The 56664-nt window shown below is 51.5% G+C and carries 59 protein-coding genes, 1 tRNA gene and 1 other RNA gene (1 of these 61 only partly in view); 15 read left to right on the top strand and 46 right to left on the bottom strand.

Features of this window, described 5'->3' with window-relative positions; translation table 11 throughout:
• From INF30_RS01080 to INF30_RS01020, 13 genes are all read right to left on the bottom strand, one after another.
• Position 1, bottom strand: a 1-nt sliver of a protein-coding gene (locus INF30_RS01080) for an acyltransferase (protein ID WP_226393961.1). 1013 nt of this gene lie to the left of the window's left edge; only 1 of the gene's 1014 nt is visible here; the start codon is cut by the window's left edge — 1 of its three bases falls inside, at position 1; its stop codon lies beyond the left edge, outside the window.
• A 70-nt stretch (positions 2 to 71) separates the two neighbouring features.
• Positions 72 to 983, bottom strand: coding sequence for a 4-hydroxy-3-methylbut-2-enyl diphosphate reductase (locus INF30_RS01075; RefSeq protein ID WP_226393960.1), 912 nt, complete (start codon positions 981 to 983; stop codon positions 72 to 74).
• Between the two features lie 9 nt (positions 984 to 992).
• On the bottom strand, positions 993 to 2093 hold the full coding sequence (ytvI, locus tag INF30_RS01070; RefSeq protein WP_226393959.1) for a sporulation integral membrane protein YtvI: 1101 nt from the start codon (positions 2091 to 2093) through the stop codon (positions 993 to 995).
• An 84-nt stretch (positions 2094 to 2177) separates the two neighbouring features.
• On the bottom strand, positions 2178 to 3188 hold the full coding sequence (locus INF30_RS01065) for a GGGtGRT protein (protein ID WP_033125473.1): 1011 nt from the start codon (positions 3186 to 3188) through the stop codon (positions 2178 to 2180).
• Between the two features lie 49 nt (positions 3189 to 3237).
• A complete protein-coding gene (locus INF30_RS01060; protein ID WP_033125472.1) occupies positions 3238 to 3930 on the bottom strand; it encodes an iron-sulfur cluster assembly scaffold protein in 693 nt (230 codons plus the stop codon).
• A 139-nt stretch (positions 3931 to 4069) separates the two neighbouring features.
• Positions 4070 to 6253, bottom strand: a complete 2184-nt coding sequence (locus INF30_RS01055; protein WP_226393958.1) for a DNA topoisomerase III — start codon at positions 6251 to 6253, stop codon at positions 4070 to 4072.
• A gap of 36 nt (positions 6254 to 6289) precedes the next feature.
• Positions 6290 to 7735 carry a GNAT family N-acetyltransferase gene (locus tag INF30_RS01050; RefSeq protein ID WP_226393957.1) on the bottom strand — a complete coding sequence of 482 codons (1446 nt, stop codon included), beginning with the start codon at positions 7733 to 7735 and terminating at the stop codon, positions 6290 to 6292.
• Positions 7736 to 7753: 18 nt separating this feature from the next.
• Positions 7754 to 9028, bottom strand: coding sequence for a competence/damage-inducible protein A (locus INF30_RS01045; protein ID WP_226393956.1), 1275 nt, complete (start codon positions 9026 to 9028; stop codon positions 7754 to 7756).
• A gap of 1 nt (position 9029) precedes the next feature.
• Entirely contained in the window at positions 9030 to 9572 is a 543-nt protein-coding gene (pgsA, locus tag INF30_RS01040; protein WP_226393955.1) for a CDP-diacylglycerol--glycerol-3-phosphate 3-phosphatidyltransferase, read from the bottom strand.
• Between the two features lies 1 nt (position 9573).
• Positions 9574 to 10896, bottom strand: coding sequence for a 30S ribosomal protein S12 methylthiotransferase RimO (gene rimO / locus INF30_RS01035; RefSeq protein ID WP_226393954.1), 1323 nt, complete (start codon positions 10894 to 10896; stop codon positions 9574 to 9576).
• A gap of 69 nt (positions 10897 to 10965) precedes the next feature.
• Positions 10966 to 11208 (bottom strand): DNA-directed RNA polymerase subunit omega, encoded by a 243-nt coding sequence (gene rpoZ / locus INF30_RS01030; RefSeq protein WP_033125466.1) that lies wholly within the window; start codon positions 11206 to 11208, stop codon positions 10966 to 10968.
• A 4-nt stretch (positions 11209 to 11212) separates the two neighbouring features.
• Positions 11213 to 11842, bottom strand: coding sequence for a guanylate kinase (gene gmk, locus INF30_RS01025; RefSeq protein WP_076780865.1), 630 nt, complete (start codon positions 11840 to 11842; stop codon positions 11213 to 11215).
• 18 nt (positions 11843 to 11860) lie between these two features.
• Positions 11861 to 12742, bottom strand: a complete 882-nt coding sequence (locus INF30_RS01020; protein ID WP_226393953.1) for a YicC/YloC family endoribonuclease — start codon at positions 12740 to 12742, stop codon at positions 11861 to 11863.
• A 160-nt stretch (positions 12743 to 12902) separates the two neighbouring features.
• Between INF30_RS01020 and INF30_RS01015 the strand changes: the two genes are divergently transcribed.
• The gene (locus tag INF30_RS01015; RefSeq protein ID WP_076777544.1) at positions 12903 to 14645 is read left to right on the top strand and encodes an Rqc2 family fibronectin-binding protein; all 1743 of its coding nucleotides are present in this window, start codon (positions 12903 to 12905) and stop codon (positions 14643 to 14645) included.
• Positions 14646 to 14701: 56 nt separating this feature from the next.
• Here the strand turns inward: INF30_RS01015 and INF30_RS01010 are convergent, their stop codons facing one another.
• Both INF30_RS01010 and pheA read right to left on the bottom strand, forming a co-directional pair.
• Positions 14702 to 16003, bottom strand: a complete 1302-nt coding sequence (locus INF30_RS01010) for an ATP-binding protein (protein WP_226393952.1) — start codon at positions 16001 to 16003, stop codon at positions 14702 to 14704.
• A gap of 18 nt (positions 16004 to 16021) precedes the next feature.
• Positions 16022 to 17152, bottom strand: coding sequence for a prephenate dehydratase (pheA, locus tag INF30_RS01005; protein ID WP_226393951.1), 1131 nt, complete (start codon positions 17150 to 17152; stop codon positions 16022 to 16024).
• Positions 17153 to 17292: 140 nt separating this feature from the next.
• Here pheA and INF30_RS01000 point away from each other — a divergent pair, with 140 nt between their 5' ends.
• The 6 genes from INF30_RS01000 to INF30_RS00975 all read left to right on the top strand — a co-directional run bounded on the left by INF30_RS01000 (position 17293) and on the right by INF30_RS00975 (position 21810).
• Positions 17293 to 17829, top strand: coding sequence for a nitroreductase family protein (locus INF30_RS01000; protein WP_087172938.1), 537 nt, complete (start codon positions 17293 to 17295; stop codon positions 17827 to 17829).
• 47 nt (positions 17830 to 17876) lie between these two features.
• Positions 17877 to 18794, top strand: a complete 918-nt coding sequence (pyrB, locus tag INF30_RS00995) for an aspartate carbamoyltransferase (RefSeq protein WP_226393950.1) — start codon at positions 17877 to 17879, stop codon at positions 18792 to 18794.
• Between the two features lie 11 nt (positions 18795 to 18805).
• A complete protein-coding gene (locus tag INF30_RS00990) occupies positions 18806 to 19252 on the top strand; it encodes an aspartate carbamoyltransferase regulatory subunit (protein ID WP_226393949.1) in 447 nt (148 codons plus the stop codon).
• Between the two features lie 78 nt (positions 19253 to 19330).
• A complete protein-coding gene (locus INF30_RS00985; protein ID WP_226393948.1) occupies positions 19331 to 20212 on the top strand; it encodes a tetratricopeptide repeat protein in 882 nt (293 codons plus the stop codon).
• On the top strand, positions 20209 to 21132 hold the full coding sequence (locus INF30_RS00980) for a DUF4037 domain-containing protein (RefSeq protein ID WP_226393947.1): 924 nt from the start codon (positions 20209 to 20211) through the stop codon (positions 21130 to 21132). Before INF30_RS00985 ends, INF30_RS00980 begins: the two co-directional genes overlap by 4 nt.
• Positions 21133 to 21183: 51 nt before the next feature.
• On the top strand, positions 21184 to 21810 hold the full coding sequence (locus tag INF30_RS00975) for a DUF4125 family protein (protein ID WP_226393946.1): 627 nt from the start codon (positions 21184 to 21186) through the stop codon (positions 21808 to 21810).
• A 105-nt stretch (positions 21811 to 21915) separates the two neighbouring features.
• Here the strand turns inward: INF30_RS00975 and rnpB are convergent.
• The 10 genes from rnpB to INF30_RS00925 all read right to left on the bottom strand — a co-directional run bounded on the left by rnpB (position 21916) and on the right by INF30_RS00925 (position 30571).
• Positions 21916 to 22265: RNase P RNA component class A (gene rnpB, locus INF30_RS00970), an RNA gene on the bottom strand.
• Between the two features lie 27 nt (positions 22266 to 22292).
• A complete protein-coding gene (rnhA, locus tag INF30_RS00965) occupies positions 22293 to 22778 on the bottom strand; it encodes a ribonuclease HI (protein ID WP_226393945.1) in 486 nt (161 codons plus the stop codon).
• A gap of 21 nt (positions 22779 to 22799) precedes the next feature.
• Positions 22800 to 23516, bottom strand: coding sequence for an MBL fold metallo-hydrolase (locus INF30_RS00960; protein ID WP_311135985.1), 717 nt, complete (start codon positions 23514 to 23516; stop codon positions 22800 to 22802).
• Positions 23517 to 23523: 7 nt separating this feature from the next.
• On the bottom strand, positions 23524 to 24000 hold the full coding sequence (locus INF30_RS00955) for a MogA/MoaB family molybdenum cofactor biosynthesis protein (protein WP_076777557.1): 477 nt from the start codon (positions 23998 to 24000) through the stop codon (positions 23524 to 23526).
• Between the two features lie 72 nt (positions 24001 to 24072).
• Positions 24073 to 24399, bottom strand: a complete 327-nt coding sequence (locus tag INF30_RS00950; RefSeq protein WP_076777558.1) for a bifunctional adenosylcobinamide kinase/adenosylcobinamide-phosphate guanylyltransferase — start codon at positions 24397 to 24399, stop codon at positions 24073 to 24075.
• Positions 24400 to 24402: 3 nt separating this feature from the next.
• A complete protein-coding gene (locus INF30_RS00945; protein WP_087172932.1) occupies positions 24403 to 24807 on the bottom strand; it encodes a bifunctional adenosylcobinamide kinase/adenosylcobinamide-phosphate guanylyltransferase in 405 nt (134 codons plus the stop codon).
• A gap of 28 nt (positions 24808 to 24835) precedes the next feature.
• A complete protein-coding gene (locus tag INF30_RS00940; RefSeq protein ID WP_087172931.1) occupies positions 24836 to 25501 on the bottom strand; it encodes an LbetaH domain-containing protein in 666 nt (221 codons plus the stop codon).
• A complete protein-coding gene (locus tag INF30_RS00935) occupies positions 25498 to 27603 on the bottom strand; it encodes a DNA topoisomerase (protein WP_226393944.1) in 2106 nt (701 codons plus the stop codon). Before INF30_RS00935 ends, INF30_RS00940 begins: the two co-directional genes overlap by 4 nt.
• Positions 27604 to 27661: 58 nt before the next feature.
• Positions 27662 to 29770: a polyphosphate kinase 1 gene (ppk1, locus tag INF30_RS00930; protein WP_226393943.1), complete on the bottom strand. Its 2109-nt coding sequence runs from the start codon at positions 29768 to 29770 to the stop codon at positions 27662 to 27664.
• 105 nt (positions 29771 to 29875) lie between these two features.
• Positions 29876 to 30571: a Crp/Fnr family transcriptional regulator gene (locus tag INF30_RS00925; protein ID WP_226393942.1), complete on the bottom strand. Its 696-nt coding sequence runs from the start codon at positions 30569 to 30571 to the stop codon at positions 29876 to 29878.
• Between the two features lie 105 nt (positions 30572 to 30676).
• Between INF30_RS00925 and INF30_RS00920 the strand changes: the two genes are divergently transcribed.
• Complete coding sequence (locus INF30_RS00920) at positions 30677 to 31339, top strand: ATP-binding protein (RefSeq protein WP_226393941.1); 663 nt, start codon at positions 30677 to 30679, stop codon at positions 31337 to 31339.
• Positions 31340 to 31429: 90 nt separating this feature from the next.
• On the opposite strand, the gene asd is transcribed toward INF30_RS00920, so the two are convergent.
• From asd to INF30_RS00900, 4 genes are all read right to left on the bottom strand, one after another.
• Complete coding sequence (gene asd, locus INF30_RS00915; RefSeq protein ID WP_226393940.1) at positions 31430 to 32515, bottom strand: aspartate-semialdehyde dehydrogenase; 1086 nt, start codon at positions 32513 to 32515, stop codon at positions 31430 to 31432.
• A gap of 22 nt (positions 32516 to 32537) precedes the next feature.
• Entirely contained in the window at positions 32538 to 33920 is a 1383-nt protein-coding gene (gene argH / locus INF30_RS00910) for an argininosuccinate lyase (RefSeq protein ID WP_226393939.1), read from the bottom strand.
• Positions 33921 to 34004: 84 nt separating this feature from the next.
• Positions 34005 to 34640 (bottom strand): epoxyqueuosine reductase QueH, encoded by a 636-nt coding sequence (locus tag INF30_RS00905; protein WP_226394182.1) that lies wholly within the window; start codon positions 34638 to 34640, stop codon positions 34005 to 34007.
• 5 nt (positions 34641 to 34645) lie between these two features.
• Complete coding sequence (locus INF30_RS00900) at positions 34646 to 35599, bottom strand: L-lactate dehydrogenase (RefSeq protein WP_076777567.1); 954 nt, start codon at positions 35597 to 35599, stop codon at positions 34646 to 34648.
• Between the two features lie 186 nt (positions 35600 to 35785).
• On the opposite strand from INF30_RS00900, the gene INF30_RS00895 reads away from it, so the two are divergent.
• Positions 35786 to 36553 carry an ABC transporter ATP-binding protein gene (locus INF30_RS00895; protein ID WP_076777568.1) on the top strand — a complete coding sequence of 256 codons (768 nt, stop codon included), beginning with the start codon at positions 35786 to 35788 and terminating at the stop codon, positions 36551 to 36553.
• Positions 36546 to 37352, top strand: a complete 807-nt coding sequence (locus INF30_RS00890; protein WP_076777569.1) for an ABC transporter permease — start codon at positions 36546 to 36548, stop codon at positions 37350 to 37352. The genes INF30_RS00895 and INF30_RS00890 overlap by 8 nt, the downstream gene beginning before the upstream one ends.
• Before the next feature lie 67 nt (positions 37353 to 37419).
• Here the strand turns inward: INF30_RS00890 and INF30_RS00885 are convergent, their stop codons facing one another.
• Both INF30_RS00885 and INF30_RS00880 read right to left on the bottom strand, forming a co-directional pair.
• On the bottom strand, positions 37420 to 37665 hold the full coding sequence (locus INF30_RS00885; RefSeq protein WP_083582504.1) for a hypothetical protein: 246 nt from the start codon (positions 37663 to 37665) through the stop codon (positions 37420 to 37422).
• Positions 37666 to 37686: 21 nt separating this feature from the next.
• Positions 37687 to 38487 carry an MBL fold metallo-hydrolase gene (locus INF30_RS00880; RefSeq protein WP_226393938.1) on the bottom strand — a complete coding sequence of 267 codons (801 nt, stop codon included), beginning with the start codon at positions 38485 to 38487 and terminating at the stop codon, positions 37687 to 37689.
• A 150-nt stretch (positions 38488 to 38637) separates the two neighbouring features.
• Between INF30_RS00880 and INF30_RS00875 the strand changes: the two genes are divergently transcribed.
• Positions 38638 to 39132, top strand: coding sequence for an HD domain-containing protein (locus INF30_RS00875; protein ID WP_226393937.1), 495 nt, complete (start codon positions 38638 to 38640; stop codon positions 39130 to 39132).
• Between the two features lie 127 nt (positions 39133 to 39259).
• Here the strand turns inward: INF30_RS00875 and INF30_RS00870 are convergent.
• The 15 genes from INF30_RS00870 to INF30_RS00800 form a co-directional block, all read right to left on the bottom strand.
• Positions 39260 to 39332 (bottom strand) — tRNA-Thr (locus tag INF30_RS00870).
• A gap of 101 nt (positions 39333 to 39433) precedes the next feature.
• Positions 39434 to 40666 carry a metallophosphoesterase gene (locus INF30_RS00865; RefSeq protein ID WP_226393936.1) on the bottom strand — a complete coding sequence of 411 codons (1233 nt, stop codon included), beginning with the start codon at positions 40664 to 40666 and terminating at the stop codon, positions 39434 to 39436.
• Positions 40627 to 42465, bottom strand: a complete 1839-nt coding sequence (locus INF30_RS00860; protein ID WP_226393935.1) for a DUF975 family protein — start codon at positions 42463 to 42465, stop codon at positions 40627 to 40629. The genes INF30_RS00865 and INF30_RS00860 overlap by 40 nt, the downstream gene beginning before the upstream one ends.
• A gap of 25 nt (positions 42466 to 42490) precedes the next feature.
• Positions 42491 to 43375: a mechanosensitive ion channel family protein gene (locus INF30_RS00855; protein ID WP_076777574.1), complete on the bottom strand. Its 885-nt coding sequence runs from the start codon at positions 43373 to 43375 to the stop codon at positions 42491 to 42493.
• A gap of 25 nt (positions 43376 to 43400) precedes the next feature.
• Positions 43401 to 44249, bottom strand: a complete 849-nt coding sequence (gene pgeF / locus INF30_RS00850; protein WP_226393933.1) for a peptidoglycan editing factor PgeF — start codon at positions 44247 to 44249, stop codon at positions 43401 to 43403.
• Positions 44250 to 44253: 4 nt separating this feature from the next.
• Entirely contained in the window at positions 44254 to 44637 is a 384-nt protein-coding gene (locus INF30_RS00845; protein ID WP_281725951.1) for a YraN family protein, read from the bottom strand.
• Positions 44638 to 44691: 54 nt separating this feature from the next.
• Entirely contained in the window at positions 44692 to 45354 is a 663-nt protein-coding gene (locus tag INF30_RS00840; RefSeq protein ID WP_226393932.1) for a ribonuclease HII, read from the bottom strand.
• Entirely contained in the window at positions 45347 to 45910 is a 564-nt protein-coding gene (lepB, locus tag INF30_RS00835; RefSeq protein ID WP_226393931.1) for a signal peptidase I, read from the bottom strand. The genes INF30_RS00840 and lepB (INF30_RS00835) overlap by 8 nt, the downstream gene beginning before the upstream one ends.
• 39 nt (positions 45911 to 45949) lie before the next feature.
• Positions 45950 to 46798 (bottom strand): ribosome biogenesis GTPase YlqF, encoded by an 849-nt coding sequence (gene ylqF, locus INF30_RS00830; RefSeq protein WP_076777578.1) that lies wholly within the window; start codon positions 46796 to 46798, stop codon positions 45950 to 45952.
• Between the two features lie 27 nt (positions 46799 to 46825).
• Entirely contained in the window at positions 46826 to 47413 is a 588-nt protein-coding gene (gene lepB, locus INF30_RS00825; protein ID WP_076777579.1) for a signal peptidase I, read from the bottom strand.
• 85 nt (positions 47414 to 47498) lie between these two features.
• Positions 47499 to 47846, bottom strand: coding sequence for a 50S ribosomal protein L19 (rplS, locus tag INF30_RS00820; RefSeq protein WP_033125426.1), 348 nt, complete (start codon positions 47844 to 47846; stop codon positions 47499 to 47501).
• Positions 47847 to 48045: 199 nt separating this feature from the next.
• The gene (locus tag INF30_RS00815) at positions 48046 to 49449 is read right to left on the bottom strand and encodes a YfcC family protein (protein WP_226393930.1); all 1404 of its coding nucleotides are present in this window, start codon (positions 49447 to 49449) and stop codon (positions 48046 to 48048) included.
• A 52-nt stretch (positions 49450 to 49501) separates the two neighbouring features.
• A complete protein-coding gene (locus INF30_RS00810) occupies positions 49502 to 50734 on the bottom strand; it encodes a M20 metallopeptidase family protein (RefSeq protein WP_226393929.1) in 1233 nt (410 codons plus the stop codon).
• A gap of 256 nt (positions 50735 to 50990) precedes the next feature.
• Complete coding sequence (locus INF30_RS00805; RefSeq protein ID WP_226393928.1) at positions 50991 to 51815, bottom strand: hypothetical protein; 825 nt, start codon at positions 51813 to 51815, stop codon at positions 50991 to 50993.
• Positions 51816 to 51923: 108 nt separating this feature from the next.
• Positions 51924 to 53033 carry a hypothetical protein gene (locus tag INF30_RS00800; RefSeq protein ID WP_226393927.1) on the bottom strand — a complete coding sequence of 370 codons (1110 nt, stop codon included), beginning with the start codon at positions 53031 to 53033 and terminating at the stop codon, positions 51924 to 51926.
• Between the two features lie 242 nt (positions 53034 to 53275).
• On the opposite strand from INF30_RS00800, the gene INF30_RS14575 reads away from it, so the two are divergent.
• The 4 genes from INF30_RS14575 to INF30_RS00785 all read left to right on the top strand — a co-directional run bounded on the left by INF30_RS14575 (position 53276) and on the right by INF30_RS00785 (position 56639).
• Positions 53276 to 53407, top strand: coding sequence for a hypothetical protein (locus INF30_RS14575; RefSeq protein WP_264176822.1), 132 nt, complete (start codon positions 53276 to 53278; stop codon positions 53405 to 53407).
• Between the two features lie 439 nt (positions 53408 to 53846).
• Positions 53847 to 54080, top strand: a complete 234-nt coding sequence (locus INF30_RS00795) for an acetate and sugar kinases/Hsc70/actin family protein (protein WP_226393926.1) — start codon at positions 53847 to 53849, stop codon at positions 54078 to 54080.
• 81 nt (positions 54081 to 54161) lie between these two features.
• A complete protein-coding gene (locus tag INF30_RS00790) occupies positions 54162 to 55256 on the top strand; it encodes an SAVED domain-containing protein (protein WP_226393925.1) in 1095 nt (364 codons plus the stop codon).
• Between the two features lie 9 nt (positions 55257 to 55265).
• On the top strand, positions 55266 to 56639 hold the full coding sequence (locus tag INF30_RS00785; protein ID WP_226393924.1) for a nucleotide-binding domain-containing protein: 1374 nt from the start codon (positions 55266 to 55268) through the stop codon (positions 56637 to 56639).
• Positions 56640 to 56664: the final 25 nt, after the last annotated feature.

Genomic DNA, 56664 nt, shown 5'->3' with positions numbered 1-56664 from the left:
TCAGGTTCCCTTTCTCTGACCAGGCCAAAAAGCCGCCCTTTTTCGCCTGACACTTGCCCAAAGCACGTGTGTCAGTCAAGAATTTTGCGCAGATCAATGGACGGCTTGTGATAGGTGGCCGGCACGTTTTCATCGAACTGCTGAAGAAACCGGATGACCTGATTGGTCAGATAGGTGGGGGTGGAAGCTCCTGAGGAGACAGCCGCCTTTTTCTTTCCCTTCAGCAGCTCCACATCCAGGTCATCCAGGCTCTCGATCATGTGGACTTCCCTTTTCTCCCTTGCAATGGCAGCCAGCTTCTGCGTGTTGTTGGAGTGGGGATCGCCTACGATAAATACAATATCAATATCCTCATCCATATGTTTGATGGCCTCCTGCCTGATCTTGGTGGCCGTGCATGTCTCTTTCTCGACGATCACATGGGGAAGGGATGCCTCTGCATACTCACACAGATCCCGGACATCATAGAGGGACATGGTCGTCTGATTTGTGATGACGTAAGACTTGCCCGGATCTATCGCCTGGAGATCCTCTTTGCAGGTAATGAGATGGACCCGGTCGCTGTCAATGGAGACAGCTCCTTCGGCCTCCGGATGCCCGGCCTTCCCGAAGTACAGCACTTCTCTTCCTTCCTTCAGCCTTGTCTTGATCACATTGTGGGTCTTGATGACATCGAGACAGGACGCGTCAATGACATGGAGCCCTTTATCCCGCGCCTTTTTAAACACCTGGTCTCCGGCTCCGTGGGCTGTAATGATCACAGTCCCTTCCTGGATCTCATCTAAAAGTTCCAGACGGGTCTTGCCCGGATGATCGATGGTCTCGATTCCCATCTCTTTGAGGGCCTCGACAATATACTTATTATGGACGATCATGCCCAGGATCACGATGGGCTTTTTTTCATTCTGTGCCTTTTTGGCCATCTCTATGGCGCGGACCACGCCCTTACAGTATCCCCTCGGGGTTATCGCTTTGACCTGCATTTTTTCACCTCAATCTCTTTCCTGTCTGTTTTCTTCTTTTACGCCGCCGAATATATGGATCGCACCGTTCTTCTCCATATTGACAAATATCATCACTGCCATGGGCAGAAGGATCAGACCCGGCAGACCGGCCAGGCTGACTCCAGTGAACATGGCGATCAGGGTGAGCAGCGGATGAAGTCCGATCTGTTTGCCAACGATCCTGGGCTCCACAGAGTTCCTGACGACCGTGATGATGACATAGAGGATCAGGATCCCCGCAGCCAGAGGATAATTCCCGATCACCGCCAGGATCACGGCCCACGGGATCAGGACGCCGCCTGTTCCCAGAACCGGCAGAATATCAAATATTGCGATCAGAACGGCCACTAGCAGCGAGTGTGGGATCTGAAAGATCAGAAAACCTATGGTCAGCTCTGTAAACGTCAGAAGGAACAACAGGGAGTAGGACCGGATATAGACCCGGATCATATTGAGCCCGTATTGCTTGATATCCCTGCACAGGTTCTGCCATCTGTCCGGCAGAAGTCTCCAGAGTGCGGCCAGGATCCTGTCATAGTCCGAACAAATGTAAAAGGATGTGATGACTGTGAGCACAACACGTATCAGTACGGATGGAACTCCTGTAATAAATTCAGATACCATCTGCAGGAGAGTAACCGAGAGGCCGGACACCATCTGCCCGATGCTCTGCACCGCCTGCTGCAGACTGTTCTCGATCTGAGCCGACACGAAGGGATCCGCCTCCGAGAGGTTCTCCGCCACCCCCTCCAGCACATAGTTGAGAAGCGGCAGGATATCCCTGCGGTAAATATCCGGCACATCGATCACAAACTCCCGGATCACGGCAAACACCCTTCCTCCTCCCGAAAACGCAACGCCAAACACGGCCACATAGACAAGGACCAGCAGCAGCACGGAAAGTCTCCCCTTCGGAGCTCTCAGGCGCCGTGCTATCCACGCCGCCGGCCTCTGGATCAGGAAAGCCAGGACAAAAGCCACGAGAAAGGGCATCAGCACCGGAAGCAGGTACCTGGCCGCCAGAAGCAGCAGGATCACAAAAAAGCCATAATAGCCTATATTGATCAGGAACGCTCTTTTCTTTTCCATAATATTTGTCTCCACTCTCATCAGCATGAAAAAAGGACTTCCCCGCAGCCTGCGCTGCTCCGGGAAGTCCACTTTGATCTTTTCCTAGAATTTGCCGGCTTTCTTTGCTTCCTCAATAGAAACGGCAACTGCAACAGTCATACCAACCATCGGGTTGTTTCCTGCACCGATCAGACCCATCATCTCTACGTGAGCCGGTACGGAAGAGGATCCTGCAAACTGAGCGTCAGAATGCATACGTCCCATTGTATCTGTCATACCGTAGGAAGCCGGTCCTGCAGCCATGTTGTCCGGGTGAAGTGTACGTCCTGTACCACCGCCAGATGCAACGGAGAAGTATTTCTTTCCTGCCTCTACGCACTCTTTTTTGTATGTTCCTGCAACCGGATGCTGGAAACGTGTCGGGTTTGTGGAGTTACCTGTGATGGAAACGTCAACGCCCTCTTTCCACATGATGGCAACACCCTCGCGCACGTCGTTTGCACCGTAGCAGTTTACTTTGGAGCGAAGTCCGTCAGAGTAAGCAATTCTCTGTACTTCTTTCAGCTCGCCTGTGAAGTAGTCGTACTCTGTCTGTACATATGTGAAACCGTTGATCCTGGAAATGATCTTTGCAGCGTCTTTTCCAAGTCCGTTCAGGATAACACGGAGAGGTTTCTTGCGCACTTTGTTTGCTTTCTCAGCGATACCGATCGCACCCTCTGCTGCTGCGAAGGACTCATGTCCAGCCAGGAAGCAGAAGCAGTCTGTTGTCTCCTCAAGGAGCATCTTGCCAAGGTTACCATGTCCAAGACCTACTTTACGCTGGTCAGCAACGGATCCCGGAATACAGAAAGCCTGCAGGCCCTCTCCGATGGCTGCTGCGGCGTCTGCTGCTGTCTCACAGCCCTTCTTGATGGCGATAGCTGCACCTGTGATGTAAGCCCAGCATGCATTCTCGAAACAGATCGGCTGAATACCTTTGATCTGATTGTATACGTCCAGTCCGGCATCTTTTGTGATCTTCTCAGCTTCTTCCAGTGAAGCAATGCCGTAGCTGTTTAATACTTCATTGATTTTATCAATTCTTCTTTCATATGATTCAAATAAAGCCATTTATGTATCCTCCTGAATTATTACCTTTATTCTCTGCGACAACCTGCTATTACTCTTTGCGCGGATCGATGATCTTCACAGCGTCATCCACACGTCCGTACTGGCCTTTTGCCTTCTCCCAGGCATCGTTCGGTGTATCGCCGTTTTTGATAAAGTCTGTCAGTTTTCCAAGGTTTACGAACTGGTATCCGATGATCTCATCGTTCTCGTCAAGAGCGATACCTGTTACATATCCCTCTGCCATCTCAAGGTAACGGGGACCTTTGGCTAATGTACCATACATAGTTCCAACCTGTGAACGGAGTCCTTTTCCGAGGTCTTCCAGTCCTGCTCCGATAGCAAGGCCGTTCTCAGAGAACGCACTCTGTGTTCTTCCGTAAACGATCTGGAGGAAGAGCTCTCTCATGGCTGTGTTGATAGCGTCACAGACAAGGTCTGTGTTCAGTGCCTCAAGAATTGTCTTTCCAGGCAGGATCTCGGAAGCCATAGCTGCGGAGTGAGTCATTCCGGAACATCCCAGTGTCTCAACAAGAGCCTCCTGGATGATACCGTCTTTTACATTCAGTGTCAGCTTGCATGCTCCCTGCTGAGGCGCACACCAGCCCACACCGTGTGTAAATCCGGAGATGTCTTTGATCTCTTTAGCCTGTACCCATTTTGCTTCTTCCGGGATCGGAGCCGGTCCGTGATTTGCACCCTGAGCTACCGGACACATCATTTCTACTTCATGTGAATAAATCATTTTAAAACTCCTTTCGATATGCGTACATGCCCTTGGCTGCATGTACGGATTATTTGCAGGGTCGTTATATATTTAACCCATACCTAAAATTATTCTCTCATAATTTTCGACATTCGTCAATCTGGTTTCAGCAATTTTTCTACTGGTCCAGCTTTATGCCTGCGAGGGCATCCGCAAATGCCGTGTTGACAGGTTCGTCCTTCTGCCTGTCCAGATATTTTCGGACATCCCGCTTGCTGACGCCTGCCCCCTCTTTCTTTCTGCGCTCTTTGAAGGCGGACAGCTTCTCCTTGTATCCGCAGGAGCAGACAAAGACCTGCCCGTCTCCCTGCCCTTTGAGCATCATCTTCTTGTGGCAGTTTGGACACCGTGCGTTGGAGGTGCGGGCAATGGTCTCCCGGTGGCCGCACTCTCTGTCCTGACACACCAGCATCTCCGCGTTCTTTCCCTTCACCTTCAGCATCCGCTTTCCGCAGACCGGGCATTTGGTGTTGGTCAGATTGTCGTGGCGGAAGGTTCCTGTGCCGGTGCGGATCTCCTCTGTGACTGCCCCGGCGTAATCCCGGATATCGTGCATAAAGGCAGTCCGCTTCAGCTTTCCCTCCGCGATCCGGGAGAGCTTCATCTCCCAGTCAGCTGTGAGCTCCGGCTTTTTCAGGTCCGCAGGAACCAGCTCTAAAAGCTGTTTTGCCTTGGAGGTGAGATAGATCTCATTTCCCCGCTTCTCAAGGAGGAAACTGCCGAACAGCTTGTCCATGATGTCCGCCCTTGTAGCCACAGTCCCCAGGCCGCCGGTCTCTCCCAGCGTCTTTGCCGCCTTTTTGTCATGGCTTTCCATGTAGGCTGCCGGGTTCTCCATCGCCGCAAGGAGAGTTCCCTCATTAAATCTGGCAGGGGGCTTTGTCCGGCCCTCGGTGACAGTAAGGTGAAGGCCGCTGATCCGGCTTCCCTTCTCCAGCTTCGGAAGCGCCTGGCTTCTTACATCCTCCTCGTCATCTTCCTCTTCCTCCTGGTCAGAGTCATAGACTTCCCGCCATCCTTCTTTCAGCATATGTTTTCCTTTGGCAGTGAAATCTTCTCTCCCGACAGAGGCAGCAAGCTGGATCTCCTCATACTCTGCCGGGGGATAGAGGACAGCCAGGAATCTTCTTACCACCAGATCGTAGATCTTTCTCTCTTCGTTTGTCATGTGGGTCAGCTCCACATACTGCTCTGTGGGAATAATAGCGTGGTGGTCGGACACCTTTTTATCATTCACAAAGGAGGCCTTTGGACTCACCTGGACACGCATCACCTTTGCGGCCAGCTTCCGGTAGGGACCTACAGCGCAGGCGCCGAGCCTGTCTTTTATAGTAGGCACAATATCGCTGCTGATATACCGGGAGTCTGTCCTGGGATAGGTCAGCACCTTGTGGTTCTCATAGAGCCGCTGCATGATGTTCAGTGTCTCCTTGGGGGAGAAGCCAAACTTTTTGTAGGCGTCCTTCTGGAGTTCTGTCAGATCATAGAGAAGAGGCGCGTATGTCTTTTTCCTGGACGCTTTCACTTCCCGGATCACTGCCTCCTCCCCTTCCAGTTCCTTTTTCAGGTTCTGGATCTTTCCTCTGTCAAAGGTTCTTGTGCTCCCCGACTTCCCATCTTTCCACACAAGAGTGAGTCCCTTTGCGGCCGCCCGCATGCCATAGTATGTCTGGGGGACAAAGCTGCGGATCTGCTCCTCTCTTTTTGCCACAATGGCCAGGGTGGGGGTCTGGACCCTGCCGCAGGAGAGCTGGGCGTTATACTTGCAGGTCAGCGCCCGTGTGGCGTTGATCCCCACAAGCCAGTCCGCCTCCGCACGGCACAGAGCAGCGTCGTAGAGCGGGTCATAGTCATGGCCGCTGCGCAGATGGGCAAATCCCTCCCGGATAGCCTTGTCTGTGACGGAGGAGATCCAGAGTCTCTTGATGGGCTTTTTGCTGCCCGCCTTGGCAAGGATCAGCCTGGCTACCAGCTCGCCCTCCCGGCCAGCGTCTGTGGCGATGATGATCTCCCCCACATCCTTCCTGTGGATCTGGGCTTTGACGGCCTGATACTGTTTCTGGCTCTGGCGAATCACTTCCAGCTTAAATTCCTTGGGCATCAGGGGAAGATCATCCAGCTTCCAGGCCTTGTACTTGGGATCATAGTCCTCCGGGTCTGCCAGGGTTACAAGATGCCCAAGCCCCCAGGTGACGATGTACTGTCCGCCCTCAATGGCTCCGGAAATATTTTTCCCGCACTTTAACACTCTGGCGATATCTCTTGCCACCGACGGCTTTTCTGCGATAACCAATGCTTTCATTTACAAATCTTCTCCTATATTTTCAGAAACTCTATTCTACCGGACCAGTGTCCAGAAACTGCTGTCTGAGGCAAAGGCTGCTATCTCATCAAATTCAAAGGGGGCTGTCACCCAGGCATAGCCTCTGTCATCCTGGCTGTCCGCCGGATAGCGGAAGGACAGGCCGATCTCCAGGCCTTCTGCATCCACGAAAAATTCCGGCTCGTAGACGCCGTCTTTCGTATCTCCGCCCAGGACAGCCTTCATGTCTTCTGTGTTCAATTCGGACAGAAGCGTATCGTCATCTGCCTCGTCCCGCATGCCTTCTGCCCACGCAGAGACAAAATGGTCGTCCAGGCTGACAATATCTTTCACCTCGTAGAGAGTCCCGTCCTGCAGGTTGATATTGACACAGCGCAGAGCCACGTGATAATCACTCTCGCTTCCCTCGTAGCTGTAATCCTGGAACACAACACTTAAGAGGGACTGACTCTGATAGGTCACTTTATATTCCACAAAGCTGGCCAGCACCGGGTACTCCTCCCCCAGCACCTTCTCCTTCATCTCATCGGAAGGGTCCAGGTAAAGCTTGTCCACAGAAGCCAGGGCGCAGTCCTGAAGCGCAGCGTTCACGCTCTCCTGCACAGCTGCATCCAGGCCGTCCACCTGGGGATAATAGACCTCGAACTGGATCGTCGTACTGCTGGTGTTATCCGCCGTGTAGGTATAATTGTCCTCTGTCACCTCATAACCGCAGTCCTCATCCACATACTCCGGAATGGCGTCTATGCCTGACTCTTCCTGAGGTTCGCTGTCATCCTGCCCATAATCCCCGTAAAATTCATCATACCAGTCCTCGATAGAAGAGCCGTCCTCTCCCCACTGGCCGCCGTCCTCCAGGTATCCGTCCACGCCGTTCTCGGCTGCGTAGTCCAGTTCCCTGGTAATGGCAGCGCCTACCACAAAGGTCAGCACAAGACACAGAGCTCCCACCGCACCGGCGATATACATGCCTTTTCCCCTCTTCTTCCTGATAGGGACAGATGCAGCCCACATCTCCATAGGAATAAAGCGCATCCCGCCTGCATTCTGCTCCGGCGCCGTGTCATGCATCCCCATGTGCCGGTAGGCATCCACCGCTCCCGGAGAGGCGTTGACAGTAAATTTCTGCACGCCGTACACCTGGACTGCGAAAGAACACATCTCCATCAAAAGGGCTTTCCCAATCCCTCTGTGCTGGTATTCCCGCCTCACAAAGAGAAGGGCGATATGTCCTGTGGGCAGAATTCCCCCTGCTCCCAGCATCTGTGGCCCCTCAAAGGCGCCGAACAGAGCCAGCCCTTCTGCCTGCATCTTTTTCTCTATGTTTGGATATCTGATGAAATCCTGAAAAGAAGCCACACCCTCTGCTGTATACAGAGGCGCCACATCCTGTGCAAACACTTCCCACACAAGATGGAGCGCATCCAGTACCTCCTGTCCTTCCAGTCTGCGTATGATCATAGGATCTTCCTCCTTCTTCTATCGTATCTCTGCCTGTGTCTGATCCCGGAGAAGCTCTTCCCGCAGCAGGGTCAGTGCCCTGACGACAGCGTAGTCGCGGTTCTTGCTGCGGTTTCCGGTAAAGTGGAATTCTTCCACCCGGATCCTTCCCTGCACACAGCACCCAATGTACACAAGACCCACCGGCTTCTCCGGCGTTCCTCCGTCCGGCCCTGCAATGCCGGTGACAGCCAGGGCCGCGTCCGCCCCTGCCTGGCGTGCTGCGCCCCTGGCCATCTGTTCCGCCGTCTCCGGGCTCACCGCCCCAACGGTCTCCAGCGTCTGGTGCTCTACGCCGAGGAGCTTTTCTTTTGCTTCATTAGAGTAGGTGATATACCCCTCCCTGTAAACGCTGGAAGCGCCGGGGACATTCATGATCCTTCCGGCCAGCAGTCCCCCTGTGCAGGACTCGGCCGTAGTAACTGTCATCTGTCTCTCCCGAAGCATGTCCACAACTGCCTCTTCCAGAGTCACTTCCTCGTCCATAGTATAGATGTAATCCCCAAACCGCTTCTTAAGCTCCTGAAGCATGGGCTCCATGAGCCTGCAGGCTGTCTCCTCGTCAGCTGCCTTGGCAGTCACCCGGAAATGCACCTCACCTGTCTTGGCATAGGGCGCAAGAGTGGGGTTGCTCTGGGCATCCATCAGATCTGCCACCATAGTCTCTGCCTGGCTCTCGCCGATGGAACAGATCTTCACCATTTTTGAGTAGATGCCCTCCGGCTGCAGTTTATTCAGATAGGGCGCTATGTCCCGCTCAAACATGGGCCGGATCTCATTGGGAGGTCCCGGCAGCAGAATGGCTGTCTTCCCATTTTCCTTATCCTCCAGGATGATGCCCGGCGCTGTGCCGTTGTAGTTGTCCACCACAATGGCTCCCTCCGGGACAAGGGCCTGCTTCCAGTTGTTGGCCGTGATCTCCCGGCCCTGGGCTCTCCTCCTGTCAAAGTAAGCCTGGATCCGCTCTTTGGAGTGGGCATCCTCATAGAGCTCTCTCCCGAACACTTTTGCCGTCACCTCTTTTGTCAGGTCATCCTTGGTGGGTCCAAGGCCGCCGCTCAGGATCACAATGTCGGATCTGGAAAGGGCCAGCCGGATGGCGTCCTCCAGACGCTCCTCATTGTCTCCCACCGCGCTCTGGTGGTAGCAGGAAAGTCCCAGAAGGGCGATCTTCTCTGCCAGATAGGCGGCGTTTGTATTTACAATATTTCCAAGAAGTATCTCCGTACCGACTGATATCAGCTCAACGGTCATCCTACATTCCTCCCTTTGTCAGCACTTCCACGTTTTTCGCAATATAATCAATCAGAGAGATCACTGTCAGGATCAGCGCGATCCAGATCAGCACAGTGCCGATGGTGTCAAACACACCACCCAGATCAGCGATCAGCACGATCACCATGAACATCTGGGACACGGTCTTGAATTTCCCCCAGTAGCTGGCCGCGATGACAATGCCGCTGTCAGCTGCCACAAGGCGGAAACCGCTGATAATGAATTCCCTGGCAATGATGACGATCACAACCCAGGCCGGAAGCTGTCCGGAGGGGATCAGGCAGATCATGGCAGAGCACACAAGGAGTTTATCTGCCAGAGGATCCATGAATTTTCCGAAGTTTGTCACCAGGTTCCTGGCTCTGGCGATCTTTCCGTCCAGCATGTCCGTGAGACTGGCAGCGCAGAAGATCACAAGAGCGATCCATTTGCTGGCATCCCCGGCGAAATCCGTCAGCATAAAAAACACAAAAAATGGTACCATGATTACCCGCAGTACGGTCAGTTTGTTTGGCAAATTCATCTTACATCAACTCTCCTATCAAATCGTATTCTGCTGCCCCTGTGACTTTCACCCTGGCAAAATCGCCGGACATCAGTTCCTCATCTGTATTTACAAAGATCAGCCCATCCACGTTCGGCGCATCCTTGTAGGTTCTGCCCACGTAGGCGTTCTCATCGGCTACCTTTCCCTCGATCATAACCAGCACTTCCCGGCCGATCATGTCTTCTGCCAGGTCAAAGGCGATCTCCTGCTGAAGCTCCATCAGCTCTGCCTGCCGGTCTTCTTTTACTTCCTCCGGGATCTGGTCTTCCATCTGGGCTGCCGGGGTCCCCTCCTCCGGTGAGTAGGTAAAGACGCCAAGGCGGTCAAATTCCATCTGATCCACAAAGTCCATCAGCTCTTCATGCTGTTCCTTTGTCTCCCCGGGGAATCCAGTGATGAGGGTGGTGCGGATGGCAATGTCCGGGATCTCTCTTCTCAGCTTCCCGATGATCTCCTCCAGGTCCTCCCTTGAAGTACGCCGTCCCATCCTGCGCAGGATCTCTGTACTGGCATGCTGGATGGGAAGATCCAGATAGTGGCAGATCTTGGGCTCCTCCTTCATGACCTGGATGAGGTGATCGTCGATCTCCTCCGGGTAGCAGTAGAGGATCCGGATCCACCGGATGCCATCGATTTTGCACAGCTCCCGCAAAAGCCGGTGCAGGGATTTCTCCCCGTATAGGTCAGTCCCGTAGATAGTGGTCTCCTGGGCCACCAGGATCAGCTCCTTCACGCCGTCTTCCGCCAGGTCCCTGGCCTCCTTCACAAGCCGCTCCATGGGAACGCTGCGGTAGTTGCCCCGGATCTTCGGTATGATACAGTAGGTGCAGTGCTTGTCGCAGCCCTCCGCGATCTTGAGGTAGGCAAAATGTCCGCCTGTGGTCACAAGCCGCTTGGTATCAGGCAGGGGCAGGGCGTCGATGTCCTCGATCCGGACGCCGCTTTTTCCCTCCAGTGCCTCCTGTATGGCATCCACGATCTTGTCGTAGGATGTGGTGCCCAGCACTTCGTCCACTTCCGGTATCTCCTCCAGGATCTCCTCCTGGTATCTCTGGGCCAGGCAGCCGGTGACAATAAGCGCCTTCAGAGTGCCTGTCTTTTTGTATTCTGCCATCTCCAGGATGGTCTGGATGCTCTCCTCCTTGGCATCATGGATGAAACAGCAGGTGTTGATGACGATCACATCAGCCTGGGTCTCATCGTCCGTCATCTGGTAGCCCTTGTCTGCCAGCAGGCCGATCATGACCTCTGAGTCCACCAGATTTTTATCACAGCCCAGTGAAATAAAAAGCACATTCATAGCTTTTTCTCCTTTCAGTCAGAAAGGCAGATACCTTGTAAAAGCATCTGCCTTATCATTTTCGTCTGCTTATTCTTCAGAGTCCTCTGCAATGATCGTGATCTTGCCGCTGTTCAGTTCATCGATAGCGATGGAAAGGGGCTTCTCGCCGTCCTTGGTCTTTACCAGAGGCACATCGCCGTCGATCAGCTGTCTGGCTCTCTTTGCTGTTGCCATGACGATGGAATAACGGCTGTTGACAACCTTTGTCTCGCCCTCCTCCACGTCTTTGTTCACTACTTTCATCAGATCCGTGTATGATGGATGCAGCATATTCTTATTCTCCTTTCAACTCTTCTTTCATATGATCAATAAATGCCTGATTGCGCGTACTCTTCTCGTGCTCCGCCAGGATCACCCCGTGGACTGCCTCCACGCACTCTTCCAGCCGGTCTCTCTCATTGAGGATGATGTAGTCGTAGGACTCCATGAAGCGGGCTTCCTTTGCCGCTGTCTTCATCCTCTCCTCCACCACTTCGGGACTTTCTGTTCCTCTGTCTGTCAGCCTTCTTTTCAGCTCACCTGCGGTGGGAGGCGTGATAAAGATGAGAGGCGTGTCGGGAAATTTCTCCTTCACCTTCAGAGCGCCCTGGACCTCGATCTCCAGGATCACATCTTTTCCCTCTGCGAGCTGCTCCTGCACGTACGCTTTGGGCGTGCCATAGTAATTATTCACGTACATAGCATACTCTATCAGTTCGTCTTTCGCAATCATTTTTTCAAATTCTTCCCGCGTTTTGAAAAAATATTCCCTGCCGTTCTCCTCTCCCTCTCTGGGTCCTCTTGTGGTTGCTGAGATGGAGAGCGCATAATTGTCATACTTCTCAAGAAGCCTTCTAAGCACAGTCCCTTTCCCTGCTCCGGAGAAACCGGACAGGACGGTGAGAATTCCTTTTTGCTTGCTCATGTTCATGTCCCCGCTTTTCTATTCTATGTTCTGTATCTGTTCTCTGACCTTCTCGATCTCTGTCTTCAGGTCAATGCCTCTGTTGGAGACTTCCAGGTCGTTTGCCTTGGACAGGATGGTATTTGCCTCCCTGTTCATCTCCTGAGCGATAAAATCCAGTTTTCTTCCTATACCCGCCTCATCGGAGAGAAGCACGTCCTTCATATGGCTGATATGGCTTTTGAGTCTCACTACCTCCTCGTCCGTGCATATCTTATCTGCAAATACAACTACCTCCGCGGCGATGCGGCTGTCGTCTATCTGGGTGTCCTGAAGGAGCTCCTTCACCTTCTCCTCCAGCTTTTCTCTGTACTCGGCAATGATCTGCGGAGACCTGACTTCGATAAAGTCCACCAGCTCCATCATGCCGTCCAGCTTGTCAATGATGTCTCTGCGGAGGTTCTCCCCCTCAAGGGTCCGAGTCTCCACGAACTGGGCAATGGCCCCCTCTATAGCTTTTTTCAGGCAGTTCCATATCTCCTCTTCATCCAGGGCCTGCTCCTCCATAGTGAGGACCTCCGGATACCGGGACAGCGTGGACACACGGACATCATTGTCCAGACCGAACTGTTCCTCCATCTCCCTGAGCCTTTCCATATACTCCTTTGCCATAGACGCATTGTATTTCAGCACTGCCTGCCCCTCAGACAGATCCTCGTAGGTAATAAAAATATCCACCTTGCCTCTGGAGACAGACTGCTTTAAAAGACTGCGGATAGATGTCTCAAAAAAATTCAGCTTCTTGGGCATGCGGATGTTGACATCCAGGTAGCGGTGGTTGACACCCTTCATCTCCACCGTAAATTTCCGCTCTCCGTCAGCAAATTCACACCGCCCGAAGCCTGTCATACTCTTTATCATTTTGGCAACCTCTTTTTCGCTTTTTAATACTGCATTATTATAATTCATTTCCCCTCCTCCGTCAACTTTGCAAAACCCCCTTTCTGTGGTATACTGTGAACACTTGGTCCTGTGAACACTTGGCACTGTGGACACTTAAAATAGAAAGGATTGTATCTATATGGCTTTTGACGGAATTACGATCGCAGCTGTGACAAAAGAATTAAAGGAGGCCCTGGAAGGCGGGCGGATCAGCAAGATCGCTCAGCCGGAGGCAGATGAGCTTCTCCTGACAGTCAAGACTCCCGCAGGACAGAGGCGGCTGTGCATCTGCGCCAGCGCCTCTCTTCCTCTTATATATCTCACTGACGAAAACAAGACGAGCCCCATGCAGGCTCCGGGCTTTTGCATGCTGCTGCGCAAGCACATCGGCAGCGGGCGCATCGTGGGCATCCATCAGCCAAAGATGGAGCGCATCATCCGCTTTGACATCGAGCATCTGGATGAGATGGGAGATCTTTGTCAAAAGACGCTTGTGGTGGAGCTGATGGGAAAACACAGCAACATTATCTTCTGCGATGACGACGGCCGCATCATCGACAGCATCAAACATATATCTGCCCAGACAAGCTCTGTCCGGGAGGTGCTCCCGGGGCGGGAATATTTTATACCGGATACCATGCACAAGCTGGATCCGCTGACTGTGACACAAGAAGATTTCATCCAGGCGCTGAAGGAAAAAGGAGGCCCCATCTCAAAGGCCATCTATACCAGCTTTACCGGCATCAGCCCGGTGGTGGCGGAGGAGATCTGTTATCTGGCCGCCTTGGAATCCCGGATGACAGCGGAGGACCTCTCCGGGGACATGCTCATCCATCTCCACCGGCAGTTCAGCTACTATATGGAACAGGTGCGTCTTGGCTCTTTCTCTCCTGCCATCTATTACGACGGCACGGAACCGAAGGAGTTTTCCGCCCTGCCCTTGAGTCATTTCTCCAATTACAGAAGGGAAGAACTTTCTTCCATCTCCCAGGTGATCCGCACCTACTATTCCTCCCGGGAGACACTGACCCGTATTCGCCAGAAGTCTGCGGATCTGCGCCACGTTGTCCAGACGGCCCTGGAGAGGAACCGAAAGAAATACGACCTGCAGTCCAGGCAGCTTAAGGACACGGAGGGCCGGGATAAATTTAAAGTCTACGGGGAGCTGATCAACACCTACGGCTACGGCCTGGAGCCCGGCGCGAAAAAGCTGACTGCTCTCAATTACTACACCAACGAGGAAGTCACCATCCCCCTGGATGAACATCTCACAGCCGGCGAGAATGCCCAGCGCTATTTTGCAAAATACAACAAACAGAAGCGGACCTTCGAGGCTTTGAGCCAGCTCATACAGGAGACCCGGGATGACATCCAGTACCTGGAGTCCATCAGCAACGCCCTGGACATCGCCCGGGCCGAGGAGGACCTGGTACAGATCAAGGAGGAGCTGACCCAGACCGGTTATATCCGCCGCCGCAGCACAAAGCAGAAGGTGCGCATCACAAGCCGCCCCTTCCACTACATCTCCAGCGACGGCTATCATATGTATGTAGGAAAAAACAATCTACAGAACGAGGAGCTGACCTTCCACTTTGCCTCCGGCAACGACTGGTGGTTCCACGCAAAGAAGGTGCCCGGCTCCCACGTCATCGTGAAATCCGGCGGGGATGAGCTGCCGGACCGCACCTTTGAGGAGGCCGGCCGGCTGGCTGCCTACTACTCAAAGAGCCGCGGAAACGATAAAGTCGAGATCGACTACATTGAAAAGAAACATGTGAAAAAGCCCGGCGGCGGAAAGCCAGGCTTTGTCATCTACCACACAAACTACTCGCTTGTCATTGACTCGGATATCAGCGGAATTGAGGAAGTGCGGACGAACTGACATCAGTTCATCCGCACTTCTTTATCTGCAACATATTAACAGGATCAGTGGTCAGATCAGCAGGACTGCGTTTCCATCCCCAGCAGATAGTCTATAAACTGCTGAGCTGTCCGCCCGGACATGCCGCCGTGGTTCAGCTCCCAGCGGTTGGCTTCAAGAAGGAGCTTTTCTTCGTCCATCTCTATGCCGTTTCTCTTTGCCAGCTGACGGACGATCTCCTGGAATTCCTTCTTGGCCGGTTTTCCAAAATATATGGTGACGCCGAACCTTGCCACAAGGGAAAGTTTCTCCTGCACCGTGTCGTTTGTGTGCAGCTCTTCGTCTCTCTCCTCCTTGTCCCGGAAGCTCTCCCGGATCAGATGGCGGCGGTTGGAGGTGGCGTAGATGAGCACATTGTCCGGCTTTCTCTCCAGTCCGCCCTCGATGACCGCCTTCAGGTATTTGTATTCGATTTCAAACTCCTCGAAGGAAAGGTCGTCCATGTAGATGATAAATTTATAGTTCCGGTTCTTGATCTGGGCGATGACATCGTTGAGGTCCTGGAACTGATGCTTGTACACCTCGATCATCCTAAGGCCCTGGTCATAGTATTTATTGAGGATAGCCTTGATGGAGGAGGATTTCCCGGTTCCCGCGTCCCCGAAGAGAAGGCAGTTGTTGGCCCGGCGCCCCTTCACAAAGGCCTCTGTGTTGTCAATGAGTTTTTTCTTGGCGCTCTCATACCCCACCAGCTCGTCAAGCTGTACATGGGCGATCTTTGTGATAGGCACAATGTGGACGCCCTCCTCGTCGTGGGCCACCCGGAAAGCCTTGTGAAGGCCCAGCTTGCCTACGCCGAACTCCTTGTAGAACTGGGTCACGGAAGCCTTGAACTCCTCCGCGTCCTTTGTCTGCCCCAGGCTTTTCGCCAGAGCGCAGATCCGGTCCCGGATACGGCCGTTGAACACACTGCCGTGGGTGCCAGATCCTGTGTAGTCCAGGATCATGGAGACGCAGTCCACGCCAAGCCCTGCCTCCATCGCGGAGAAGTCGTAGTCAAACAGCTCCTTGAAGATAGCGAAGTCGTGGAGGGCCACCTTGTTGATGCTTCCCCCTGTCTCTCCCACGATCTCGCAGGAAGTGCTGTAGGCGTTCTCATCGTTTGCCAGGAGAAAGGTCAGGTAATCGTGCCAGAGATTTCCCTCAAAGCCGTGGTCCACACAGAGCTCCAGTATGCTGCCTGTGCACGCAAAGAGAAGGCTTTTCAGGTCCTCCTCGTTGTAATATTCATTATTGTAGTTTTCCATCAGGAACGTCATGTCATTTAAGATCTGTTCCTGCTCCAGATTTTTATAGATGATCAGTTCGTGTACTCTCATATTGTTTCTCCCTTCAGATCAGTAGTTTCCAAGTATTTTCAGGCTCTTGGACTCTTCCCGCAGGCCCCGGATGGCATTTTTCACGGCGCCCTCCCCCATGTTTCCTTCAAAGTCCACAAAGAAACGGTACTCCCAGGTCCTTCCCTCCACCGGACGGGACTCGATCTTTGTCATATTCAGGTTATTGTAGGTAAAATGGGCCAGCAGGTGATAGAGAGAACCGCTGGAGTGGTCCACCTCAAAGCAGATGCTGATCTTTTTCGCGTCCTTCAGGAAAATCTTCTGGTTCGTCACAATGATAAACCGGGTGGAGTTGTTGTCATTGTAGTTGATCTTCCGGTCCAGTATCTTCAGTCCGTATATCTGAGCCGCATGCTCACTGCAGATGGCCGCCTGAGTGATATCCCCGTCCTCCAGCACCTTTTTTGCCGCTACCGCTGTGTTGGGTGCGCTGATCCGCTGCCATCCCGGCTGCTCATCCAGATATTTGGAGCTCTGCATCAGTGCCTGGGGATGGGAGTAGACCGTCTTTATCGTGTCCAGGGACGCTCCCTCCACGCTTGCGAGAGCATGGTCGATGGGGAGGATGATCTCCCCCACGATATAATTTTCAAATTCCACAAGCAGGTCATAGACCTCACTCACCACTCCCGCTGATGAATTTTCAATAGGGAGGACCGCAAAATCCGCAGAACCCTCCTCTATGGCCTCCATGGCGTCACGAAAGGTCTGCACATGGAAGCTGTTTATATCCTTTCCAAAATAAGCGTGCATGGCTGCCTGGGAGTAGGCACCGTCTGTCCCCTGAAAGACGATCCGGGACTGCTCGTAATCCAGCTTGTCCACCCCGATAAAGGGCAGCCTTCCAAGCGCTCCCTTCTTAGTCAGCATCTGGTACTGCATTTTTCGGCTCTGAGACATGAGCTGCTCAAAAAGCTCCGTCAGTCCCAGCCGGAGGAACTCATCCTCCACATTCCGGGTGATCCTGGCGAGCTGATCCTTCTCCCGCTTTTTATCAAACACTTTCTTTCCTGCATCTATCTTGATATCGCCGATCTTTTCGCACACCTGCACACGGCTCTTGTACAATTCCGCGATCTGGCTGTCGATCTGCGCCAGATGTTCTCTCAGTTCCTCTAATTCTGCCATTTCTTCTGTCTCCTTTTGCACACATACTAAAAGGTATTATAATACAAGTCCACGTCAAAATCCACGTCAGACGTTGAAAAACTTTGGCATTTATTATATGATGTAGGTACGGTGAATTGATCTAAAGGGAGGCGAACAGTATGAACACCATGGATTGCATTTTCAGCAGAAGAAGTATCCGCAAATTCAAGCCGGACCCTGTGGGGCACCAGCTTCTTGAGACAGTCATCCAGGCGGCATCCTATTCTCCTTCCTGGAAAAACAGTCAGATCACACGCTATATCGCTATCGAAGATTCTTCTATTCTCGCAAAAATTGCCGATGATTTCACCCCGTCATTCAACAGTCATATTATCCGTCAGGCACCGCTCCTCCTGGCTGTCACCTTTGTCAAAGGGCGCAGCGGCTTTGAGAGGGACGGCTCTTTCTCTACAAAGAAAGGGGACCGCTGGCAGATGTTTGATGTGGGAGCCGCCTGCCAGACCTTCTGTCTGGCTGCCCATGAAGCGGGCCTTGGCACGGTCATCATGGGGATTTTTGACGAGGACGGCATAGGAGAGCTTCTTGACATTCCCGCTGATCGTGAGCTTGGGGCACTGATCGCAGTGGGGTATCCGGACATTGCTCCCGAGGCGCCGAAGCGAAAGAGCGTGGACGAGCTTCTGACGTACCGTTAATTCTTTACCGTGCCATGAGAAGGGCACATAACACGAAGGAGGTTTTTATGAGACATTTAATGAGTCCGCTGGATTTTTCAGTGGAAGAGCTGGATAAATTGCTGGACCTGGCAGAGGACATTGAGGCAGACCCGAAGAAATATGCCCACGCCTGCGACGGGAAAAAGCTTGCCACCCTGTTCTACGAGCCAAGCACGAGAACACGTTTAAGCCACGAGGCAGCTATGCTGAACCTGGGAGGCAGCATCATGGGATTTTCTTCCGCTGACTCCAGCTCCGCCGCCAAGGGAGAGAGCGTGTCTGACACCATCCGCACCATCTCCTGCTACGCGGATATCTGTGCCATGCGCCATCCAAAAGAGGGAGCTCCCATGGTTGCCTGCCAGCACTCTTCTATCCCGGTCATTAACGCAGGAGACGGAGGGCATCAGCATCCCACCCAGACACTGACGGACCTGATGACGATCCGGTCCCTTAAAGGGCATCTGGGCAATATGACCATCGGTCTGTGCGGAGACCTGAAATTCGGACGCACAGTCCACTCCCTGATCCACGCCCTGGTGCGCTATCCGGGCATGAAATTTGTCCTCATCTCACCAGAGGAGCTGAGACTGCCAGGATATATCCGCCACGATGTGCTGGAGAAGAACCAGGTTCCCTACGAGGAGGTTGTCCGCCTGGAGGAGGCCATCCCGAACCTGGATCTGCTCTACATGACCCGCGTGCAGAAAGAGCGTTTCTTCAACGAGGAAGACTATGTGCGCATGAAGGACTTCTACATCCTGGACGCAAAGAAAATGAAGCTGGCCAAGGATGACATGTACGTGCTCCATCCGCTGCCCCGCGTCAACGAGATCTCCACGGAGGTGGACTCCGACCCGAGAGCCGCCTATTTCAAACAGATGCAGTACGGTGTCTATGTCCGCATGGCTCTCATTTTGACATTGCTGGAAATTGAAGTGTAGGAGGAAGAAACATGGTTAAGAATACATTGAATGTCGGACGCATTTCCGAGGGCTTTGTGCTGGACCACATCCAGGCAGGCCGCAGTATGGACATCTACAAATATCTCCACCTGGATCAGCTGGACTGCTGCGTGGCCATCATCAAGAACGCCAAGAGCAGCAAGATGGGGAAGAAGGATATCATGAAGATCGAGTGTCCCATAGACTTTATGGACCTGGACATCCTGGGGTTCATTGATCACAACATCACCATCAACATCATCAAGGACGAGCAGATCATCGAGAAAAAAGCGCTTCATCTGCCCAAGAAGATCAAGAATGTGATCAAGTGCAAAAATCCCCGGTGTATCACTTCCATTGAGCAGGAGCTGGATCATGTATTTGTCCTGACTGATCCGGATAAAGAGATTTACCGGTGCATGTACTGCGAAGAAAAATATGAAAGAAGGCCCAGATAAAGACCGGGTCATGACAGGTAAGCCCCCCGGACGAACCAGAACGTCCGGAGGGCTCTTTTAAAAGGAATGGTAAAATATATGGAAAGAGAGAAGATCATCAAACAGCTGGATGCTCTCTATGCATCCGGGGATCCCCGCGATCTGGAAGCGTTTCTGCTGACGCAACTGGATCTGGCCGACCAGTCCGGGGAATGGAAACTCTGGATCACACTGTCCAACGAACTCATTGGCCTGTACAGGGAATTAGGGAAATACGCAGAGGCACTCCGGTATTTTCAGAGCACCTGCCAGCTTTTCGCGGAAAAAGGCATGGAGGGCACGGTCCCCCATGCCACCACCTTAATGAATGGCGCCAATATCTACCGCACAGTCGGCAAGCCTGACCAGGCAGCTGCTCTCTATCTGGAAACCCTCTGTGTACTGGAGAAAAATCTTCCTGAGAAAGACTATCGTATTGCCGGCCTTCACAACAACCTGAGCCTGGTCTATCTGGAGCAGGGGAAGCAGCAGGAAGCGCTCCCTCACCTCCTCCGGGCCCTGTCTATTTTAGAAGCACTGCCCGGCACCACTTCCGAGCAGGCCTCCACCCATACAAATCTAGCCAGTCTGTACTGCCATGTGGGACAAATGCGGCAGGCGGAGAAACATTTAGAGAGGGGAAAGGAGCTGTTTGAGGCTGCCGGAGGCCGGGACCCCCACTTTGCTTCTCTCCTCTCCACCTGGGCGGATGTCTGTTGCGCCCGGAAAGATTATGACTCCGCCGCCGTCTATCTTGGCCAGGCCCTTGCTGTCATTGAATCCTTTTTCGGGAAAAACCGCTCCTATGCCATTGTGAGCCAGAATCTGGCACTGGTGCTGGACAAAAACGGACATCCCGATGAGGCCAGCGCTCTTCGTCAGGAAGCAGAAAGCATTTTCACTAAACTCCAAGCAGATATAGAAAAAGGAGAAAATCTATGAACGGACTGGAACTAGCCAGGCATTACTACTTTGAAGTTGGCCGCCCTGCTCTGGCAGAGCGGTTCCCGGAAGCCATGGCAGAGGCAGCCGCCGGTCTTGCCGGTGAGGGATCCGAATGTTTCGGGTATGACGACGATTACTCCAGAGATCACGACTACGGCCCTTCTTTCTGCCTCTGGCTTCCTGAACAGGTGTACAGCCGCTGGGGCAGCAGGATGCAGAGTGTCTACGACTCTCTTCCCAAACATTATCTAGGATTTTCTCCCAGAAAAGTTATGCCCCAGGGGCAAAACCGTGTGGGTATTATGAAGATCGAAGATTTTTATCGGAAATTCACCGGGTGCCCCGGTCTTCCGGCGGATAAGCGTCAGTGGATGCGCATTCCGGAGCACTTGCTTGCCCAGGCAGTCAACGGCCAGGTCTTCGAGGATGCCTGCGGTACCTTCACCAGCATAAGAAACGGATACCTGGCTTTTTATCCGGAGGAGATCCGCTGGAAAAAACTGGCTGCACGGGCAGTCACTATGGCTCAGTCCGGACAGTACAATTATCCCCGATCTCTGAAGCGAAAAGACAGCGGTGCTGCTTTTCTTGCTCTGCAGGAATTCATACGGGCCGCCATTTCCATGGTCCATCTGCTGAACCGGCGCTACACGCCCTACTACAAGTGGATGTTCCGCAGTTTTTCACAGCTGCCTTTCCCGGAGATCCACAAATCCGCTCTCCTCAGGATGGCGGAGGACCCTCTTTCTCCGGATAACACTATTCTCATAGAAGACTTCTGTAAAGAGATCGTGAACCAGTGGAAGGCGCAGGGCCTGACCACCCTGGATGAGACATATCTGGAGGCACAGGGCGTGGAGCTGTATGGGCGGATACAGTCCAGTTATCTGCGAAGCCTTCACATCCTGACAGGCTGAGCCGCAAGATCAGCTGATAAACATAAAACATTTTAAAGAAAGAGGATCGCTATGCTATCTGAAACACAAAAAGAAACACGGATACAGAAGTTGATCGAGACAGAGTGGGAACTGTTCCAGCATGTCCACAACGAAGGCGGGCGGGCCGCCTGCCAGGACGACTGGAATACCTTCCGCATTATGCGGCACTGTCAATTTGCCATGTGGCCGGAGAAGGTACTTTCCAGCTATCAAACAGATCTCGATACTGCCAAATCCCAGGGGCGCAACCTGATTACAGAGAAATACGCCCGCATGATGGCAAGCACAGACCCGGAAGAATACCGCCGGCTGGAACCTTTTCTCCCCGCTCTTACCAGCCAGGCCGAGGAGATCACAGAAGAGATCCTCTCTCTTCTCATGGTGTGGCTGGAAGAATACGCAGAACATTACCCAGCACTTTCTGCCCGGGGCCGCCGCCTTCACTCCAGCGAGGACACGAAATGGGACACATCCGCCGAAACCTATCTCCGGGGAGAGCTTCAGACTTACTCTGTCGAAACACTGCAACTCTATCTGGAATATCTGACTTCCTGTGCGCAAAAGAGAGTGAATGTAGTTGAAAAATCAGACACACTCATGGTGCAGGAATATGGCTACTCCTCTCTCGAAGACGCACAGGCTCACCTCAATTTATAAAGTTTTTCATCATTCTTGCACAATAACACACCAGTTATATAAATTTCGGACGTAATACTTTTTAAAAGTATTACGTCCGAAATTAACAATTGTCGTAATTGTGTGAAACCAGGCATGACGATAAGCCGGGTTATGTCGTTGGGTAATCATCTATCTAGGCCTGCCGTTACCGGCAGGCTCAAGCGACCAACCTGAGACGCGGCGGGCCGCCGCATTGTCTCGTTCCGGTCTTGCTTCGGATGGGGTTTACATGTGCCCCTCCTGTTACCAGGAGGGCGGTAGTCTCTTACACTGCCCTTCCACCCTTACCGGGAAGATCCCGGCGGTACATTTCTGTTGCACTGGCCTTGGAGTTGCCTCCACCGGACGTTATCCGGCATCCTGCCCTGTGAAGCCCGGACTTTCCTCACCTGCTGCCTTTCGGCGTATGCAGCCGCGATTACCTGTCATACCTGGTCTCACGATTTTCGATTTTATCACAATTATGAATTTATGGCAAGTCCTGTGTCCTCGATCAGGTCATCTCCGTCTGCCGCTGCGGTGGCAAGGGTATCGCATCTCTCATTCTGGGGATGGCCGTCATGGCCCTTCACCCAGATGAACCGCACCTGGTGAGGCTCTTTTGCCTGGAGAAGCCGCTTCCACAGATCCACATTCTTCACCGGCTCATTCTTGCCTCTCTTCCATCCCTTTTTCAGCCAGCCGCCGATCCAGTTCTGGTTGAAGGCATCCACCACATACTTGGAGTCTGAGTAGAGTTCCACGCTGCAGGGCCTGTTCAGCGCCTCCAGCGCAGCGATCACTGCCATCAGCTCCATCCGGTTGTTGGTTGTCTTCTTATATCCCTGGGACAGCTCCTTTGTGTGGAGCTGTCCCTTTGTATCCACATATTCAAGGACGGCACCGTAGCCCCCCGGCCCGTCCGGGTTGCCTCTTGCCGCCCCATCTGTATAAATCTTTACCTGCATAAAATTGTAAGCTCCTGTTCTTTAATCCAGCTCAAAGCTCTGCCCCTCCCGGGTGATGTGAGCCACCCTGGTTTTATAATCCAGGGCAGATTCCTCCTCCATCAGACGGTCGTACAGATCATACTGGTCCTGCATATGCATGGGGAACACAACATCTGTGTCTGTGTGGCGCATAAACCAGTCCAGCCCCCAGTAATACTCTCTGTCCAGCCTTGGATCCAGAGGGACAAAGGCCGCATCTATATGCATCCCCTCCAGCATCCCGATCTCCTTTTGGTAAGCCTCTTTCATAAACCGGTTGTAGGTATCCGTCTCTTCCTCCCAGTGCCACCAGTTCAGATCCCCCGCATGATAGATCGTATGCCCCGCTGTTTTCACCACAAAGGCAACGCCCTCATCTGTGGATCTGAGTGTCTCTATAAGAAGTTCACTCTCCCCGGCCTCGATCTGCAATGTCTCTCCCGGCTCCATGAAGTACATATTGTCTTTTGGAGCAGAAGAAGGCACCGCTTCCTCCACATCACTGGACAAAATGTAGGTGATGCGGGGAAATTTTCCTGTCCACGTAAAAATAGATCGCTGGTAGTGATCGTAATGTTTGTGGCTCACAAAAACGTACACATCCCTGTCACGGCCAAAAGCAGGAATCTCTCCTCTGTAGTAGTCAAAAATCAGAACCTTATCCTCCATCTCCACCGCGAAGCCGCTGTGCTGGATATAAGTAACCTTCATACTCATTGCAAAACTACTCCTGGGGTGCCTTCTGGATCACTTCCACCGCGTGGGCAATCTCCGGAAGCAGATATTCAAGGCACTGCTTAACAGCCCCTGCTTTTCCGGGAAGATTAACGATCAGGACATCTCCCCTGATCCCGGCAGCGCTCCTGTTGAGCATAGATCTTTTTGTCAGCTTCATCGTGTACGCGCGCATGGCCTCCGGTATACCAAGGACCGGCCGCTCCACCACGTCCATGGTGGCCTCTGGCGTGCAGTCTCCGGCATTGCAGCCCGCTCCGCCTGTTGTCAGGATCAGGTCGGTCAGATGTCCGTCCGCCATCCTCTGCATAACAGTGGAGAGGACAGTCCTGTCACAGGGAAGGGCTTTCTGGAACACGATCGTGTGTCCCGCCTGCTCGATCAGCTTCTTTATCACTTTTCCTGCGGCATCTTCCTCTTTTTCTCTGTATACTGCCGTATTCGCTGTTATAATCGCAACTCTCATCTTGTACCTCCATAAACCATTCTTTTGTACACAGGCTTTCCATGATACAACAAAAGTTCCTGCCTGTCTCTTTTATTTGATGCGTTCACCGATGCCGGCCGTCACCCGGTACACCTTGTCTGCCATGTCCGCCAGATAGCACCCTACCCGGCCAACCTGTTCCCTAAGGATCCGGTCCTCCGCTTTCCCTGGAGTCATACCGCATCCCATTTCACTCATAATAATAACAACTTCCGGGTTCATTTGCAACATGGCCTCTGTCTGTTCCACCGGGTCCTTGCCCTCTTTTACATATTTTTCCACGGAAAACTGATAGGCAGGCATAAGGATGCGATCCGGAAACTGCTCCTTTGCAAAGGCCACCTTGCCCTGACAGCTTCCGCCTGTTATGAAAATCATGTCTTACCACCAACCTTTCTTTTCATCCCGCTGTTTTCTCCAGATGGGGATGCCGTAGACCACTTCCACGAAAAGATCCGCCTCTTTCGCCAGCGTCTGGTTGATCTGTCCGAGACATTCCAGGAATTTCCGCTCCTCATCTGTCCCCGGCACATCAGAAAACACCTGGTTTGTCACAACGATCAGATTGTCCGTCTGCTCCCCCAGCGCATGGATTTCTGAAAGGATTTCCTCCACGATCTGCTGCTGGGGAAGGATCTCCCCCTGGTATGCCCGGATCTTTTCTGTCAGCGTCTCCGCCACACAGTCCAGCACAACGGTGGACTGCTCTTTATCCATTTTCCCCGCAAATTCCTGCGCGATCCAGGACTTTCCGCTTGCGCTTCCGCCTGTGATCAGCAAAAACATACTACTCCACCTCTTCTGCACTTTCTGTTTACTGTTTCTCTACAACCTCGCCCTGCTTCTTGTAAATGCTCCCCGCCGGGACAAAGCCTCTCACAGAGGAGAGCGGATAGATGTTGCTGTGGCTTCCCACCACGCTGCCCGGGTTCAGGACTGTGCCGCAGCCAACCTCCACTTCGTCGCCCAGCATGGCGCCGAATTTCTTAAGCCCGGTCTCCATATTTCCCTCCGGCGTCTTCACCACCACCAGTTTTTTATCTGACTTTACATTGGAAGTGATGGAGCCGGCGCCCATGTGTGCCTTGTATCCCAGGATAGAATCGCCCACATAGTTGTAGTGGGGCACCTGTACTTTGTTAAAGAGGATCACGTTTTTCAGCTCTGTGGAATTTCCAACCACAGCCCCCTCGCCCACGATGGCGTTGCCGCGGATGAAAGCGCAGTGGCGCACCTCTGCGTCCTTTCCGATGATGGCAGGCCCGTGGATGTAGGCGGACTCAAATACTTTTGCGGATTTTGCGATCCAAACATCCTCTCCCACCTTGTCGTACTCGTCTTCGGGAAGGCTCTTGCCAAGCTCCAGGATAAAGTCCTTGATCTTCGGCAGCACCTCCCAGGGATAGGTAGCTCCCTCGAAAATGTCCTTCGCGATGGTCTCGTCCAGTGTATAGAGTTCTTTGATGGTCAGTTCTTTCATTTTTTCTTCGCTCCATTTCCGCCTTCCGGCTTTTTATTTTTTGTTTTATAAAATGCAGCTGCCCTGTCGTAGCAGCTTCTTAACTGATACTGGTTGTTAAGCCCCAGGACTCCGTCTGTCCTTGTCTTAATAAAATGCTCCAGCTTCTCCATGTATTCCTCCGATGTGATCTCCCCTTCCGCCACATAGTTCAGCCCTTTCTCCCAGCTGGCTGTCAGCTCCGGATTAAGAAGAGAGCGGATGGAATGATCCACTACATCGTAGATCATCTCGCCCTGGAGGGTGGGGGTCACGATCTGGGTCTTCTTGTTCAGTGCCAGATACTTGTTGTTAAACAGTTTTTTCAGTATCTCGCCTCTCGTGGCGCTGGTGCCGATGCCGCAGCTTTTGATCTGCTCCCGCAGCTCCTCGTCCTCAATGAGCTGCCCGGCATTTTCCATGGCCAGGATGAGAGACCCGGAATTGTACCGCTTGGGCGGGGAAGTCTTTCCCTCCTTGAGGTCCAGGAAGGACACCGGAAGGGTCATGCCTTTTTTCAGGCTCTTCACCGCCGCAAAGAGGGCTGCCGGATCATCCTTTCCGGAGTCAGCGCTGTCGTTTGCCTCTCCGTTTGCCTCCCCGGCTGTCTCCTCCTGCTTTCCTCTTTTCTGTCCCGGGATACCCGCCACTTTCAGGTACCCTTCTTCCGCCAGCACGCGGAAGCTGGAAAAAAACTGCTCCTCCCTCATGCCTGTTACAATGGATACCTTCTGGTACACAGCCGCAGGATAAAAAATGCTGAGGAATCTGCGCACAATTACATCATACACTTCTTTTGCCGTGTGCGCCACACTGTTCAGCGCAGAGAGCCCCTGCCCGGTGGGAATGATGGCATAGTGGTCTGTGATCTGCTTGTCATTGACGTACCGGGTCTTTGCCAGTCCCTTGTGGGTGCCCATGGAGGCGATCTCATTTAAATAGGGAACCGCCGGGCTGTATTTCATCAGTCCGTTGAGATTTTTGCTGATCTCCTTTGCCACCGCGGTGGAGAGCACCCTGGCATCTGTCCTTGGATAGGTGACCAGCTTCTTCTCGTACAGCTCCTGCACAATGCGCAGGGTCTCATCCGGGCTGATCTTGAACCTTTTGGAACACTCGTTCTGCAGCTCCGCCAGGTTATAGAGAAGAGGCGGATTCTTTTTTTCCTTCTTTTTCTCAATAGAGAGAATCTTGCAGGTCAGCCTGTCATCTTCTCCGCGTAGATGGTCGATCAGTTCCTGGGCCTTCTCTTTCTCCTTAAATCCGTTTTCCTTGTAGAGGCAGGGGGAGGCAAAATACCTGGAGCCCTCCACCGCACGCCACTCTCCCTCAAACGTAAGCTCCGGGGATGGCCCCTGGGTCTCACCGCCTTCTCCGACAGGGATCGTGCTGACCACCCGGTAGAAGGGCGTCTCCACAAACTCCCGGATCTCCCGCTCCCTGCGCACCACCATACCCTGGACACAGGTCATGACCCGGCCCACGGAAATGACCGCATATTTAGTCCGCAGGTAGTTGGAAATGCTGTTTCCGTACTTTAAGGTGAGCAGGCGGGAGAAATTGATCCCCATCAGGTAGTCCTCCTTGGCCCGCAGGTAGGCGGAGGAAGACAGATTGTCGTAGGCGGACAGATCCTTTGCCTCCCGGATCCCCCGCAGGATCTCCTCCTCGGTCTGGGAGTCGATCCACACCCTGCGGCGCTCCTTTCCTTTCACGCCCGCCATCTGCTCCACAAGCCGGTAGATGTACTCTCCCTCCCGCCCGGAGTCGGTGCACACATAGATCGTCTCCACATCCTCCCGGTTAAGAAGGGAAGCCACGATGCGGTACTGTTTGGCCACCCCGGGGATCACTTCATACTTGAATTCCCCCGGTAAAAACGGCAGAGTCTCCAGACTCCACCGCTTATATTTTTCATCGTAGGCCTCCGGATAGCTCATGGTCACCAGATGCCCCACGCACCAGGTCACCACCGCCTCCTCCGACTCCAGATAGCCGTCATGCCTGCCTGTCCGGAGGTGAAGGGCCCTGGCAAACTCCTGGGCCACGCTCGGTTTTTCTGCGATGTATAATGATTTTCCCATAAATGCTGTCTGATCTCCTGTTCTTGTCCCTTATTACATTCTCCCCGGATATCCGGTGCTATCTCCTGAGGAGCCCGGCTATCCTCTCCCGCAGCCCTTTCTTTTTCTGGGAAGCGCCCGCACTTCTCGCAGCGTGCACGGCCTCCTTCATAAAGCGCTCCTGGGAGTTCACCCTGTGCTCTGTGATGGGCTTTTTCTTGTATGTGCCATCGCTCTGCAGCACCCGGGCCTTTACGTTGTCCGCCAGCATCACGTCCATATAGTAGCTGATCTGGCGCCGGACCGCATCGTCCAGTACCGGGCAGGCCACCTCCACCCGCTTCTCCGTGTTGCGGGTCATCATATCCGCAGATCCTATGTAGATCTTTTGGTCCGCCCCTGTGCCGAAGCAGAATATCCTGGGATGCTCCAGATATCTCCCCACAATGCTGGACACGGTCAGATTGTCTGTGTAGCCCGGCACGCCCGGCAGGATACAGCAGATGCCCCGCACGATAAGGTCAACCTTCACACCTGCCCGGGACGCCTCCGCCACCTTGGCAATAAAATCCACATCTGTCAGGGAATTCATTTTCATGATGACACGTCCCCTGGGCCCCTTTTTGATCTCCTCATCCATAAGCTGCAGCACTTTGGGCTTGAGGGAGGTGGGAGATACGATCAGATGCCGGTAGATGCCGTCCAGGTTGCCGATGGACATATTCTGGAAAAAGAGAGCCGCATCCTCGCCGATCTCCCGGTTTGCTGTCATAAGCGACAGGTCCGTGTACATGGCGGCTGTCTTTTCATTGTAATTGCCTGTTCCGATCTGAGTGATATACTGGATCTCGTTTCTCTGCCGATAGGTGATCAGGCAGATCTTGGAGTGCACCTTGTACCCCTCAAATCCATACAGGACGCGGCATCCCGCCTCCTCCAGCCGCTCGGACCAGTCAATGTTGTTCTGCTCGTCAAAGCGGGCTCTGAGCTCAATGAGAACGGTTACCTCCTTGCCGTTCTCAGCGGCGGCGCACAGATACTCCACCAGCCTGGCCTTTTTCGCCAGCCGATAGATCGTGATCTTGATGGTCATGACTGAGGGGTCAAAGGCCGCCTCCTTGATAAGCTGCAGGAAAGGCTCCATACTCTCGTAAGGGTAGAAAAGCAGGATATCCTGCTTTCGGATCTGCCGCATCATGCTCCCCTCCTCCACCTGGCGCCCCGGCTGCGGAGAGAAGGGATGATAGATGAGGGACCTCTTCATGGAGTCCGGCAGATTTCCGCTGATAGCAAACATGTAATCCAGCTTCATAGGCATCTTTGTGCGGAAAATCTGCTTCTTTGTGATATTAAATTTCTCACAGAAATATTTCTCCATATCCTGGTTCAGCTTCTCCGCTATCTCCAGCCGGACCACCGCCATCCTCCGGCGCTTGTGCAGGGTCTGCTTCATCAGAAAGCGGAAATCATCCGTGACCTCCAGTGACTCGTCATCCGGTGCAATGTCCGCATTCCTTGTGACACAGATATAGTTCCGCTCAGACACCTCGTAGTGCCCGAACACAAGGTCCAGATGCTCCATGATCACCTTCTCCATCCGGATATAGCGGATATCATGCCCCGGCAGATAGAGGATATCAGACACAAAGTTGGGCACCGGCACGATCCCCATCATACTGCGTCCCTCCAGCTTCAGCATGGCCGTCACATAGAGCTCCTTGTTGAGCAGGTGCGGAAAGGGATGCCCCGCATCCACGATCTGAGGCGACAGGATGGGGAGCACCTGCTCCTTAAAATATTTTTTCACGTACTTTTTCTCACTCTGCTCCAGCTCTTTGTAATCCAGCCCGCACACGCCGTAGGGGTGCAGCTGCTTCTTGATCTCCCCGTAGGTCTTATCTCTCTCTTTGTAAAGGGGGGCTATCGCCTCGTAAATCTTCTCCAGCTGCTGGGCCGGCGTCATGCCGGACCTGGAGTCAACCGTCTTAGGGTCTGTGGCCGCCATATCAAAAAGGCTTCCCACACGGATCATAAAAAACTCGTCCAGATTGCTGGTAAAGATGGCCACAAACTTCATCCGCTCCAGCAGCGGCACGGACGGGTCCTGGGCCTCCTCAAGCACCCGCTGGTTGAACTTCAGCCAGGACAGCTCCCTGTTCTGAGTGTATTTTAAAATGTCCTTTCTCATCTTTCTCCCGCCTCTCCTTTCCGGTCACGGAATTTCTTTCATAAAGATTATACATGTAAACCGGAAATATATCCAGTCTTCTTTTTCTCCGTCCACACTGCCCGGTCAGTCCGGCAGTCTGTCTGCCGCCAGAAGACGGAAATGATTTTTCCTGTAATCCAGTATCCCCTCCCGGCGCATTTTCCCCAGCTCCCGGGACAGAGCACTCCGGTCAACAGCCAGAAAATCCGCCAGCTCCTGCCGGTTAAACGGAATGATAAAATCTCCTCCTCCGGCCATCTGAGCCTGGGCAGAGAGGTAGGCCTCCACCTTCTCCCGTATGCCGCGCCCGGATAGATACTCTGTCTTCCTGGCCATGGACCAGGTCTTATCTGCCAGAATGTGGACAAGATTGACAGTCAGCTTCTCATAGAGCGCTTTCTCCTTTCCCGGGCCTTCCCCTTCTCCCCTGTCAAGCACCGGCGTCAGGTCCAGGAGCAGCACCTTTGTCCGGCACTGAGCCGTCACATTGATGTTCAAAGTCCGCTCCTTCCTGCAGGCGTACACCTCTCCAAAGACTTCTCCGGCCTCTACCACCGCCAGGATGCTCCGATTTCCCCAGAAATCTTCCTTCTCCAGGGAAAGACTGCCCTCCAGGACGATCCCCATCTGTTCCATCTTCTCTCCCTGCCTGAAAAGGACCGATCCTCTCTCATATTCCTGCATCCTTGCCGACAGACAGGACAGGACTTTCTCCATGTCTTCTTCAGCGATCCCGGCAAAAAACGGCTGTGACAACAATATTTTTTCATATTTCTTCATTTTTCGCTCTTTTCCGTTGCATTTGCAACTGATTATTTTGTTCTATTATACTATACTGCCTGTGTAAAACAAGAACATCTATCGAAACAGCGAGGAGGACAATACATGATACGAAAGATCATACACATTGACGAAGAAAAATGCAATGGCTGCGGGCTCTGCGCCGAGGCTTGCCACGAGGGCGCCATTGAGATGGTGAACGGCAAGGCCCGCCTGATGCGGGATGACTACTGTGACGGCCTGGGAGACTGCCTGCCGGCCTGCCCCACAGGCGCCATCACCTTCACAGAGCGGGAGGCCGCCGCCTACGATGAGGAGGCGGTAAAAAGGCATCTCGCAAAGCGTGACGGCGCTCCCTCTGCTTCCGGCGCAGCGGCTTCTCAGCCTGGCCTGGCACCCCAGCCTTCCCAGCTTTGCCAGTGGCCGGTGCAGATTAAGCTTGCTCCTGTCAGCGCCCCCTATTTCAGCGGCGCCCGTCTTCTCATTGCCGCCGACTGCACAGCCTACGCTTACGCCAGCTTCCACCAGGATTTCATCCGTGGCCGTGTGACGCTGATCGGCTGTCCCAAGCTGGACGGCGTGGACTACACGGAGAAGCTGACCGAGATCCTCTCCGAAAATGACATCCGGGACCTGACTATCGTCCGGATGGAGGTGCCCTGCTGCGGCGGCATCCAGCACGCCGCAACGGAGGCGCTGAAGGCCAGCGGAAAATTCATCCCCTGGCAGGTGGTGACCATCTCCACAGACGGCCGGATACTGGATTAGGGACTTTTCAAAGTTCATACTTTTACAGCAAAAGATCCCCCGGAGCCAAAGCTCACAGCAGCTTCGCCCCGGGGGATCTTGCCTGTTCTTCTATTTTGCCTGGATATAACCCTTGGCTGTCAGCGCCTCAGCACAGAGCACTGCTCCGCCCGCCGCGCCTCTCACTGTATTGTGGGACAGACCGATGAATTTGTAGTCATAGATGCTGTCTTCCCGCAGACGTCCGATAGAAACGCCCATGCCATTCTCGTAGTTCACATCCATGGTCACCTGAGGACGGTTGTTCTCCTCCAGATACTGGATGAACTGCTTCGGTGCGCTGGGAAGATCCGCCTCCTGGGGGAATCCTTTAAATGACACCAGCTTTTCGATCAGCTCTTCCTTGGAAGGCTTATTTTCAAAGTTAATGAACACGGCTGCTGTATGGCCGTTGAGCACCGGCACGCGGACGCACTGGCAGGTGATCTTCGGGGAATCTGCCATGACGATCTGTCCGTTCTCCACTTTTCCGAGAACGCGCAGAGGCTCTTTCTCGCTCTTCTCCTCCTCGCCGCCGATGTAGGGGATGATGTTACCCTCCATCTCCGGCCAGTCTTTAAATGTCTTTCCGGCTCCGGAGATAGCCTGGTATGTAGTCACCACAAGCTCTTTCGGGCCGAATTCCTTCCATGCTGCCAGACAGGGAGCGTAGCTCTGGATGGAGCAGTTCGGTTTTACAGCAATGAAGCCCTTCTCTGTTCCAAGACGCTTCTTCTGGTCTTTGATCACGTCAAAATGATCCGCGTTGATCTCCGGCACGACCATGGGCACGTCCGGTGTCCAGCGGTGCGCACTGTTGTTGGAGACAACTGGAGTCTCTGTCTTTGCGTAGGCCTCCTCAATAGCCTTGATCTCTTCCTTGGTCATATCCACAGCGCTGAACACGAAATCTACTGTGGAGGCAACCTTCTCCACTTCGTTTACATTGAGGACTACCAGATCCTTCACTGCCTCCGGCATGGGAGTGTCCATCTTCCAGCGGCCTCCCACAGCCTCCTGGTATGTCTTGCCTGCTGACCTGGGGCTTGCCGCCACTGTCACCACCTCAAACCAGGGATGGTTTTCCAGGAGAGCGATAAAACGCTGTCCCACCATTCCTGTCGCACCTAAAATACCAACTCGTAATTTTTTCTCCATTTCCTTTGCTCTCCTTTTTCTTTTATGAGTATTCGCGCATATATTTTTTATATATGGCGATCACTTCCTCCATAGCTTTCTTTCCCGGGGCTCCTGTGGTCACCCGCCTGTTGACGCAGGTGTCAATGCTGATGGCATCGTAGATGTCCTCCCCAAAGACGGGAGAAATCTCCCTGTACTCCTCCAGCGTCATATCATCCAGTGCAATGCCTCTTTCGATGCAGTAGAGCACAAGCTGCCCGACGATACCGTGCGCATCCCGGAAGGGAACTCCTTTTCCCACCAGGTAATCCGCCGCGTCTGTGGCGTTGGTGAAGCCGTGCTTCGCGCTGGCCTCCATGCGCTCCTTATTGAAGCGGGTCGTGCGGAGCATGCCTGTAAAGAGGGAGATGCAGCCCTTGGCCGTATCGATGGCGTCAAAGACAAGCTCCTTGTCCTCCTGCATATCTTTATTGTAGGCAAGGGGAATGCCCTTCATGGTAGTGAGAAGAGACATCAAAGCCCCGTACACACGCCCGGTCTTTCCCCGTACAAGCTCCGCGATATCCGGATTTTTCTTCTGGGGCATGATGCTGCTGCCTGTGCTGTAGGCATCATCCAGCTCCACAAACTGATATTCATTGGAATTCCAGATGATCATCTCCTCGGAAAAGCGGCTCAGATGCATCATCACTGTAGAAAGGGCGGCCAGCAGCTCGATCAGGTAATCCCTGTCTGACACGCCGTCCATGCTGTTCAGCGTAGGGCCGTCAAATCCAAGGAGTTTGGCGGTGTAGTCCCGGTCCAGCGGATAGGTGGTCCCGGCCAGCGCCCCGGATCCCAGGGGACATGTATTCATTCTGCCGTAAATGTCCTGCATCCTCTCGTGGTCCCGCTTGAACATCTCAAAATAGGCGCCCATATGGTGGGCCAGTGTGATAGGCTGTGCCTTCTGCAGATGGGTGAACCCGGGCATGATCGTCTCCGTATGCTCCTCCATAGTATTCAGGATGGCAAACAGCAGCTCCTTTAACAGGTTGTCGATGAGATGTACTTCATCTCTCGTGTAGAGCTTCATGTCCAGCGCCACCTGGTCATTTCTGCTCCTTCCTGTGTGGAGTTTCTTTCCCGGCTCACCGATCCTCTCTGTGAGCACTGCCTCCACAAAGCTGTGGATGTCCTCATATTTATCCGAGATCTCAAGCCTTCCCTTTTCTATATCATCCAGGATCCCCTCCAGACCTTCCACGATCTTATCCTTGTCTGCGTCTGTCAGGATCCCCTGCTTTGCAAGCATCATCACATGCGCGATGCTGCCTCTTATATCCTGGGCATACAGCCTTTTATCAAAGGAAATAGAGGCATTGAAATTATATACAAGCTGATCGGTCTCCTTTGTGAAGCGCCCGCCCCATAACTGTGCCATTTTCGATCCCCTTTCTTTTGTATAAATATTTATAAAATGTTATATATACGCTATAGTTTATCACACTTTCACCGCAAAACACAACTAAAACTGCTGGTTTCTGCGTTTTTCGGCCTCCCGGAAAGAAAATTCACAGCCGCAGTAGTCCTGTCTGTACAGTCCGTACTCCCTGGACAGCTCTATGGAACGCTTGTATCCGTTCTTTTTCTTGAAATCCGAGTGAAGGTATCTCACTCCGTACTCTTCCGCCAGCCTGCCGCCGATCTCATTGAGCTTTGCCGCGTTTTTCATGGGACTGATGCTCAAGGTAGTTGTAAAATAGTCAAATCCGCCCTGCGCGGCTATCTGTGCTGACTCCCGCAGACGCAGCTCATAGCACCGCATGCATCTTTCTCCGCCCTCTCTCACATGTTCCAGCCCTCTTGCCATCTCGTAAAACTTCTCTTTGTCATAGTACCCTGCAAGAAACGACACCGGATGCTTTGTCTCCATCCCGCTGATCAGCGTCTGCTGCTCCAGGATCCGCTTCGTGTACTCGCTTTCCGGAAAAATGTTGGGATTGTAATAGAACACCGTGATGTTGAAATATGCACTCAGATACTCCAGCACGTAGCTGCTGCAGGGCGCGCAGCAGCTGTGGAGCAGAAGAGAGGGCACCTGTTTCTCCTCCTGTAGCCTTGCAAGGAGCTGATCCAGTTCTTTCTGATAATTGACAGCCATCATCTCTACCTCACCTTTTCTGCCCGCTCAAGGAAGGACCGGATCACACTGCATGACTGGTGGAACCTCGCCTCTTCCTCTTCTGTGAGAGCCACTTCCAGGATCTCCTCTACCCCGTCTTTTCCAATCACGCAGGGGACGCCTGCTGCCACATTCTCTTCCCCGTACTCTCCTTCCAGAGCCACGGAGACAGGCCAGATCAGCTTCTGGTCATGGAAAATGGCTTTCACCAGCTTGGAGGCCACTGCGGCTATGCCGAATTCTGTACAGCCCTTTCCTTCCACCTCTGCAAATCCTTCCCATTTAATGTCCTTTTCCATCTGCTCCAGATCGATCTTTCCGATTGTGTCCGGCCTTTCCTCTCTCAGCTCCATAAAGGACTTGCCGTTCAGCGTCACCCTGGAGTAGATGGGCACGTGGGAGTCCCCGTGCTCTCCCATGCAGAATCCCTGTATGGACTGGGTACTGTATCCCGTAGCCTGGGAAATATATTTATAGAGACGGAATGTATCCAGACTGGTTCCTGTAGAGAAAGCTTTTGTCCGGTCAAAGCCGACTGCCCTTCTCACATATTCACAGATCACATCCGCCGGATTGGAGATACTGATAAAAAATCCATTGAAACCGCTCTCCTTAATTCTGGGAATAATATCCTGTATCATGCGTACAGAGTCGTCCAGCATATCCAGCCTGGTCTCCCCCGGACGGCGACTGCGCCCTGCGGCCATGATCATAACAGACGCATCCTGCGCGTCCGCGTAATCTCCCGCATAGACTTTCACTGCATTTCCAAGGCCCGCGGCTGCGTCACTTATATCTTTTGCCTGCCCGGCCGCCTTTTCTCTGTCTATATCAATCAGAACAATCTCATCCGCTTCCCCTGTGTACACCAGGCTGAGCGCACAGTGGGAACCCACATGTCCTGCTCCGATGATCACGATCTTTTTCCATGTCTTCATATTACGTGCCTCCCTGTCCTTTTTAAATGTAAGTCTGTCTTCCACTGACAGCCCATCCGGCCTGCCGTTTTCTGACGGTAATTAGTATATGGCATTTTTATACCATATGCAAGCACCCTTTCAGCTGCCAGGCATAAACTAATATAGATTCACTGTACTTCAGGACATTTTGATCAGGAGGTTCCCATGGAAGAGATCTTAGAACTGAAACATATTTACTATTCCTATCATACAATGGATGGAGAGACCTCTGCACTTTCAGATATCTCATTTACCATGAAAGAGGGCGAATTTGTGGCTGTGGTGGGACCTTCCGGCTGCGGCAAGTCCACCCTGCTCTCACTGGTCTGCGGCCTGCTGCAGCCAGAGAAAGGCCGGATCAGAGTGCGGGGAAAAGAGCTCAAAGAGAGCACCACAAACATCGGATACATGCTGCAGCACGACCAGCTCTTTGAATGGCGAACGATCTACAACAATGTCATCCTGGGCCTGGAAGTACAGCACATGCTGACCACCAAGTCACGCCAGAAGGCCCACGAACTTTTAGACACCTACGGGCTGTCTCAGTTTGAGAACGCAAGGCCCTCCCAGCTCTCCGGCGGTATGCGCCAGCGGGCGGCTCTTGTCCGCACCCTGGTGCTGGAACCGGATATCCTGCTCCTCGACGAGCCCTTCTCCGCCCTGGACTACCAGACAAGACTCCGGGTCAGCGACGACATCGGCCAGATCATCCGGCGGGAGAAGAAAACGGCCATCCTGGTGACCCATGATCTCTCGGAGGCCGTATCCCTGGCTGACCGGGTCATCATCTTAAGCCCCCGGCCCGCCACCATACGTCAGACACTGCCCCTCATCTTTGAGCTGGAAGAAGACACACCCCTGAACCGGCGGGGCGCCCCGGAGTTCAAGACCTATTTCAATCTAATCTGGAAGGAACTGAACAGCAATGAATGAACAATCTGCAGCCCAGCTGCGCTATCTGAACCGACAAAAGAGACACCGCCTGACCGTGGTCCTGTCCAGGGCGCTGATCCTCATCGGCTTCTTCTGTCTCTGGGAATTCTGTGCAGACAGAGGGATCATCGACTCCTTTATCTTCAGCAGCCCCTCCAAGATCGCTGCCTGTTTCATGGATATGACCCGGGACGGAAGCATCTACCGCCATATATGGGTGACTCTGTATGAAACCCTTGTCAGCTTTCTCCTGGTCATTGCCATCAGTATTCTGATGGCAGTTGTCCTCTGGCTGTGCCCGAAGCTCTCAGAGATACTGGATCCATATATGGTGGTGCTGAACAGCCTGCCTAAATCCGCGCTGGCTCCCCTCCTCATTGTGTGGCTGGGAGCCACCACCACCACGATCATCGTGGCCGGCATGTCCGTGGCCATCTTCGGCAGCATCCTGAACCTGTACACAGCCTTTCGCACCGCAGACCCGGAGAAGATCAAGCTGATCTACACGCTGCGGGGCACCCGCATCCAGGCACTCACAAAGGCGGTCATCCCAGGCTCCATCCCCGCCCTCATCAGCACCATGAAGGTAAACATCGGGCTCTGCCTGGTGGGCGTGATCATCGGGGAGTTCCTGGCCGCAAGACAGGGACTGGGGTACCTGATCATCTACGCCAGTCAGACGTTCAAACTCGACTGGCTTCTGATGTCCATCGTGCTCCTGTGCATCATGGCCATGCTTCTCTACGCTGTCATCAATCTTCTGGAGAAGCTCTACCAGAGGCAGATCTCCGGAAAGTAAGCAAAAAAGCAGCCGCGTCCGAAAACGCAGGCTGCCTTACATAGCCATATATTTCTCCTGTCATTGCCTACAGCTGATTCAGCTTCTCCACAATGGCATCCAGCCCCTCATCGCTGAAGGGATAGCGGTGTGTGGTCTTCTCTTCCCTGGTGGCCTCATAACAGAAGGGACCTTTCCAGATTGTCAGAAGAAACTCATCCCTGTCTTCACCGGACACTTTCTCGATCCGGTAATTCAAAGCTCCCTTGCTGCCGTTGAACTTTGACTTCTTATAAAAAGCCAGCGGAAAGATCATCTGCCTCGTAACAGCCATGTCTGTCCCTTCCTTTCCTTCCTAGATCTCAAAGGTCTCCATATCATCCGGCACATACAGGCTGCCGTGATAGAATTCTCTGCCCTCGTTTGTATAGAGCTCTTTTCTCCTGGCAATATTCTTGTCCTCTGTGTGGTAGAGGATCAGATTCGGGATCTGAAGCTCCTCAGCAGTCTGGCAGGCCTCCTTCACTGTACTGTGGTGCTTTTCATAGGGACCGAACTCGTCCGCCTCCCCGTACAGGCAGAATGCCTCGTGCATCAGCCAGTCACTGCCCTTCACAAACTCATAATCCCTCTCATTGTAGGGCTCGTCCCCGGCGCAGGTAAACTTCACATTGCCCGGCAGCATGATGGTAAAGCCGTATTGCTTGGCCTTTGTGGACCAGATGTCAAAAAATGTCACCGGACATCCAATGATCTCCTTTGTCTCCCCGTGCTCCACCGGAATGAGTTGGATGCGCTCACCGATGTGCTTTGTCACTTTTTTCTGGATGGTAAGGTCTGTGATCGTCTTGATGACCGGGATCAGGTCGCTGTGGCAGTAGATCCGCAGATCCCCCTCATATTTTCCCTTGTTCATATTCTGGCCGATCATGCGCACAAGCCAGATCAGCCCCAGAAGATGATCGATGTGCTCGTGCGTGATAAATATATCATGGATGTCCTTCAGCGGGATCCCCGCATCCTTCAGTCTCTTTAAGATCTGGTTGCCGCCGCCTGCGTCCACCAGGAAATGTCTGTCACCGTCGGAAAATGCAAAGCAGGTGTTATAGACCTCTGTCACCGCCGCATTTCCGGTTCCAAGTATCGTAAGTTTCATATTCCTTTTCTCCTTCCTGAAATCTGCCCTATTATTCTAACATATTCTTCCTTATTTTTTCATTAATTTCATTGACTTTTTTCAGATGGAAAGCTATATAAAAAATAAGAAGTACTATTCTACCAAGAAATAAAAAGGGAGTGAGCGCCGATGGACATTAAAGTTACGGAGGATATTTCCTCAGAATTTGTGGAGATCGTCAGAGATATTCTGGAGGATGAGGAGTTCCGCAAGCTGTCCGGCTATATCCAGCATGTAAAGACGACGCGGCTGATCCACAGCCTCAATGTATCCTATATCTCCTGGAAGATGGCCAGAAAGCTGGGATGTGATGAGCGGGCGGCCGCAAGGGCAGGCCTTCTCCATGATTTCTTCCTCTACAGATTCAGCGATCCAAAACCGGTGAAAGAATTCCAGGCATTCTACCACCCAAAGGTGGCTGCCAGAAACAGTAAGGAGCGGTTTGACATCTCTGAAAAAGAACGTCTGGCGATCCTGTCACACATGTTTCCGCTGGGTCCCCTCCCCACAAGCAGGGAGGCCTGGATCATCACCTGCGCGGACAAATTCTGCGCCACGGCCGAGCTGTGCTGTCTGCCTGTGGCTTTTGCAAAAGAGGGCCGCGTTGTGGTGAACCCGGCATAGTCAAAATCAGAAAAACACAACAGAAGGAGGTATCCAAAAACGGGTTCCTCCTTCTTCATCATTCTCTGGCATGACAAGAAAAAGACGGGCTTGCCCTGCACCCCGTCTCATCTATCACTATGCAAAAAGCCGGAAATCAGACTCGAACTGACGACCCCTTCATTACGAGTGAAGTGCTCTACCGACTGAGCTATTCCGGCTTAGCAGCTTTTTTTCAAAAGCCACAACTAATATTATATCGTATTTCCATTAAAATGCAAGAAGTTTTTTCTTTAATTTCTGTCCTGCAGGACCGCTGCCTCTAGGCCCCTGTAAACCGAATGTCCACCACGCATATCTCCGCCTTTGTCCCGACCCGCATATTAGGGCCAAAGAGTCCGGCTCCGGAAGTGACGATGCTGTGCATCTGCCCTTTTTGCAGATAGCCGCAGGGATTCTCCCACAGAAACTTCATAACCATATTGCCGGGGAACATCTGTCCGTCGTGGGTATGGCCGCCCAGGTCCACGTCCACTCCCGCATCCGCCAGTTCCTGCAGCTCTTCCGGCTCATGGTCCATCACAAGAACAGGCTTTGACAGGTCCATGTCGGCCGTGATCTCCTCCGGCGTCTTCCGAACCGTGATGCCACGCCCCGGCTTCCCTGCGTCAGCCCTGCCAAAAAGATAAAAGCTGTCATCGATGAGCACGCCCTCATCCTGAAGAAGTGTGATACCCGCCCGCTCCAGAAAGGCGTCCATCCTGGGATCGCTCTCTTTTTTCCCGTCTTTGCTTCCAAAGGTAAATCCGGCCAGTATCTTCTCCTGTATATCGTGGTTTCCGTAGCAGGCGTAGACGCCGTATTTAGCGGAGATGCCTCCCAAGATCTGAACCAGTCTGTCCGGGTCATCCAGAGCATCATACTCATTGTCAAAAATGTCTCCTGCGATGACCACCAGATCCGGCTTCTCCCGATTGATCTTCTCCACCATATCTTCCATCTGCCTGCAGCCGATATTGTATCCCAGATGTAAATCCGCTGCCAGCACAACCTTCAGGTCCTCCAGCCCTCCCCCGGACTTATCAACCGCCACCTGGTACTTCGTCGTGTGGATGATCCTGGCGTTCACCACGCCCCAGAGAGACAGTACAGCGATCAGCAGTGCTGCCGCGCCTCCGGCTATTGCCCGCCGCCTCCGGCTCCGGGGCCTGCTTTCTGCCCCATCCTCTTCATGCGCCGCGCCGCCCTTTCTGGAACGGCGGCGCAGCCAGGCGGTCAGGCGGATCAGTTCTGTGCAGGCCAGGATCAGCAGCGCGTACAACAGCACGCCCAGCCAGTAGTTGCCCACAGACTTGAAAAAGCGCTGGAGGCTGCCCGCCGGCAGGAAAAATCCCACCAGCAGGGACGTAGCAAAGAAAAGATACATCAGACCGGATACGATGCGCGCCGGCCGACTTCCAAAAAGTCCATGGCATACAGACAGCCACTGTGTCAGTCTCCAGAAAATATAGATATTTACAAGTATGTATAGGGGGGATAAATATATTGCAAGCACGCTGTTTTCTCCTCGTAATCTGTAATGCCTTTTCCAATGTTAGGGTGCTGCGCCGAATAGATGCTGTCCACGGCAAATACCGTCAGAAGAATCAGACACAGCGGGATCAGGATCCAGGAGCGGATGCGCTGGATCTGGTTGTCAAGAAGGGGCGCCAGCATATAGACGATGGCAATGCCTCCTATGCCAAAGACCAGCAGGCCTTCCGCACAGATCCTCCCGTTCAGGTTCAGGAAGTATCCGCTGTAATCCCACCATCTCTCTCCGTCGTGGAGGATCTCCAGAGCCAGTGAAGTGGCGTACTCCACACAGCCGCAGAGAATGACAATGCCGGCGAACTCAAGAACTGGCCGATTCCTCAGCCTGTTCAGGAGCATGAGGATCAGCACCCCTCCGCCTCCATAGATGGGCAGCCATGGTCCGTGGAGTACTCCTCTGTTGACAAATTCTCCATCTGTCACCAGATGCAGGCTGACCTCCCAGGCCCACCCGATCACAGAGAAGATGAAAAACAGAAGGATAATAGACCATATAGAATAGTGCCTGAGATAGTGGATCGTCTCTATCTTCGGCCTCTTCTCCACTTCCGGCACGGCGGAAAGCCTGCTCGGATAGGCCTTTCTGTCCACGGCGTCCTTTAGGAGCTCCATCTTCACCCGCCGGGCCTGCATCTCTTCATATTCTTTCTCTTTTTTTGAATTTGTCAGAAGAACACCCAGGCAGTCTGCAAAAAACTTCCGCACGCCGGACAGCTGCAGAATGTCCCTGGGCCGGCGTATCAGTGCAGAGATGACATCCTCATAGGCAAGGTAGATCAGCTCATCCTCCGGCATCTCATAGAGGTAGGTATCATTCAGAAACTCGCAGCCCTTCATATGCGCCTTCTTCGCCTCAGCCCGGAGATCCGCGTAATACTCACTGAAAGAAGCCGCCCTGTAAGGGTTTGAGTAGAGGATCTCGGACAGGCCCAGTGTCGCAGCTCCAAGAAAAGTCCACGGAAGAAAGGAGAGCTCGTAGACGAAACACTCCCATTTGTGTCCCTTCATCATCCTGCGTGACAGGCTGATGGCCTCCCTGGAGGAAATATCCGGGTTCTCCGCGGCAATATAGGGCACCAGGTAATAAGAATAGTACTTGATCACACCGCCAATGATGGTGAAATTCCAGAGCATCTGGTAGAGGGAGGTGCGGAACATAGTACAGCACACCTTTGTCCACTTCTTCACCCGCAGAAGGAACAGCATACGCTGGAACGGAACCTTCTCGTAGATGCGCCCCTCCAGGAACACACGCCTGGAGATCACTTTAAATATATTGACAAAGAAAAACCATACCACAAAGAGAAACGCCGCTCCCAGAAGGATAAGGCACAAAACGGCAAGGTTTTCAGAGCCCGTCAGAGAGTGGAGAGCCGCCAGCATGCTGACCAGTATGGAGCCGGAGGTCACGCTGTTCACCAGGCCGGCCAGCACCCCCCTTGTCCTTCCAAAAGCAGGATTCCCGCTTCTGGACCTCTCCACCTCTTCCTCCTTAATCTCCTGGGACAGCGCTCTTCCCTCTTCCTCGCCGTCTTCCAGGATATCGTACATAACGTCCGCAAAGCCCTCTCTGGTCCCGGAAGGTTTCTCCAGACGAGTCTGCGCCTCATACCCGGAGGCAGGGGATATCTCCAGCACATTCAGGGAGGAGGCAAACTCAGAGCCTATATAGGCTGCAATCAGGCAGATTGCCACATACAGGATATAATGTCTTTTCAGGGCTCTCCTCGCCCTGCGCTTCATCTCTTTTCTCGTAGGCATGTTTCTTCCCCCTCTTTTCGCTGTGTCACATCTGGTCTTTTCCAGCGCTGTGGACAGTAATCTGCGTGTAGGGGATATTGATCCCCTCCTCATCAAAAGTCAACTTGATATCCTCCAGCAGCTTCCAACGTATTCCCCAGTACTCCTCCATCCTTGTCCAGGCCCGTATCCCCAGGACTACGCTGCTTGTCCCCAGGGAGTCCACGAAGACGGACATCTCCATGTCTTTCAGTATGCCGGGCGTATTCTGGAGCATATCCTCCAGTATCTTCTTGGCCTTTCGAAGATCCGACTCGTAGGAAATATCAATCCGCAGGTCAAGCTGGCGCTCATCCTTGGCAGTCACGTTGGTCAGGCTGTTGTTCGTCAGCATGCCGTTGGGGATGACAATGGTCTTATTGTCCACAGTGGTCAGCTTTGTATGAAAAAGCTGGATTTCCTTGACCGTTCCCTCATTCTTGTTATTGTCCTCTACGATATAGTCGCCCACGACAAAAGGCTTCAGTGTCAGAATCAGCACGCCGCCTGCAAAATTGGAGATCACTCCCTGCAAAGCCAGGCTGACCGCCACGCCTGCCGCAGCCAGAATGGCCGTAATGGATGAAAGATTCACTCCGAAACTTGTAATCACCAGGATCACCAGCACTGTGTACAGGCCGTACTTGATGATAGAGTCTGTAAACTGGCTCACCCCTGTATCTGCGTTGGAACGGGCAAAAGCTCTTGCCGCAAATCTGCGGACTGCCTTGATGATATATTTTCCTGCAATGATCAGGATCACCGCAAAGAGGATCTTAAACCCAAAACCGATCATATCCGGGATATGGTCCTCTATAAACTGGAGAAACATGTTCACATTCTCTACGGTCTCCTCTGTTGTCTCAGCAATTTCTTCTGTATTCACAGGCATCTCCTCCTTATGATATAGAATCAGTCTACTCCTTCAGGGCCAGAAAAGCGCTCAGGTTCCCCCTGTTCCACCCGGACACCCGGTGGGAAAACAAAATCCGGGGATTGCAGCAGGTACACAGGTTCGTCACAGCGATGTGCTCCGGCAAAAGCCCGGCTCCTAAAAGATTGAGCTCATTGGCTTTCCACAGATCAAGCTGGTACTTCCCCCTGCCTTTCTGCTCCTCTTTCTGGTAAAACAGTTCCCCCCACACGGACGGATCGTAGTTCTCCTTGAACTGTCCGATCACATCCTCGCTCACTTCATAGCAGTCCTGGCAGATCGAAGGACCCACCGCAGCCAGGATATCCTCCGGCCTGCTTCCAAATGCCTCCTCCATCTTTCTGACAGTCACACCCGCCATATTGTGCACCGTCCCCCTCCATCCGGAGTGGGAAAGCCCCACCGCCTTGCGGACCGGGTCCACAAAGTAGAGGGGAACACAGTCCGCGTAAAAGGTGACAAGGCACAGCCCCGGCGTCTCTGTGATCATGCCGTCAGTCTCCGACAGGCTCTTCCCGGCGTCCTCCTCTGTGACCAGCGCCACATTGGTGGTGTGAGTCTGGCATGTGTAGACCATCTTCTCCCTGTCCACACCGATGGCCGCGGCAATCCTTCTCCGGTTCTCCTCCACAGCCTCCGGATCATCGCCTCTGTGGATGCTGATGTTCATGGAAGCGCATCCTCCCTTACTGACTCCTCCCAGCCTGGTAGAAAATCCCTGATTCACGATGCCCGTCTCCTCCAGAAGGGGGAAGGAAAGATAGGGCACACCGCCCTTTTCCTTTTCATCGATCATATGTCTCTGATCTTTGTATTTCAATCCAATACCCATACATTCACTCCTCATACTCAAAAGCGCCTTTGATCAGTGTGATCTTTTCCCGGCTGCCCTCAATGCCTACAACGTCAAAACGGCAGGGAACCCCTGCCAGGTGATGCTCCATCAGATAAAAGAGGGCGCACCTTGAAATGATCCTCTGCTTCCGGGGCGTCACAGCCTCCAGCGATCCGCCCTTTCTGGCTGTCTTTCTGTATTTCACTTCGCAGAAGACAAAAAAGGAACCGTCCCGGGCCACAATGTCAACCTCTCCTGCCCGGCATCTGTAGTTGAACTGCAGGATCTGATAGCCCTGCCCCTCCAGATAAGCCCCCGCTTTTCTCTCCCAGTCAGCTCCCATCTGTCTTTTGTTGTATGTCTGCCTGTATGCCTGCTCTCTCACCAATTTTGTATCTCTGGCATGGCCGCTCCCGCCCTGTCCACAGGCCAGCCTTTGTCACTGTACGAAATGCTGGATAAATGTCCTTCTGTGGATGGGAGTGGGACCGTATGTCTTCAGAGCCTCGATGTGGCTCTTTGTCCCGTATCCTTTGTTGGATGCAAACTCATATTCGGGAAAGACCTGACCATACTCCCGCATCAGTCTGTCCCTTGTCACCTTGGCAATAATGCTGGCCGCTGCGATGGAGACACTCTTGGCATCCCCCTTGACGATGGGGACCTGGCGGACCTTTAGATCCGGTATGGTGACCGCATCGTTTAAAAGGATATCCGGCTGTACCTTCAGCTGCGCCACCGCCATCCGCATGGCCTCATAGGTGGCCTGCAGGATATTGATCTCATCGATGCGCTCCGGCCCCACGACACCCACTCCCACTGCCAGGGCCCGGCTCATGATCTCATCGTAGAGCATCTCCCGCTTCTTCTCCGACAGCTTCTTGGAGTCATTTACATATAGTATCTTTTCGTCCTTTGGAAGAATGACAGCTCCCGCCACCACAGGGCCGGCAAGAGGACCGCGCCCGGCTTCGTCGATGCCGCAGACCGCCCCCCAGCCGGCATACTCTCTCTCGTACACACTCATGGCTTCCAGCCGGTCCAGCTCCTTTTTCAGCTTCTCTTCCTGCCTTCTCTTCTTTTCTTCTTCCCGCTTATTCATGTCTGATAAATCCTATCTTGTCAAATGGATAGATGCGCACCCAGGCCCGGCCCAGAAGGTCGCTCCTTTTCAGCACCCCCACGCTGGGGTCACGGCTGTCGGAGCTGTGGTTCCGGTTGTCACCCAGCACAAAATACTCATCCGCTCCCAGGGTGATAGGCTGGTCCGCAAGCTGTCCGCTCTCCATGGGCTCCGCTCCGTAGATGTCGCTCTCCAGCAGCTCCCCATTGATATAGACATAGCCCCCGATGACCTGGACCGTCTCCCCCGGCATGCCGATGATCCTTTTGATGTAGTATGTGTCCTCCTCATATTTATAAGGAAATACGATGATGTCATATCTCTGTGGATCACGGAACCTGTAGGAAATCTTATCCACGATCAGATTGTCCCCGTTACTTAATGTGGGTTCCATGGACTGTCCGCTGACCATGGTCCTCTGCCCCACATAGGTGATGATCAGGTAGCTTAGTCCTATAATGATCAGTATATAAACGATCCATCCCAGGAGCTCCCGGAATATACCGTGTTCTTTCTCTCGTCTGCGTCTTGCCATTTTATTCATCCTGCCTTTTTCTTACTTCCAATCATTTTATCATATCTGATCCGGATATTCCAGCGTCAGCCTTCCCAGCCTTCCATCCCGGAAGTCATCCAGCAACAGAGTGGACGCCTTCTCCATATCCAGCTCGCTTCCCCGCACAAGGCAGTGACGGCTCCTGGCGATCCCTTCCAGGATGCCATAGGCGTCCCCGTCCTCCTCTACACTGTATTTCTCCGCAAGGACACCCGGGTAGTTCTGCTGCATGAACTTTACGAACTCTGCGGCAAGCTCTGTCCTCTGCAGGATCTCATCCTTGATGGAGCCTATAAAAGCCAGCTTCATGCCCACGGACTGATCCTCGAATTTAGGCCAGAGAATGCCCGGCGTATCCAGCAGCTCCACATTTTTATTGAGCCGTATCCACTGTTTCCCCTTTGTCACGCCAGGTTTATTTCCCGTCTTGGCGCAGGCCTTCCCCGCCAGACTGTTGATAAAGGTGGACTTGCCCACATTGGGGATCCCCACCACCATGGCGCGCACCGGCCTGTTCAGAATGCCTCTCTTCCTGTCTCTCTCGATCTTCTCCTTGCAGGCCTCCTGTATAACCGCGTGGATGCTCTTCATCCCGCCTCCTTTTTTCGAGTTGACCTTGACACAGGAAAAGCCTTGCCCCTGGAAATACTCCATCCAGGCGTCATTCCACTTCTCCTCCGCCAGATCCGCCTTATTAAGAAGGATCAGTCTGGCCTTGTTCTTTCCAAGTTCGTCAATGTCCGGATTCCGGCTGCTCACAGGGACCCGGGCGTCTGTCAGTTCGATCACCAGATCGATCAGTTTTATATTCTCCTGCATCATCCGCTTGGCCTTTGTCATATGGCCTGGATACCATTGAAAATGCATGTGTTTCCTCCTTATAATAAATGTGCTCTAAGAACGCACCAGCCCAAAATCTTCCCAGGGCGAGACGATAAACCAGACTTTCCCGTATATATAGGACCGTTTCACAGCCCCCACGTCCGCCATGCGGCTGTCTTCGCTGTTCTCCCTGTCATCTCCAAGCACAAAGAATTCGTCTCCTGCCAGTTCGATCTCCTCCGCTGCAATGCCGGGGTCCGTGATCTCGCTGATCCCGTAATCCTCCTCCAGCTTTTCGCCGTCAATGTAGATCTCCCCTTCCAGGATCTGCACTGTCTCTCCCGGAAGGCCGATGATACGCTTGATATAGTAATGGGAGTTCTCATTTCCCTTGGGCTTAAATACGATAATGTCTCCTCGCTTCGGCGCTGTGGCGTCATATACGATCCGGTTCACAAGCGTCACGTCTCCGTTGCTGAGAATGGGGCTCATGGAGTCCCCCACCACAGCCACCCTCTGCCCGAAATACCACACAAAGACAAAGGCAAACAGACAAACGACGGCGATCTTGCCCGCCCACACTGCCACCGGTTTCAGCATCTCGATCCGAAATGTATTTCTTCTTCTGCGTCGTCTTCTTCTGAATTTCAATCCTCTCATAAATCTTTCCCTGTCAGAAACTCCTGTCTGTATAGCATAAAAGGGACAAGATACAGTATGTATTTGTCCCTTCCTCTTTGTTTTCTTATTTTACTAATTCTTTTACCTTGGCTGCTTTTCCTACGCGGTCTCTTAAGTAGTTCAGTTTTGCACGTCTTACTTTACCTCTGCGTACAACTTCAACCTTCTCTACGTTAGGAGAATGAAGCGGCCATGTCTTCTCAACACCTACGCCGTTAGAATTCTTTCTTACAGTAAATGTTGCTCTTGTGCTGCCACCCTGTTTCTTCAGGACTGTTCCCTCGAAAACCTGGATCCTTTCACGGTTACCCTCTTTGATCTTTCCGTAAACTTTTACGGTGTCGCCTACTCTGAACTCAGGCGCGTTCTCTTTGAGCTGTTCAGCTTCAATGTTCTTGATAATATCGTTCATTGTGTGACCTCCTTGTTATTCGGACGTTCTTAATACATTTTTCTATTCCCGCCTCAGCGCGGAAGCGTATCAGAGGACCATCTCTTTCTTCTCACAACGCATTTTATCATAGCATATGTACAGGAGAATTGCAAGGAAAATTTCCGCCATCTTCCCCTCTTTTTAGGACATTCTCAAGGACCCGCATCCGTCGGACCTGTCAGAACGGGCCATAGCCGATGCCGTGTGCCACCATGATCAGGATAAAGGCACTCACTATGAAAGAGAGATAGATCTTCCAGCAGAATCTGATCCAGGAGCCATAGTCCACCCCGCACATGGACAGCTGGACAAGGGAGCTGCCCGGCCAGAAGCTGTTGGTGATGCCGTCGCCGTACTGGTACGTGAGCACCAGCACCTGCTGGTTGATATGCAGGATCTTTCCCAGGGGCTGGAGAATAGGCATGATAATGACCGCTTTTCCGCTTCCCGATACCACCAGGAAATTAAAGAGGGTCACAAACACAAAGATGATCAGCAGCGCCAGGATCGCGCTCTTGTTCTCCAGCAGCTCTCCCATGGCGTGGACAATGGTGTCCATGATGCAGGCCTGGTTCATAAGCACCACTACTGACTGGGCAAGGCCCACGGCAAAGGCCGCCGCGAACACTCTGGTGGCGCCTTTACAGAAAAGCTGGCAGGCCTCACTTGGGCTGAACCGGAAAATAACGGTCAGCACCATGCCAAACATGACATAGAGAGCCGCGATCTGGGCAAAGGACCATCCCTGTGTGATACAGCCGTACCCCTGGATGACGATGACCGCAAGAAAGGCCAGCAGTCCCAGCACTCTTCGCCCGGTCATCTCCTCCGTGTGCTCCATCTCATCCTCCGTCTTCTGCCCCATGTACTCTTCGCTCACGATACTTTTTGCCGGATCCTTCCGTATCTTTCGGCAATAGCTGTACAGGCCCGCAAGGCCGATCAGATAGAACACCACCAGCCCCACAGCCCGGTAACCGATGCCGGAAAACATGGGCAGCCCCACGATCTGCTGGGACACGCCGGTGGTGAACATGTTCATAAGGCCCGATGTAAAGCCCACCGTGCTTCCCACGATAGCCAGACCGGCGCCCACGATCCTGTCATACCCAAGGGCAAAACCGATGCTCACTGCCAGCGGGTAAAAAGGATAGGCAGCCTCCCCGTATCCCAGGACTCCAAACACCACAAAGATGGTGTAAAAGATCCACACAACGGAAAATTCCCGGCCCCTGGTCCGCTTTAAGATAGCGCCGATCCCCGCGCCGAATGCCCCGCTGACCTCCAAAAGGTAGATGACGCCGGAACTGATGAACAGAGTTCCCATGATAGTGGCACCGTTCACAAACCCGTTGTACACCGCCTCAAAGTAGTTCATAAATGTGATAGGATTCTCATTTTCCACATATCGGAACGTATCCGGATCCACCACCGATATCCCCGTCGTCTCATCGGTGATCCGCTCGTAGCTTCCGCTTGGGATCACGTAGGACAGCGCCACCACCAACAGCATGATGAGCAGGAGGATGATAAATACATGGGGCATGTGGAAGCCTTTGCTCCTGGATGTTTTCTTATCCATTTTCTTCACTCTCTTTCTCTCTATAGATAACGATAACGCCTTCGCCTCCCGCCTATCTGCGGGAAGCCAGCCATGAGATGGCTGTGTAAGCGTGAAGGGCAGCTCCCAGAGGAAGCACCTCCTCGTCCAGCACCATATGGGGATTGTGGAGGGGCGCATTTCCCGGCTGTCCCGCTCCAATAAAGGCAAACATGCCCGGCACTTCCCTGGTGATATATCCGAAATCCTCTGTCCCCGTCATAGGCGGGATCTGGCAGACATTCTCTTTCCCCAGTATCTCTTCCGCAAAGGAGACAAGCTCCCGGCACAGCGCTTCGTCGCTGTAAGTGCAGGGCGTGTGGAACACAGTCAGGTCATACGCCCCCCTCCAGGCCTTCACATAGTGGTCGATGACCTCCGGTATCCGCCTTGTCAGATGGTCTGCTGCCTGGACATCCAAAGTCCGCACCCCGATATGGAGCTCCGCCTCCCCGGGAATGATATTGACAGCTGTGCCTCCCTTTGCCACGCCGCAGGTCAGAGCCACCATGGCCGCAGGGTCCGCCTCCCTTGTAACAAGCAGGTTGACAGCCTGGTACACCTGGTTCATGATCATCAGGGGATCAATGCAGAGCTGTGGCTGGGAGCTGTGGCCGCCGCTGCCCCTGATCTTCAGGATAAACGTATCCAGGGAAGCCGAATTGACGCCCACTGCATACCCCAGTTCCCCTGTTCTTGTGACGGACTGGACATGGAGCCCGAATGCGGCGTCCACCTTCGGGTTCTCCAGAAGACCATTCTCCACCAGAACTCTCGCCCCGGCGCCAGTCTCCTCCCCGGGCTGGAACACCAGCTTGACACTCCCGGCAAGGGAGTCCTCCCTCTCTTTGAGGATCTGCGCCGCCCCCAGGAGCATGGCCGCGTGGCTGTCATGGCCGCACATATGTCCATATCCATTCCCGGATCTAAACGCCAGATCACTGTCCTCCCGGATAGGAAGGGCGTCCATATCCGCCCGCAGCAAGATGCAGGGGCTGCCATGTCCGATCACGGCTGTCACTCCCTCGGCCCGCTCCATCCTGGGGAAACCTGCTTCCATAAAATCCCTGGTCACTTGTTCCGGCAGATCCCCGCCGCAGTTCTCCCACGGTATTCCCATCTCATCCAGCCGTTTTCTGATATAATCCGCTGTCTTTGGCAGCTCCATCCCGATCTCCGGTATCTGGTGAAGGTACCGCCTGTCCGCTGTGATCTGTCCTCGGAGCTCCTCCGCTCTCCTTCTGATCTCGGCCGCTGTCACTCCCATAATCTCTCACCTGTCTTTCCTAATTCCAATGCCCTGGTATGCCGCAAAAAGTCTGCACGCTCTATAAAAAAGAAAAGAGCCCCTCTGACGGAACTCTTCGAACTGACAACTGCCCATAACACTCCGCTGCGCATTGTCTCTATATACTGTACTGTAAGTATGTACGATCTTTACAAAAATATGATCGCGATTATCATAGCATTTTCCACTGCCTTTCGCAACTATTTTTCGGAATTTTTCTGTCAGCAGCAAAAACTTATCGGTTCTCTGGCAAACTCTCCGCAGAGAGCCACTGCCGCACAACGGACACATTCTCCTCCACTGCCTGGGCGATCCTGTCTACGGTCATTCCCATGCCTGCAAGGTTGATCGCCACGGCTCGTTTGCCTTCCTGTCTGCCTCGATTTTCGCCTCGGAGTTCTCCCCTCTTCTCTATCATATCCGTCAATTCACACATACGCTCCACGCCTCCTTCTTCACCTTTTAAAAATTTTACTCGCCGGGATAAGGCTCCCTGGCTGTCATCCTCCGGATCCGCCGTCTTGAAATAGCGCATCAGAGCTGCCACTTCTGACCCGTCATCCACCTGTGCATTAATATAAGTGACATGACTGCCATCCTCATACAACCTCAGACATGGCTTTTGCCCCTCTGTCAGAGATTTGCTGACATGACACACCGTCCTGCCCACATTCCAGATATCTGTCTCACTCACGTAAAAAATGTATCGGTCCGGCATTCCGCTGTAATCCTCTCCCTTTCCAAGGAGACTGCTGTCTGTCATCGCGCTGTAGAACCGGACTCTCCGGGCGTGATCCACATAGGCCTTCCGCTGTACCTCAATGGCGTAGAGAGCTCCGCATATATCCTCTGCCAGCACGTCCAGTCGGACACTCTTTGTCGCAATTTTCGAGATGCTGTACTGGGTCTTCACTCTCCGGAGAGTCAGTTCCTTTTTCCCCGTGAATATCCGCAGCACATACTCGCAGGCCGGGATGTCCTCCAGAGCCACTGACATGAATACGTCACTCAGCAGCGTAAACTTCTGGATCTCCCGAACCCGCTCCTCGCGGGTCAGCATCTCTGCTTTTTCTTGATTTTTTATGATCATTTAATCACAAGACACGGTACTCCCGATAAAATCCTGCCTGCAATTGCTAAAATCTTTATGCCAAACTTCTATTTACAATTACCGCAAACGCATTTGCCCTGCCTTTTTGATACTCATTGCCTGGCACTCTTCATACTCCTGGATACGCTTATTTATGGCTGAAAAATAATCTCGGAATTGATGATGGGTGAAAGCGTAACGATTGCGTTCTTGAAAAGAGCCATCTGTAGTTTGATACTGGTATACAATGCCAAGATAGCTAAAAATGCAATCTATTATTTTTGGTAACATGGAGTCATTACATGGCATATTTGCCGAATGCGTTCTATAAAGAGAATCAGCCACTTTTATCAAGCAAATAGATTTATACTGGAAATCCATAAAAGGAATGGTAGATAACCCGTTGCAAAACGATCTGATTACAAAAATGGAATTTTTGATCATCTCTTCAAAATCTGTTTCATTCACAGAAAAACAATCTTCTTTTTCAAAATGCCATCCAATATAAGGAAGAACAAAATCAAGGATGAAAGCTGTTTGCTGCGCATCAAGAGGATTTGTTCTCGTGTCGGTTGCCCTTCTCCGTATGTTGTAAAATGAAGAATTGCGATGAAAGAAACTGTATAATATCTCGCCGGGTGTTTCCGGTAAATCAGAATTGGTGTCTTCGGCACAGAACATACAGATATACAGTGGGATTCTCAAGCATTCTACTAAAGGTTTACTTGCCATAATGAGTCCAATTTTTGTTTCAGACATCTTACATTTTTTCAAGTAAGCAATAATATCATTATTTTCCAGACCAATCAAACGGATATTTTTAAAACTGGAAGCATAGTATGCAGCCTGTGTTTCTCTGCTTGTTGTAATAATACGAACATTATCAGTATGTGATAGATGGTTGTCATTTTCAACAAGCTGATAAAGGCTCTGATACAGAGCTTGGTGCCCTCCAATTGTAGAGAGTAATTTGGATTTAATAATATTTGTTAAATGTACAAAACCATCATCCGTTATGATTTTTTTAAAGATGCGCTGATTCAGAGCTCTTTTGCCAAAAACATTTTTTACTGTTTGTTCTATATTTATATCTTCTTCTTCAAAGAGCATCAAATATAAGTCTTTATGTTCAATCCCTAATTTTTTACAATGCGTTGATAATGCTTTCAGGACATCACTTAATATCATGCCAATCATCTCCTTGTTACTTATTTGTACCATTCGTTGTTACCGACATTTTCCACTTATGAGAGTAATGTATGCATATAGCAAAGAAATGCTCTTGAAAATATCATACCATATTCTGATAAATACCTTAATATCAAATTCTACATAAATGTTGAATTTGACGAGCAATGGTATCGGAGATGTGGAACTTAGAGAGCGGGTATTTTGATACACTTATTTTAACAACTTTCGGAGGTGAAAAAATGACACAGGAAGAAATAAACACATATATGATGGCTTTGCCCTATGATGCGATGGGAGATTTTTCAGTGTTTCGTGAAGAAAAGCACAAGGAAACTCAAACAGATTCGGAGAAAACTCCACAGCAAAAATAATTGTTTCACTTTATAGGACAGGCTTAGCAGGATAACCTGCTGACCGTTCCAGTATAAAGCACCAAGAGAGGGGTTCGGTAAAAACCAATCCGTTTTAAACATTTCGTTTTTCTTTCCCCTACGATGCACCTTGAAAACTGAATATTTCCTTTCTTTAAATTATTTTTTTATTGTTTTGAGATAAAATTTTGGTTTTCCTTATATCGGTTTTGTGGGCGGTCCCCGGTTATGTACACTTCCCATATCTCACCTCTTTTCTGAAAAATCCGCATAAAAATAAGACACATCCATAAAAAACGTGTCTCATTCCTCATTCATACAGTAGCTTTTCCTGTCTCATGCTGTTTTCAGCCAGAGCATCCCAGCAGTTATGTGTTTTAAATCAAGTCTCTTGAAAAAATATCGCACAGTAAACTGTATTGATATTGGGGATGGTACAGTGGATCTTTTAGTAATCAGAAATGGAAAACCGGATTTATCCGTTCGTGTCAGTGATCGTTCTGGTATGGCAGTTCTCCGTTCTGAAATATCGAATGCAATTCAACAAAATTATGGTATTCACTTGGATTCTTCTGATGTGGAACAGGTACTGATGCAGGAAGAAACTATTTTAGATGAAATCATAATGCGATTTATGGTCTTATTTCGATTGTCTTATTTCCTTATTATATAGATTGCAAAAAAATAAGAAGTATGTTACAATTTTATTAGCACTCAACAAAATAGAGTGCTAATAAAAGAAAGGAAAAAATGAATGAAAACTTACATTATTCTAGTAGGCATAATAGTAATAGCAATTGTAGGTATAGTCTTAATGATAAAAAAATGTTTTACAAAATCAAATTCTGAGACAGATATATCTACGACAATGATAACAACAGGAATATCTTTGATTGTAGCTGCTTTTCCTGGGACAAAAGAGATAATACTGTCATTTATTGCAGAAATGGCCGATAAAAATGTGATTTATGAAACGGATTATGCAATGATTATCTGTGGAATGGTTTTAATAGCATTCGGCTTTTTGTATAAGAAGAATATTCGGGATAGAATATACATTCTTAATATGTTTGGAATTCCGGTGCAAAAGGAAATCAGCGATGACTCAAATGTAAAAGAATTAAATCTTGCAGATTTCAAGGTTAAAGAAATTATCATTGATATTGTTGATGTGTTCAATGTGAAAATGACAGCAAAAATTAATGAAATAATTGTAAAGAAAATAGAAAAAGTATGTACTGCGTTTGTAAATAGAAGTAATGGATTCAAGTCTTGTTTTACAGGTATGGCACCTATTCCTTATACCATTCTGGCGGGTACATATTTAGCATCTGGAAAAGTAAGAAGATATTTTGAATATAGAAGAGCAGATTCAAAGTATTATGAGTTGTCCAAAAGGAAAAAGAAAGATTATCAGAAGTTAAATACTAGTTATCCCAACCAGCTGAATGTGGCATCTACAGAAGTAGTGGTAGCACTTTCGGTAACAAGAAAGGTGCAAAAAGTTGATTTGAATCAATTTGGAGTAATGGATGTTGTTGAAATTGGATTACCGACTCCAGATGACAATATTATTCAATCATTAGTGCAATTGGATGAGTATGCAGGGGAAGTATTAAATCAGATAGAGGGATTGAAGCAAAAATATCCTTCGATTCAGAAAGTGCACTTTGTGGCATCTATACCGAGTTGTTTGTCAATAGAGATTGGAAAAAGATTTGCTCTGAACACACATCGGTTGCCACAGATTATATCTTATCATTTTGTGAATACAGAAACACCAAAATATCCATTTGGTGTGATTGTTTCGGATGGATCAGCAGGAAAGGGAAGTTTTGTGAAGGGGTGATGTTTATAGATGTATGATGTATCAAAGGATTTTAGAAAATTTTATAAGAATTGTGTCGTTTTACAAAGTGAAAAGCAGCAAAATTTAAGGGACAAAAAAGACTTAAATATTAAGCGATTGGAAGATGGCTTAGATTTGTATAATCAGGAAAATGATACACATTATGCAATAGCAGAGAAAAGAGTTCAAGGCAGCATGGCAATGGCAACAGTTGTACAAAACGATAGCAATGATTATGACATTGATGTTGCAATTGTGTTTGATCAGAACAATATTGGCGATCTATCACCATTACAAGCCAGACGATTGGTGTGTAAGGCTCTTGAAAAGAAATGTGGACAGTTTAAAGTTACGCCAGAGTGTAAAACTAATTGTGTCAGAATTCAGTATGCAGATGGATATCATGTAGATTTTGCGGTTTACCGAAGATTTAGAGAGGAAGAATCTTCCGAGTATTCTTATGAACATTCTGGTGGAAGCAAATGGACAGCTCGAGATCCGGCAGCGATCACAAAATGGTTTCAAGATGAGGTAAAAGATAACGGAACGGAATTAAGGCAGGTTGTGAGATTATCAAAGATGTTTTGTAAATCTCGAAACGGATGGGTTAATATGCCTGGAGGCTTAATTCAATCTGTTTTATGTGATGAAGTTTTTGCCAGTGAGTATAGTAGGATAGACGAAATATTTTATCATACAATGCTTAATGTCAGAGACAGACTGCAGGAATCAACAGAGGTATATAATCCTACAGATCCGGATATATCTTTGCTAACAGCACAGAATCATTATGACAAAATGGATAATTGGTTATCAAGGCTGAATGATAAGCTTGAAAAACTTAGTGTTTTGGAAAGCGATGATTGTACGTACAAAGAGGCTGTTGCTGCATGGGAAATATTTTTTAATCATTCTTTTTGGAGCGAGCTGGGTACATCATTATGTGAGTGTGCATCAATTCAGAAGTCAGTATTTAGTGATACTGAAGAGTATATTGAAGATTTGGTTTCAATTAATGATTGTTATAATGTGGATATTAAGTGTCAGGTGGAAGCGAATGGAATAAGGAAACAATTTTTGAGCAGATTCTTAGAAACGTATCCACAATTTTATAAACTGATTCCGCATGGCATGAAGTTACATTTTGAAGCTATTACAGATGTACCAAATCCAGATGCAATATGGTGGAAGGTTCGAAATGTTGGCGAGATAGCTGAACGTAAGAACGATATACGAGGGCAAATCGAGAAAAAATGGTGGAATTATAAGACAGAAAACACACTATTTGGAGGACCGCATTTTGTAGAGTGCTATGTAATAAAAAATGGAGAATGTGTTGCCATGAAACGGATAAGTGTTCATATTGGCGAGGCAAGTATTTAGTTTCAACAGAAAAACCGCAGGGAAG

This window comes from Claveliimonas monacensis (genome assembly GCF_014982975.1).
GTDB classification, from domain to species: domain Bacteria; phylum Bacillota; class Clostridia; order Lachnospirales; family Lachnospiraceae; genus Claveliimonas; species Claveliimonas monacensis.
This window is presented reverse-complemented; position numbering and strand designations above follow the sequence as displayed.

Excerpts from the sequence above, each read along its gene's own strand:
- INF30_RS14575 (WP_264176822.1), top strand. The coding sequence starts at position 53,276 with ATGACACAGGAAGAAATAAACACATATATGATGGCTTTGCCCTATGAT.
- INF30_RS00800 (WP_226393927.1), bottom strand. The coding sequence starts at position 53,033 with ATGATATTAAGTGATGTCCTGAAAGCATTATCAACGCATTGTAAAAAA.
- INF30_RS00900 (WP_076777567.1), bottom strand. The coding sequence starts at position 35,599 with ATGAAGACATGGAAAAAGATCGTGATCATCGGAGCAGGACATGTGGGT.
- gmk (WP_076780865.1), bottom strand. The coding sequence starts at position 11,842 with ATGAGCAAGCAAAAAGGAATTCTCACCGTCCTGTCCGGTTTCTCCGGA.
- pgsA (WP_226393955.1), bottom strand. The coding sequence starts at position 9,572 with ATGAATTTGCCAAACAAACTGACCGTACTGCGGGTAATCATGGTACCA.
- INF30_RS01015 (WP_076777544.1), top strand. The coding sequence starts at position 12,903 with ATGGCTTTTGACGGAATTACGATCGCAGCTGTGACAAAAGAATTAAAG.
- INF30_RS01075 (WP_226393960.1), bottom strand. The coding sequence starts at position 983 with ATGCAGGTCAAAGCGATAACCCCGAGGGGATACTGTAAGGGCGTGGTC.
- pgeF (WP_226393933.1), bottom strand. The coding sequence starts at position 44,249 with ATGGGTATTGGATTGAAATACAAAGATCAGAGACATATGATCGATGAA.
- INF30_RS00790 (WP_226393925.1), top strand. The coding sequence starts at position 54,162 with ATGAAAACTTACATTATTCTAGTAGGCATAATAGTAATAGCAATTGTA.
- INF30_RS00895 (WP_076777568.1), top strand. The coding sequence starts at position 35,786 with ATGGAAGAGATCTTAGAACTGAAACATATTTACTATTCCTATCATACA.
- pheA (WP_226393951.1), bottom strand. The coding sequence starts at position 17,152 with ATGGCAGAATTAGAGGAACTGAGAGAACATCTGGCGCAGATCGACAGC.
- INF30_RS00810 (WP_226393929.1), bottom strand. The coding sequence starts at position 50,734 with ATGGGAGTGACAGCGGCCGAGATCAGAAGGAGAGCGGAGGAGCTCCGA.
- INF30_RS00855 (WP_076777574.1), bottom strand. The coding sequence starts at position 43,375 with ATGCCTGTGAATACAGAAGAAATTGCTGAGACAACAGAGGAGACCGTA.
- INF30_RS01010 (WP_226393952.1), bottom strand. The coding sequence starts at position 16,003 with ATGAGAGTACACGAACTGATCATCTATAAAAATCTGGAGCAGGAACAG.
- INF30_RS00985 (WP_226393948.1), top strand. The coding sequence starts at position 19,331 with ATGGAAAGAGAGAAGATCATCAAACAGCTGGATGCTCTCTATGCATCC.
- ppk1 (WP_226393943.1), bottom strand. The coding sequence starts at position 29,770 with ATGAGAAAGGACATTTTAAAATACACTCAGAACAGGGAGCTGTCCTGG.
- INF30_RS01020 (WP_226393953.1), bottom strand. The coding sequence starts at position 12,742 with ATGATAAAGAGTATGACAGGCTTCGGGCGGTGTGAATTTGCTGACGGA.
- INF30_RS00940 (WP_087172931.1), bottom strand. The coding sequence starts at position 25,501 with ATGAAAGAACTGACCATCAAAGAACTCTATACACTGGACGAGACCATC.
- INF30_RS00860 (WP_226393935.1), bottom strand. The coding sequence starts at position 42,465 with ATGCCTACGAGAAAAGAGATGAAGCGCAGGGCGAGGAGAGCCCTGAAA.
- INF30_RS00875 (WP_226393937.1), top strand. The coding sequence starts at position 38,638 with ATGGACATTAAAGTTACGGAGGATATTTCCTCAGAATTTGTGGAGATC.
- INF30_RS00805 (WP_226393928.1), bottom strand. The coding sequence starts at position 51,815 with ATGCTGACCCGCGAGGAGCGGGTTCGGGAGATCCAGAAGTTTACGCTG.
- lepB (WP_226393931.1), bottom strand. The coding sequence starts at position 45,910 with ATGGCAAGACGCAGACGAGAGAAAGAACACGGTATATTCCGGGAGCTC.
- INF30_RS01045 (WP_226393956.1), bottom strand. The coding sequence starts at position 9,028 with ATGACCGTTGAGCTGATATCAGTCGGTACGGAGATACTTCTTGGAAAT.
- INF30_RS00840 (WP_226393932.1), bottom strand. The coding sequence starts at position 45,354 with ATGAATAAGCGGGAAGAAGAAAAGAAGAGAAGGCAGGAAGAGAAGCTG.
- INF30_RS01065 (WP_033125473.1), bottom strand. The coding sequence starts at position 3,188 with ATGGCTTTATTTGAATCATATGAAAGAAGAATTGATAAAATCAATGAA.
- argH (WP_226393939.1), bottom strand. The coding sequence starts at position 33,920 with ATGGCACAGTTATGGGGCGGGCGCTTCACAAAGGAGACCGATCAGCTT.
- rplS (WP_033125426.1), bottom strand. The coding sequence starts at position 47,846 with ATGAACGATATTATCAAGAACATTGAAGCTGAACAGCTCAAAGAGAAC.
- INF30_RS01000 (WP_087172938.1), top strand. The coding sequence starts at position 17,293 with ATGAACACCATGGATTGCATTTTCAGCAGAAGAAGTATCCGCAAATTC.
- pyrB (WP_226393950.1), top strand. The coding sequence starts at position 17,877 with ATGAGACATTTAATGAGTCCGCTGGATTTTTCAGTGGAAGAGCTGGAT.
- INF30_RS00955 (WP_076777557.1), bottom strand. The coding sequence starts at position 24,000 with ATGAGAGTTGCGATTATAACAGCGAATACGGCAGTATACAGAGAAAAA.
- INF30_RS00980 (WP_226393947.1), top strand. The coding sequence starts at position 20,209 with ATGAACGGACTGGAACTAGCCAGGCATTACTACTTTGAAGTTGGCCGC.
- INF30_RS00925 (WP_226393942.1), bottom strand. The coding sequence starts at position 30,571 with ATGAAGAAATATGAAAAAATATTGTTGTCACAGCCGTTTTTTGCCGGG.
- ytvI (WP_226393959.1), bottom strand. The coding sequence starts at position 2,093 with ATGGAAAAGAAAAGAGCGTTCCTGATCAATATAGGCTATTATGGCTTT.
- INF30_RS00990 (WP_226393949.1), top strand. The coding sequence starts at position 18,806 with ATGGTTAAGAATACATTGAATGTCGGACGCATTTCCGAGGGCTTTGTG.
- INF30_RS00815 (WP_226393930.1), bottom strand. The coding sequence starts at position 49,449 with ATGGATAAGAAAACATCCAGGAGCAAAGGCTTCCACATGCCCCATGTA.
- rpoZ (WP_033125466.1), bottom strand. The coding sequence starts at position 11,208 with ATGCTGCATCCATCATACACGGATCTGATGAAAGTAGTGAACAAAGAC.
- INF30_RS00945 (WP_087172932.1), bottom strand. The coding sequence starts at position 24,807 with ATGTTTTTGCTGATCACAGGCGGAAGCGCAAGCGGAAAGTCCTGGATC.
- asd (WP_226393940.1), bottom strand. The coding sequence starts at position 32,515 with ATGGAGAAAAAATTACGAGTTGGTATTTTAGGTGCGACAGGAATGGTG.
- INF30_RS01050 (WP_226393957.1), bottom strand. The coding sequence starts at position 7,735 with ATGATCATACGCAGACTGGAAGGACAGGAGGTACTGGATGCGCTCCAT.
- INF30_RS00950 (WP_076777558.1), bottom strand. The coding sequence starts at position 24,399 with ATGATTTTCATAACAGGCGGAAGCTGTCAGGGCAAGGTGGCCTTTGCA.
- INF30_RS00935 (WP_226393944.1), bottom strand. The coding sequence starts at position 27,603 with ATGGGAAAATCATTATACATCGCAGAAAAACCGAGCGTGGCCCAGGAG.
- INF30_RS01055 (WP_226393958.1), bottom strand. The coding sequence starts at position 6,253 with ATGAAAGCATTGGTTATCGCAGAAAAGCCGTCGGTGGCAAGAGATATC.
- INF30_RS00880 (WP_226393938.1), bottom strand. The coding sequence starts at position 38,487 with ATGAAACTTACGATACTTGGAACCGGAAATGCGGCGGTGACAGAGGTC.
- ylqF (WP_076777578.1), bottom strand. The coding sequence starts at position 46,798 with ATGCATTTTCAATGGTATCCAGGCCATATGACAAAGGCCAAGCGGATG.
- INF30_RS00905 (WP_226394182.1), bottom strand. The coding sequence starts at position 34,640 with ATGGCTGTCAATTATCAGAAAGAACTGGATCAGCTCCTTGCAAGGCTA.
- INF30_RS00890 (WP_076777569.1), top strand. The coding sequence starts at position 36,546 with ATGAATGAACAATCTGCAGCCCAGCTGCGCTATCTGAACCGACAAAAG.
- INF30_RS00785 (WP_226393924.1), top strand. The coding sequence starts at position 55,266 with ATGTATGATGTATCAAAGGATTTTAGAAAATTTTATAAGAATTGTGTC.
- rnhA (WP_226393945.1), bottom strand. The coding sequence starts at position 22,778 with ATGCAGGTAAAGATTTATACAGATGGGGCGGCAAGAGGCAACCCGGAC.
- lepB (WP_076777579.1), bottom strand. The coding sequence starts at position 47,413 with ATGAGAGGATTGAAATTCAGAAGAAGACGACGCAGAAGAAGAAATACA.
- INF30_RS00960 (WP_311135985.1), bottom strand. The coding sequence starts at position 23,516 with ATGAGTATGAAGGTTACTTATATCCAGCACAGCGGCTTCGCGGTGGAG.
- INF30_RS01060 (WP_033125472.1), bottom strand. The coding sequence starts at position 3,930 with ATGATTTATTCACATGAAGTAGAAATGATGTGTCCGGTAGCTCAGGGT.
- INF30_RS00920 (WP_226393941.1), top strand. The coding sequence starts at position 30,677 with ATGATACGAAAGATCATACACATTGACGAAGAAAAATGCAATGGCTGC.
- rimO (WP_226393954.1), bottom strand. The coding sequence starts at position 10,896 with ATGAATGTGCTTTTTATTTCACTGGGCTGTGATAAAAATCTGGTGGAC.
- INF30_RS00885 (WP_083582504.1), bottom strand. The coding sequence starts at position 37,665 with ATGGCTGTTACGAGGCAGATGATCTTTCCGCTGGCTTTTTATAAGAAG.
- INF30_RS00975 (WP_226393946.1), top strand. The coding sequence starts at position 21,184 with ATGCTATCTGAAACACAAAAAGAAACACGGATACAGAAGTTGATCGAG.